Raw genomic sequence first — 55349 nt, 5'->3', positions numbered from 1 at the left:
GTGCCTTCACGGGTGCCGACATGTCAGTAGACGCCGCACATGCCGTCGATGGACACTTCTTCCACCAGCGACTCCTCGACCAGGTCGGATTCGACTACGGCTGCGTTCGTCACATCGGTCTTCGGGTTCTGAGACATCGGTGTACCTCCATCGGCGAGAATTATCGAACGGATCACAGTCATCGGTGACAGTGACTTGGTTCACCACCATAATGGCATCGAGTGCATAAAGACACCTATCGGAGAGAAAAAAGTGGTCAGTCGCAGGAAACCGTCCAGCCGGGTAGGTCGACGCCCGTCCACGACGCGGGGGCAAATCAGCGACATCGCGATCGAACTGTTCGCCAAGAACGGTTTCGACTCCACGAGCGTCGACGACATCGCCGACGCTGCGGGGATCGCACGTCGCACTTTCTTCCGATACTTCGCGTCCAAGAACGCGGTGCCATGGGGCGATTTCGACGAGCAGTTGACCGCGCTGCGCACCCTGCTCTGTTCGCTCCCCCACGATGTTTCCCTCGCCGACGGCATACGGTCGGCGCTCCTCCAGTTCAACACCTTCCCCGACGACGAGACGCCGGTTCATCGCCAACGCATGGAGCTCATCCTCCGCAATCCCGCGCTGCAGGGTTACTCGATGCTGATGTACGAGGGGTGGCGTGAGGTGATCGCCCAATACGTGGCAGCCCGAACCGATTCCGCGCCGACCGACCATTTTCCGCGAACAGTTGGCTGGATGGTCCTCGGTGTGGCAATCTCGGCGTACGAGCAGTGGTTGACGGACGACGAGCTCGATCTCGCTTCATTGCTGTCCGATGGCACTCGCACCCTGTACGCCGGTCTCGACACCGGTGCCGGCACACAGGGCCCGGGTGCACTCTAGGAAAGACTCGATATGACCGAACTCGACGCGCTCGCCCCGGCGCACCAGGGGCGATGGACTCACGACGGCGTGACCGTCGAATTCTCCGCATCCCTCGCAGCGGGCACGGTCGACGTGCGCTGCACCGCACCACTACTCGTCGAGCACGCTCTGTCGTCCGCTCACATCGGTGAAAGCGTGGTGCAGAGAGTCACGGATCTGAATCTGTCGCAGCGCGAGTTCGAACTCGTCATGGTCGGGCTCGTGTTGACCACCGTGTCCGATCCGGTGCAGGCGTGGACGACCTACTACCGAAATTCACTCGACGACCTCCTCTCGGGTGCCGCCGATTTCGCGCCGGTGCACGCACGTGCGGAGGCTCTCGTCACGGGGTCCGTCCTGGATCTCGGATCCTGCTTCGGGTTCTTCCCGCTCAGGCTCGCCCTCGACGGTGTCGACGTCACCGCCACGGACCTGTCCGCCGGGACCATGAATCTGCTGCGGACCGTCGCTCCGCATCTGGGCGCGACCCTCGACGTACTCACCTGCGACGCATCGGGGATTCCGGTGCCGCCGAACAGCGCGGACACGGTCACCGCTCTTCATCTGCTCGAACATGTCGACGAAGAACTCGGCGCCGGAATCATCGACGAGGCCATTCGGATCGCTCGTCGTCGAGTCGTGATCGCCGTGCCGTACGAAAGCGAAGCAACGGCATGCCACGGGCACGTCAGGACTTTCGACGACGCTGCCCTGGACAGGATAGGGCTGGGTTTTTCCCTGCCCTACCAGGTCGACGAATTCCACGGAGGCTGGTTGGTTCTCGACACCACGCCCGCCGACGCGCGGGCGGTGTCGATCAGATGAGGCCCTGCTTGCTGGCCGCGTAGACCGCTTCCGCTCGCCGACTCACCCCGAGCTTGCGCATGATGTTGCTGACGTGGAACTTGACCGTGGTCGCGGAGATGAACAATCGGGTTCCGATGCTGTTGTTGGACAACCCCGTTGCCAGAAGTCGCAGCACTTCCAGTTCACGGTCGGTAAGCCGCTCGACGGCGGACCCCTGTCCGTTGAGCGACCTGATGACCGCTGATGCGCTGCGAGAGTCGAAGGCGCTCTCACCACGAGACACGGCCCGAATCGCTCGGACGAGCTCGGTGGTGTCGACGTCCTTCACGACGTATCCCCGTGCGCCCGCGTGCACGGCCTCCACCACGAGCCGGTCGTCGAGAAATGTCGTCAGGACCAGCAGCCCGATGGTCGGATGCGCTCCGGACAACTGTGCGCACAGGGCGAGGCCCTCGTAGTCGGTACTGGCGGACAATTTGAGGTCCATCAGCACGATGTCCGGCTTCACCCGTTCGACGACGGCCAGGCCCTCGGCCCGCGAGGATGCTTCGCCCACGACGGACAGATCCGCTTCACGTTCGAGAACGGATCTGAGTCCGTCTCGCAGAATGGCGTGATCGTCCACGAGCACGATTCTGACCACAGTCGTCGATACGGTCATGATTGCTCACTCTCTCGAGAAGGGATGCGTACCGAAATGCGCACTCCTCCGATTCGGGCCCGCCGGATTTCGAGAACACCTCCGTGCTCACGTGCTCGTGCTGCCATGTTCGCGAGCCCACGATGCCGTCCGTCCACATCGTTGTTCTCCGCCAACCGCTGCATCAGGCGCAGATGCCCCGGGTCGCCGTTGCCGTCGTCGGCAATCGAGAGCGATACACCTGCGTCGCGATACGCGAGTCGGATGACCGCTCGGTGCGCGCTCGCGTGAACAGCGGTGTTGAACAACGCTTCACCGGCGATACGCAACAGATCGTGTTCGCAGTCGCTGCCCAATTCCACCGGAGTGCCCTCCACCCGAAGCGAGACCTGTAGCTCGTCGGGCATGTGCACCACGGACAGTTGTTCCAGCATCTCGGGGAGCGACGTGCGGTCCGCGTCCTGGGCGTGATTGAGCGCATAGATCGCCGAACGTAGCTGCTCGACGGCACGGCGGGTGAGATCCTTGGCCAGATCCAGTCTTTCGGCACGTTCGTCGGCCGGGATGTCGCCGAGGCAGACCTCGATCTGCATGCCGGCGGACAGCACTGCTTGAGTGACGCTGTCGTGCAGCTCTCGTGCGATTCGGTGGCGTTCCTCGTCCAGGACCTGATGACGATGTGCGGCGCCCAGCTGCCGTTGAGTGGCTTCGAGTTCGGCATTGCGGACAGCGAGATCGGCAGCGGTACGGTGCGCTTCGGAGTAGGCGTTCTCTGCGCGTTCGAGAAGAACTCGGCGGCTCTGATACAGGGCCGAATTCTGCAGTGCCACAGCGGTTTGACTGGCCAGAATGCTGAGGACTGCGGAATCGGTCGCGTCGAGCACACGATGGGTCGATGTCCACGCGGCGAAAGCGCCGACCACGCCGCCGTCCAGTGCGATCGGAACGAAGGCGTGGTGGGTTTCGATCTGCGGGTCCCGACCGTCGCCGATCCTCGCCAGTCTGATCGACTCCAGGCAGTCCACGACGTCGTCCGGCAACGGAGGGCCGACGACGTTGTCGACCAGGAACGGCGTGGCATCCGGCCCGAGTACGAGGCGCCGGGGCCCGGCGTCCGGCAGTGCACCGTCGGCGAGAGCGAAGACCACCCACTCCGCGCTCAGGTGAGCCCGTGCGGCTTCGGCGACAGCACAGATCAGCGTCTCCGGTCCGTCGACCGTACGTACCAGGGCACGAGAGATCAGTTCGAGTGCATGTACGACGCGTTCGAGTCTCTCGGCGGCGCCACGGTACTGCGGATAGAAGGTGCTCTTTCCCGACCGCAGCCCTGTCAGCAACGAGAGATCCGGCTGCTGGGCCGTCACAACGCGGTCCTGAACAATGCCGCCATCTCCTCGTGGGACGCGTGGCGCGGATTGGTGGACATGCACGCGTCGCGCAACGCGTTGGTGGCGAGTACGTCGATGTCGTCGTCGCTCACTCCGATCTCGGCGAGGCCCTTCGGGACTCCGACCTGGCGCGCGAGTTCTTCGACGCGGGCGGCGACAGCGAACGCCGCTTCCTCTGCCGGTCCTCGGCCCTCGGGCAGACCGAGACTGGTTGCGATTGCTACGTACGGCATCGGATCGGTTGCTGCGTTGAAGCGGATCACGTGCGGCAGCAGCACACCGTTGATGACCCCGTGGGGCAGGTCGAGCAGTCCCCCGACTTGATGGCTCATCGCGTGGGTGGCCCCGAGGATGGCGTTGGTGAACGCCAGTCCAGCCTCGAGGCTTGCCTGCGCCATGGACGTTCGTGCCGTCATGTCGGTCGGGACGTCCATGGTCTGTGCGAGGTGCGAGGTCACCATCGTCACGGCGCGAAGCGCGTGGTGGTCGGTGAGCTGGTTGTGGCCGAGCGAGACGAATGCTTCGATCCCATGAGTGAGGGCGTCGAGACCGGTTGCAGCATTGAGCCATTCCGGCATCGTGGTGAGCAACCGAGGGTCGATGACGGTGATGTCGGGAACGAGCGCGCGACCGAGAATGGTGATCTTGGTCGAACGGGTCGTGTCGGTGACGATGCAGAACTGCGACACGTCGGCTCCGGTCCCCGACGTCGTCGGCACCATCACGAGCGGCGGAATCGGCCGCGTCGCGCGATCGACCCCCTCGTAGTCGAGTATCGAACCACCGTTTCCCGCCAGTACCGCGATTCCCTTCGCGGCGTCCATCACCGATCCGCCACCGATCGCGACGAGGACGTCGCATCCCGACTCCTGATAGATCTCGTGACCCGCCTCTATCTCGATGTCTTTGGGGTTGGGCGTGAGTCCGCTCCACGACGTCGGCGACAGCCCCTGAGCTTCGAGGTGATGCACGAGCTGCGCGACCCACCCGGTGTCGAGGAGGCCTGCGTCGGTCACGACCAGCGGGCGTCGCGCCCCGAGGCGAAGGGCTGCGTGCGCTACTTCGCCGAGCGAATCCTGCCCGAACACGATTTCCGGCGCATGGAACTTCAGCACGCGCGGCGCCTCGACGGAACTGCGGTGCGAGTGCAGATCGTGCAGCGCCTGCCCGGTCTCGGCAGTCTCGATCATCGGCGCCCCTGAACGTTGCGGTAGCGGAGTGGCCCTCTACCCTGTGATCAAGGTTACAGCGCCACGCAAAGGCTCCCCACCAGCCGACGGCCAGGTAGGTACCTGCCCGATCGGGTAGGTACGGTGCCGCGAACGCGGCCGCCGTCGCCACCGTGGCACTTGCTGATCGTGCTCGGTGTCACCCGACCGAGCTCGCGCTGCCGCTGCGGGACGCGAGAACGAACCCGGTGGACGAGATGACCGCGAGAACGATCACGAAGGCGCCGTACAGCAGCGTGGTCGGTTCCAAGCCGAACGTGTGCACCGCGATCCCGCCGACGACGGCCGGGACACTGAAAGCCAAGTAGCTGATCACGAAGGTGGTCGCGAAGACACTCCCACGCTCGTCGGCGGGAACCAGGCCACCGAGTGTGCGCATGGCACCGAGGAACGTCGCGCCCCATCCTGCGCCGGCGACGACCGATCCGACGAAGTACAGCGGAATCGTTTCTGTCGCAACGGAGACCAGCGACACCGCCACACCGAGTGCCAGCACGAGCGTTCCCACGATCATCACAGCACGCGGCGGCAAACGCCGCACTACGGCAGCAGCGATCGCACCGGAGAAGAACAGCGCGAAAATCTCGACCCCACCGATGATGTGATTGTCGATTCCGAAGATCGTGCCGATGATCGACGGGCCGAGGGACAGGTGGAACCCACCGAGCGACCACGTCGCGATCAGAGCAGGCACGATCATGAGGAAAGGAATTCGTGCCCCGGTCGGGAACGCGACCTTCGGCAGGAGCAGGCGAGCAAGGTGACGCTTGGAGTCGATGGTGCGAAGCGACGACGTCTCCGGGACGAACACAACCGCTGTTGCGAGCAGAACCACCGCGGCGATCAAGAGCGCGTAGACCAGTACGGTCGGTGCGGGCGCCAACTGTACGAGCAGCCCGGAACCCAGCGCGCCCGTCGCCAGCCCCACCGACGGTGCGACGCTGTTGACCAGTGGCCCTGCCGTGCTGTTCGGCTGCAGATCGATCACAGCCGCACTCAGCGCACCGGTAGCCGTACCCGCGGCAAGACCTTGCACCACCCTGGCGGCAATCAGGCCACCGACTCCATCCGCGGAGATGAACAGGACGAGACTGATCGCCAGCATCACGAGGGCACCGATCAGGATCGGCTTGCGTCCGACATGATCGGACAGACCGCCGACCGTGAGCAGTGCCAGAAGCAATGCCAGGGCGTACACGGCGAACACGACGGTCAGCATCGTCGACGAGAACCCCCACGACACCTGGTACACGGGGTAGAGCGGTGACGGCGCCGCGGACGACGCCATGACCACGAGGTAGGTGACGCCGATGGTCCAGAAGGCAAGGGACGCGGGCATTCGCCTCGAGGATGCGACGGGAATCGTCGAGCCGAGATCGGTGTTGACCATTCGAAGCCTCCGGGCGGGTCGCTAAAGCCAAGATCATTGCTTTAACTCACGTTATACCGAGCCATCACTTAAAGCCAATCGGTTTGCAATAATGGCGGAATGTCCGAAGTCGAGCCGTCCACCGCCCGCCGCCCCGGCGGCAGAAGCGCCCGGATACGCACCCTCGTTCATCGGGCCGTGACCGATTTGATCGACGACAACGCCGAACAGCTGACCGTTCCGCTCGTCGCCGAGCGTGCAGGCGTCGCCGCGACCACCGTCTACCGACGGTGGGGAGACATCGACACGCTCAGAATCGAAGTGGCACTGGAAGTCCTCGCCGCGGATGCCGACGTGCCGGACACCGGCGACCTGCGTCGCGATCTACACGTGTGGTGCGAGTTTCTCGTCACGGACATCACGCGGCCGGAGAAAACCGCGCTGCTTCGCTCCTTGATCGGAGCCATGCGCGACACCGACAGGAGCCGTTGCCTCGACAAACGCGAAGACCAGATCGACACGATCCTGCGGCGTGCCACGGAGCGCGGAGACGACGCGCCGTCGCACCGTACCGTCATGGACCACGTCGTGGCCCCCCTCTACTTCAAAGTCGTCTTCGGACTCGGCGGAGCCGACGCAGCCTTCGCGCGGTCACTGGTGGACGATGTGCTCGCCCGCCAGCAATCGGCCCTCTCGATGGGCGAGAGCACTGGCCGGTAGAGACCCAGCTCGCCCACTCATCGACACCGTGACCGTCCCACTGCCGCCGGTCGACTCCCCCAGCTGATTGATCCTCCGAAGCGCCTGCCTCGCAACAGCTTCCGCACTGTCGAACAATCGAGTTCCCGGCGGCAGGGCAGCGGCTATCTCGGTTGCGACCAACGGATAATGTGTACACCCGAGCACGACGGCATCCACGTCGTCCGGAGTGCGGTCGGCGGCATCGCGAATCGCTGCGGACACAGCGGAGGAATCTCCGCGGTCGATCGACTCCGCGAGCGCGTGACACGCAACGGGGGTAACCGCACGACCGGCCGCGAACTCCTCGATCAGGCGCGCCTGATACGCACTGGCCGTAGTGGCCGCCGTCGCCCACACCGCGAACCGATCACTGTGTTGCGCTGCAGGTTTGATGGCCGGAACTGTACCGATCACCGGCACGGACCCCACGTGCGCACGCAGGTGCGCCAACGCCGTCACACTCGCCGTGTTGCACGGCAGCACGAGCGCCTCCGCTCCGGCCTCGATCCCACGATCGGCGGCGGCGAGAACACGCTCGATCACCACGTCGTCCTGTTTCGGACCCCACGGCGCATTGTCGGGATCCATCAACAGGATCAGATCGAGCTCGGGGCGCAGCTGCTTCAGCCACGCCGACGTCGGCAACAGGCCGAGCCCCGAGTCGATCAATCCGACGAGCATTCGATTCAGCCCAGTGCTTGCTCGACGTCACCGACGAGATCGGCTGCGTCCTCGATGCCGACAGACAAGCGAACCAGGTCGTCGGGTACCTCCAACAACGAACCGGCTGTCGACGCGTGCGTCATGGCGCCCGGGTGCTCGATCAGCGACTCCACACCTCCGAGCGATTCGGCCAGAGTGAAAATCTCGGTCCGCGCGCAGAAATCCAGAGCGGCCTGCTTCCCGCCGTTCAAGCGCACCGAGATCATGCCGCCGAACCGTCGCATCTGCTTCGCCGCGACCTGGTGCGACGGGTGCGACGCCAAGCCCGGGTAGATGACCTGAGAGATTGCGGAATGGCCGCTCAGCAGCTCCACGAGCTTCTCTGCGTTGTCGCTGTGCCGTTCCATGCGCAAGGCGAGGGTCTTGATGCCGCGGAGCGTCAGGAATGCGTCGAACGGGCCTGGCACGCCGCCTGCACCGTTCTGCAGGAACGCGAACGCCGCGTCGAGTTCCTCGTCGTCGGTGACGAGCGCACCACCCACGACGTCGGAATGGCCGCCGATGTACTTGGTCGTCGAGTGCAACACGACGTCGGCACCGAGCTGCAGCGGCTGCTGCAGGTACGGCGACGCGAACGTGTTGTCGACGACGAGCTTGGCGTTCTTCTCGTGGGCAACACCGGCGAGAGCCTCGATGTCACCGACGTTCAGAAGTGGGTTCGTCGGGGTCTCGACCCAGACGAGCTTGGTGTTGGGACGGATGGCGTCACGTACCGCATCGACGTCGGACACCGCGGCTACCGAGTACTCGATACCCCACTGCGTGAACACTTTGTCGATGAGCCTGAACGTGCCGCCGTAGGCGTCGTTGGGGATGACCAGGTGGTCGCCGGGACGCAACGTGGCGCGCAGCAGCGCATCCGTGGCTGCCATTCCCGACGAGAACGCACGGCCGTACGTACCCGACTCGATGGCGGCGAGATTCGCTTCGAGCGGCCGACGCGTCGGATTACCGGTGCGGGCGTATTCGAAGCCACTGCGCATCCCGCCGACGCCGTCCTGAGCGAACGTCGAGCTCGCGTAGATCGGGACATTGACCGCGCCGGTCAGCGAGTCCGGCTCGTAGCCGGCATGAACCGCCTTGGTCGAAAACCCCTGCCACGAAATGCTGTCTGCCTTGCTGCGCTGCTCACTCATGACTTTCAGCCTAATAGGGTCATTACTGCAGGCTCCACTCCCGCCTGGTTGGGTCATTACTGCAGGCTCCACTCCCGCCTGGTTGGGTCATTACTGCAGGCTCCACTCCCGCCTGACAGGCGAAAGTTCTGGGTAGCCTTCGGGAGACACCGCAAAAGCGAAATGAGGCGTTTGAACGTGGCCGATTCACAATCCGTCGACGAGCTGTTCTCCATCGATTCCCTTCTCGATACCGAGGAGAAAGAGATCCGCGACACCGTCCGAAAGCTGGGCAACGAACGTATCCGCCCCCACCTGGCCGAGTGGTTCGAGGACGGCACCGTCCCCGCTCGCGAGCTGGCCAAGGAGCTGGGTGCGCTCGGACTCCTGGGAATGCACCTCGAGGGGTACGGGTGCGCGGGCACCTCGGCAACCGCCTACGGCCTTGCGTGCCTCGAGCTCGAAGCAATGGATTCGGGCATTCGTTCGCTGGTCTCGGTGCAAGGCTCGCTCGCGATGTTCGCGATCTGGAAATACGGCTCCGAGGAGCAGAAGCAGCAGTGGCTGCCCGGTATGGCCGAAGGCAATCTCATCGGCTGCTTCGGACTCACCGAGGCCGACTTCGGATCCAACCCGGGCGGCATGCGGACGCGGGCGAAGAAGGACGGCAGCGACTGGGTCCTGAACGGCTCCAAGATGTGGATCACCAACGGCCCGGTCGCCGATGTCGCCGTCGTATGGGCTCAGACCGACGAGAAGATAAGAGGTTTCGTCGTTCCGACGGACACCCCGGGATTCACCGCGAACACCGTCAAGAAGAAACTCTCGCTACGCGCGTCGATCACCGGTGAACTGGTGCTGGAGGATGTCCGGCTGCCCGAGGATGCCGTGCTCCCCGAAGCCCATGGACTGCGTGGCCCGCTCAGCTGCCTCAACGAAGCACGCTTCGGCATCATCTTCGGCGCGATGGGCGCAGCACGTGACTGCATCGAGTCGGCCATCGAGTACTCGAAGACACGCGAGGTGTTCGACAAACCCCTCGGCGGTTACCAGCTGACGCAGGCCAAGCTCGCGAACATGGCACTCGAACTGGGCAAGGGTCAGCTGCTGGCGCTGCACCTCGGCCGGCTGAAGGACAAAGGCGAACTCCGCGGCGAGCAAGTGTCCGTGGGCAAACTCAACAACGTTCGCGAAGCAATCGCGATCGCCCGCGAGTGCCGGACAATTCTGGGTGCCAATGGCATCACCCTGGAGTACCCGGTGCTCCGCCACGCCAACAACCTGGAGTCCGTTCTCACCTACGAGGGAACGTCCGAGGTTCATCAGTTGGTGGTCGGGCAAGCACTCACCGGCACCAGCGCGGTTCGCTGACCCGTTGTGAGTGGTTATGTATGGCCCGCCATACATAACCACTCACGAGGGCTATGCGCCCTTGGACAAGAAGCCGAGCAGGTCGTGCCGGGTGATGACGCCGACGGGCTTGCCTTCCTCGACGACCATCAGAGCATCGGTCTCCCCGAGCGCCTTTGTGGCGTCGGAGACGTTCTCGCCTGCACCGATGAGAGGGAACGGCTCGCTCATGTGCTTGGCGACCGGATCTGCCAACGCCGCGCGGCCCTCGAAGACCGCACTGAGCAGTTCGCGCTCGGTGACACTGCCCGCGACCTCGCCCGCCATCACGGGAGGCTCTGCTCCGACGACAGGCATCTGGGAGACGCCGTACTCGCGCAGGATCTCGATGGCGTCACGCACCGTTTCCGACGGGTGCGTGTGCACCAGGTCGGGAAGTGCGCCGGACTTGCCGCGGAGCACGTCGCCCACCGACGGCTCGTCGGTCTTGCCGTCCAGGCGCGAACGGAGGAAGCCGTAGGAGGACATCCAGTCGTCGTTGAAGATCTTCGCGAGGTAGCCGCGACCACCGTCCGGGAGCAGGACCACGACGAGAGCGTCGGGACCTTCACGCTCGGCGATGCGGAGGGCACCGACGGCAGCCATACCGCACGATCCGCCCACCAGGAGTCCTTCCTCGCGGGCGAGACGCCGGGTCATGTCGAAGGAATCGGCGTCGGACACGGCGATGATCTCGTCAGGAATGGACGGGTCGTAGGCCGACGGCCAGAAGTCCTCACCGACGCCCTCGACGAGGTACGGACGGCCGGTGCCACCCGAGTAGACCGAGCCTTCCGGGTCGACACCGATGACCTTGACCTTGCCGCCGGAGATCTCCTTGAGGTACTTGCCCGTTCCGGAGATGGTTCCGCCGGTTCCGACGCCCGCGACGAAGTGAGTGATCTTCCCGTCGGTGTCGGCCCAGATCTCGGGTCCGGTGGTTTCGTAGTGGCTCTGCGGTCCTGCCGGGTTGGCGTACTGATTGGGCTTCCATGCACCGTCGATCTCACGCACCAGGCGGTCGGACACGCTGTAGTAGCTGTTGGGGTCCTCGGGAGCGACAGCCGTCGGGCAGACGACCACCTCGGCTCCGTAAGCGCGCAGCACGTTGCGTTTGTCCTCGCCCACCTTGTCCGGGCAGACGAAAACGCACTTGTAGCCACGCTGCTGTGCGACGAGCGCCAGACCGACGCCGGTGTTGCCCGAGGTCGGTTCGACGATGGTGCCGCCTGGCTTCAACTCGCCCGACGCCTCGGCAGCGTCGATCATCTTGATGGCGATGCGGTCCTTGGAGGACCCGCCCGGGTTGAGGTATTCGACCTTGGCCACAACCGACCCCGCGTTGTCGCCGACAACAGAGGAGAGCTTGACCAACGGGGTGTTGCCGATGAGTTCGGTGACGTGCTGAGCGATGCGCATGACTTCATCTTCCCAGATCGCGCTCGGAGTGGAGTCCCCGGAATGACCCGATCGCACCCGACGCGCTTCTCGGTACCGAACGAGACAGCCGGACGGATGCTTACGATGGACGGTGTGGTGCGGACCGTGGGAATGAGAACGTGTCGGTGAGTCGGTGGAAAGGTGCAGCCAAAGCGGGTGCCGCGACGGTGATCGCAGGCTCGTCAGCTGGGACCGCGTCGTGGGCGGCGTACAAGCACCTGATGGCGCAAGCGACCTCCGCACGAGGTGTCATCGGACGCTCGACTGCGAAACCGCCGGAGGCCGACGGCGTCTACGGGCCCGGTGATCGAACACCGGAACGCTGGCGCATCGGAAGTTCCGCCGATATTCATCTGATGATCTTCGGAGACTCGACGGCAGCCGGAGTCGGCTGCACTGTCGCCGACGAGGTACCCGGAGTTCTGGTGGCCCGCGGGTTAGCCGACGAAACCGAGAAACGAGTGCGGCTGAGCACCAAAGCTATCGGCGGCGCGACGTCGAAGGGCCTCGAGGGCCAGGTCGACGCGATGTTCGTCGCCGGACCGCCACCGGACGCGGCCGTCATCCTGATCGGCGCGAACGATGTCACCAAGAAGTTCTCCATCGCCGCGTCGGCAACGCGATTGGGAAATGCGGTGGAACGACTCACTGCGAAGGGCACCGTCGTCGTCGTCGGGACGTGCCCCGATCTCGGCGTCGTGACCGCCATACCTCAGCCTCTGCGGACCGTCGTCCGAAACTGGGGTCTACGGCTTGCACGTGCGCAGTCCGACGCGACCTTGAAGGCAGGCGGTCATCCCGTTGCGCTGGCGGACTTGCTGTCACCGGAGTTCCTTGCTGCCCCGGACACGATGTTCTCCGCGGACCGATTCCATCCGTCGGCCGCGGGCTACGAACTTGCTGCTCGCCAACTGCTGCCCGTCCTGGCAGCGGCGTTGGGTGAGTGGCACGGTGGCCCACTCCCCGAGCTCCCCGACGTGTCCGCCGCGGCCGAATCCCGCCGTTTCGTGCCGCGCGCGGCGGCGTCGGTGGAGAGTTTTCTGCGTCGCCGGCGAAGCGAGACGGAGGCGCACAACCAGCCTTACCCACGGGTAACTTAGTATCCGAAGTAGTCAACCCAAGGAGAGTTCATGCCAGAAGCAGTGATCGTCAGTACCGCTCGTTCACCCATCGGCCGCGCGATGAAAGGCTCGCTCAAGGACATCCGTCCCGACGACCTCACCGTCCAGATGGTCGCTGCGGCGCTCGCCAAGGTCCCCGAGCTCGACCCGACCGACATCGACGACCTCCTCCTCGGATGCGGCCTTCCAGGCGGCATGCAGGGAAACAACCTCGCCCGTATCGTCGCGGTTCTGCTGGGGTACGACTCGCTGCCCGGCACGACCATCACCCGCTACTGTTCGTCCTCGCTCCAGACCACGCGTATGGCGTTGCACGCCATCAAGGCGGGCGAGGGCGACGTCTTCATCTCCGCAGGCGTCGAGAGCGTGTCCAACTTCATCCACGGCAGCTCCGATTCGCTGCCGCAGAGCCACAACCCGCTGTTCGCCGACGCCGAGGCACGCACCAAGAAGGCTCAGGAGGAAGGCGCGGACAGCTGGACCGATCCCCGTGAGAGCGGCGAGCTGCCCGATGCGTACATCGCCATGGGTCAGACTGCCGAGAACGTCTCGTTGCTGACCGGCATCAGCCGCGAGGAGCAGGACCACTGGGCCGTCCGCAGCCAGAACCGGGCCGAGGAAGCGATCAACTCCGGTTTCTTCGAACGCGAGATCACCCCCGTCACCCTGCCGGACGGCACTGTCGTGTCCAAGGACGACGGCCCCCGTGCAGGAACGACCTACGAGAAGATCAGCGAGCTCAAGCCGGTTTTCCGGCCCAACGGAACGGTAACCGCAGGCAACGCGTGCCCCCTGAACGACGGTGCGGCCGCGCTCGTCATCATGAGCGACACCAAAGCCAAGGCACTCGGTCTGACCCCGCTGGCCCGTATCGTGTCCACCGGTGTCACCGGAACCTCCCCCGAGATCATGGGACTCGGACCGATCGAGGCCACCAAGCGGGCGCTGAAGATCGCGAATCTCTCCATCTCCGACATCGACCTGTTCGAGATCAACGAGGCGTTCGCGGTGCAGGTTCTCGGTTCGGCACGTGACCTCGGCATCGATCACGACAAGCTCAACGTCTCCGGTGGCGCGATCGCCGTCGGTCACCCGTTCGGCATGACCGGTGCGCGTATCACCACGACCTTGCTGAACAACCTGAAGACGCAGGACAAGACCTTCGGTGTCGAGACCATGTGCGTCGGCGGGGGCATGGGAATGGCCATGGTGCTCGAGCGCCTCAGCTGACGCGTCCTTCGAGCCACCGTCAACACGAGAAAGGCCCCGCACTCACGAGGAGTGCGGGGCCTTTCCGTGCAGCGACTAGTCGTTGTTGAAGTAGCTGAGCAGTCGCAGGATCTCGACGTACAGCCACACCAGCGTGATGGTCAGGCCGAGGGCCACACCCCACGCAGCCTTCTCCGGCGCCTGCGCGCGGATGAGCTGGTCTGCCTGATCGAAGTCCAGCAGGAAGCTGAATGCAGCGATGCCGATGCAGACGAGGCTGAAGATGATGGCAATGGGTCCGCCGTCACGGAGGCCCAGGCCGCCGTCCATGAAGAAGCTTGCGACGAGGTTGCCGAGCGCCAGCACGACGACACCGATGAGTGCACCGACGATCATGCGGGTCAGGCGCGGAGTGACGCGGATGGCACCGGTCTTGTAGACGACGAGCATTCCGAAGAACACACCGAACGTACCGAGCACGGCCTGTGAGATCAGGGTTCCAGCCGACGCACCCTGAATGGGGAACGTGAACAGGAACGACAGCGCACCCAGGAAGATGCCCTCGGCGACCGCGTAGGCAAGGACGACTGCCTTGCTGTCCATCTTGCGGCCGAACGTCGCGAACAGGACCAGGCCGAGACCGACCAGACCACCGCCGATGACGAAGGGAGCTGCAAGGCCGGGGTTACCGTCGACGAGGATGAACGAGACGATCGCGGTCAGCGCGAGCACGCCGAGTGTGATGCCCGTCTTGGTCACGACGTCGTCGATCGTCATCGCCCGCGACGTGGGGCCTGTCTGGTAGGGATCGCCGTAGGCCTGCGGCTGACCGAACTGCTGAGCAGCCTGCGAGGCACCTGCCGTCGCAGAGCCGAACGTGGCGTATCCGCCGCCCTCTTGCTTGGGCAGGTTGCGGAACACCGGGTTGCTGGAGGTGCGCACCGTGTCGCGTCCTTTCTGAAGGTCGATCCTTCTTCGAGTTCGAGCCCGTCGCGTCGCGTCGAGCCCGACAACCGGTAGTGAACCGGCAGCTGTATGTAAAACTCCCACATACGGACAAAAGTTCCCAGTCGGACCACACGACTTCCGACAATTCGGACTCTACCTGCCTTCGTGACGAACCGCGCAGACACCGGCAGTTTCCCGCGGCGCCTCGGCGGGCACTATTAACAACATGAGTATCGAAGACGGACCAGGCGACACTTTGGACCAGAGCGAAAGCCTCGACTCGGACGAGGTGCGCAACGACGACGGCGACGACATCGTCGATGCACCGGACCATTACAGCGAGGCCGACCGGTTCGGAACGACACCGAACGAAGCGCTCGAAGGCGAGAGCCTGGACGAGAAATTGAGCGAGGAAGAACCGGACACCGCCCTCGAGGAAGAGGAACGATCGGTGACGGAGACTCCGGACGACGAGCTGACCGAGGAGATCGTCGACCACGAGATCGTCGGTTCGGACGAGGACCCGGACATCGATTACGCGGACGGGCAGCGTCAGGCCGAGATCGTCGAGGGGACACTCGTCGAGGACCGGGGCCGCGATCGCGGCCAGATCGACGGCACCCCGGAAGACGGCGGCCCGGTCGAGTAGACGAGCTGGTCAGGCGATCGACCGGGTGACGGTGAACTTGGCATTCTTTCCCGCCACCGCGGTCGGTCCCACCGCGGCGGCCAGCGCACGCCGGTAGTTGAGGTGGGTGTTGTAGACGGTCCACATCTCGCCGTTCGGACGCAACACCCGCCCGGCCGCCTCGAACAACTTCTGGGCACTGCCGGTGTGCAAGGACGCCCCTTCGTGGAACGGTGGGTTGCACACGATCAGGTCGACGGAGGAGTCGGGGAACGTGGAGAGCGCGTCGTCCCGCACGACGTCGATGTCCAGACCGTTCGCCCGCGCGGTCGCTGTCGCCGACGCCACCGCCGCGGCGGATCTGTCGGTTGCGTGGACCCGAGCGTCGTCGCGCGCACGGGCCAGCAGGCAGGCGAGTATCCCGGTTCCGCACCCGAGGTCGACGATCTGGCGTGCACCGGGCAACATGCGGTCCGTGAATTCGGTCAGGAATCGTGTTCCGACGTCGAGCTTCGCCCCGGCGAACACCGCGCCGTGCGCGACGACGGTGAGATCCAGGTCGTCGAGCACCGCGGTCACGGGATAGCTTCGAGTCTCGGAAGGAACAGGTTTCGACGCCGTCAAGACGCGAGCCTTCTGTCTACCCCGGCCTGCGGTGACCGTCTCGAACGACGATCGGAGAACGGTGTTCATCGCCGGTGCCATGTGCTTGTCCCGTCCGCCCGCGAGCACGACAACCCCGGGATCGGCGTGAGCGGCGATTGCCTCGGCGATCTCGGTGAGCTCGGCGAGGCTGCGCGGCAACTGCAGCAGCACCAGGTCCGCGCCACTCAGCAGCGATCGGTCCAACGCGTGGTGAGTGTGCGCGTCGGACATGCCTGCCGAGCTCGCATTGCGATCGAGTGCGAGTTCACCCGTGTACGAATCCTGGTGGACGCGAATGCCGGTCGCGCCGTACTGCACTTGAAGTCCGAGCGTGAGCGCGCCGTAGCGATCACCGATCACGGTGACCCGGCGGGCGGCCACGTTCGGAACCGATTCGCCTGCCGTGTCGAGCAGAAGACGGTCTGCGGCGTCGACGGCGAAGAGGTTGACGGCCTCTGCGTCGGGGCGACGACGGAGTCCGGAGAGGACAGTTTCGAGATCGGGCACGACGCCCAGTCTCCCACCCCGCAACGTCGCTTTCCAAAAACGTTGTCGGTCAATATTTTTCTCGTGTGCTGCTCAGCGCGTCCAGGTGGCGTTTTCCCTCGAACGGGGGCATGCTTCATAAGATGGAACCGAATACCAAGATCGAGGCTCTTTTCAGCCACGCTGACAAGACTGCCGCCGAATCCACGTCCGAGAACAGCAAGCCCGCCGTGTACACGCCGCTGTTCAGCGGAGAAGCCGGGTCAGGCCAGATAGCGTAGGTAATCCAGCGCCTTGTCGGCGTGCACGTGCGCACGCTCACTCGTCACCACCAACCGCACCACCCTGTCGCGATCGATGACGAAGGTCGTTCGTTTCACCGACAGGAGCTGACGGAGAAACCCACGCTTCACCGCATGGGACGATCGATTGGAAATTTCTTGTCGACGTCTGCGGCGCGTCAGCCACCCGCCACGCCTGACGCCGAACTGGCCCGCTACCGAGGCGTCCGAGTCGGCAAGGAGCGGATAGTCGAAGGAGCGCTGCAACGCGAAGTGCGACTGTTTGTCGGTGGTGTCGGTGCTGATCCCGACCCGTTGCGCCCCCAGCGCCTCGAACGACCGGCCTAGATCCCGGAAGTGGCACGCTTCGGCCGTGCAGACCGGACTGGACGCCGCGGGATAGAAGAACAGCACTACAGGGCCCCTGGCCAGCAACTCACCGAGGGACCGCACATTCCCCTCGTGATCCGGTAGCCGAAAATCCGGCGCCGTTTGTCCGGTACGCATGCTGGACAGGGTACGTGCTCGGTTCAGTCCGTCGGGACGAGCAGCGCAGATTTCAAGCGTTCGACCTGGTCGACACCAATGCCGAGCTCGTTCAAGTATCCGTCGAACGACCCGTAGAGCTCGTCGACGACGCTCAGCCCGTGTCGGTAGTACTCCTCGGTGACACCGAGAACGGCGTCGGACAGATACACCGGTCTGTCAGCGCTCGTGCTCTCGCCCCCCTTCCCGTCACCATCCGACCAGATGTCGGACAGGTGCGCACGCAGCGGAGCGATTGCCGCGTTGCTGGCCATGTAATCGGCCAGGATGTCCTGCTCGAGCACCCCGGCTGCGCGCAGGACCGTCGCTATCGTCCATCCCGCGCGATCCTTGCCCGCAGCGCAATGCACGAGAACGCCCTCACCGGTGCCGTCCGAGACAGCGTCGACGACGCGACGAATGGCTACCTTTGCCCCGGCGAGCGAGGGAAACGAGGTGTATGCGCGCATCATGTACTGCAACTGTGCTTCGGCGTCGACGACTGTGCCGAGTTCGTGCGGCGCTCGTTCGCCCTTGTGGTTCTCGTACGGAGTGCTGTGCACCTGGACCGAGGACGGCACGCGATCACCACCGGCGCGATCGATCTCGGACTGCCCACGAAGATCGACCACGTGGCGCACTCCGGTACGGACGAGCGTTTCCGCACCCTCGGCATCGAGCCGACTCAGCTCCGAGGACCGAAACAACCGGCCTCGCATGACCTCACGACCGTCGGCTGTCCGAGCGCCCCCGACATCGCGAAAGTTCCACGCTCCCGACAGTCGGAACTGATCGGTCGACTCGATACTGGCCATGAACGCACACTAACCATGAGGCGAGAATCCGCGGCCTGCCGGGGCGCCGTCGCACGCACGGAACGGTCGTCGCCACTACCGTGAAACACATGACCGATTTCGACCGCACCGACGCCCGCCTTCTGCTCGCCCTGTGCGCGAAACCGCGTGCCACCGGCGTCGAACTCGCCGGAGATCTCGGTCTTTCCCGCAACACTGTTCAAGCTCGACTCACGCGGTGGGAGGACAAGGAGGCCTTGACGCCCATCGACCATCGAGTTCGTCCGCGCAGTCTCGGCTACGCCCTGCAGGCCTTCGTCACCACGAGGGTGGATCAGCATCGACTCGCAGAGGTCACCGACCATCTGGGAACCATTCCGGAGGTGCTCGAGGTGTTCGGGCTCTCCGGCGCCTCCGACATGCACATCCGAATCGCGGCAATCGACGCCGACGACCTGTACCGGGTGGCGGGCTTGATCCTGAAGATCCCGGGCGTGGAACGAACCAACATGTCGATCGCGATGAGCGAGCTCATCCCCTACCGGACCAAGCCGCTGCTCGAGCGGGCATCCGGGCTCGAACCCGCTGCAGGCGCTCGCAGCCGGGACGCCGAGGCCCCGGACAGTCGGAACCGGCGCCGCCCCCGACGCGACGCCGACCGACCTCGACCGTAGCTCATCGCGGGCACCGTCAGGTAACGACGAACCCCGCAACCTCAGTGGTCACCGAGCCGTAGAGGGGCAAGCTGCTCGAAGACGTCGCCCGGACCGGGGTTGGTGGCCCGGGAAGATCCGCCGAGATGGTGCACGACGCCCCACACTGCGTTGAGGGCCGTCTGGATCGCGCCTTCCGCCCAGCCCGCCGTCCACGAGATGTCGTCGCCGGCGAGGAACAGTCCGCGATGGCGATCGTCGAAGGAATCCTGCACGAAATGGCTGAACAGTCGCTCCTGGTATCGGTAGTGACCGGGGAGGTTCGCTTTGAACGCACCCAGGAAGTCGCGTTCGGTTTCCCACGACACGGTTACCGGTTCGCCGACGATGTGGGAGCGGAAGTCGACGCCCGGATAGATCCCTTCCAGCGATCGGAGCACGAGGTTCATCCGCTCGGTCGGGCCGAGCGCCAGTAGCTTGAGGGAATCGTCGGACCAGGTGTAGGACAGGCAGATCAGACCGGGTTTTCCCTCTCCTTGATCGAGCAGGTACGTACCTCGGCTCATCCGGTCGGTCAGCGTCATGCTGACGACGTCGCGCCCGGTGTTCGGGTCCTTGTCTTTCCAGAAGGGTCGGTCGACAAGCACGAACACCTTGGTCGACCCCATGTAATGGGTGCGTTCGATCGCGGTCCAGTGGTCGATCGGTAGCAGGTCGTCGTCGCATTCGATGGTGGAGAGCAACATCCAGCTCTGTGCGGTCACGATGGCCGCAGGGTAGGTGCGCTCGCCGCCGTCCGCGTCTCCGACGACTATTCCGGATTCCGCGCGACGTAACCGCACCACGCGAGGTGCGGTGCTGCCGTCGTTGAGCGACTCCACCGACGTTCCCTCCGGCCAGTGATCGGACGTCGTCGACGCGCGCCACAGACCCTCCGGGAGTTGTTGCGATCCACCGACGATGCCTCGGTGGTGATCGTCGGCCGCGGTGACCACGACTCTCAGTATCTCGAGAATCGAATTGGGGTAGTCGGTGTCCCACCCACCCGTCCCGAAGCCGACTTGCCCGAACACTTCTCGCAATTCGAAGGACTTGAAATGTTCGGACGAGGCGAGGAATCCATAGAACGTCCGGTCGTCGAAACGCTGCACCAATTCGTTCCACAACGTCTTTATCTCACCGGTGTCGCGAGCTCGGATCGCCCGTTGCAACGGAACGAGATCCGCGTGGTCCTCGAGCGTGCGTTGCCATGCCCGGGCCACCTCGCCGAAGACATCGGGTAGATCGTCGAGGCTCTGCGCGTAGTGACTGGTGCCCTTGAGGTCGATGACCGTACTCGGCGTCGCCTCGGCGAGCGGGTTGGGAAACGGCTCGGTCTGCAGTCCGAGTACGTCGAGGTAGTGGAACAGCGTCGTCGACGACGGCGGGAATCTCATGGCGCCCATCTCGGCCACCACCCCGGGATGGCCGTCGAACGGGATGGACCGCATCCGTCCGCCGATTCGATCCGATTCGTAGACAACCGGTTTCAAACCCAGCTTCGTGAGCTCGTACGCCGCCACCATTCCGGCCAGTCCCCCGCCGATGACGGCGACCTCGCTGCCGAGCGCCGACGCGGGCACCTCTCCCAGCCCGTCCGCATGCGCGACGTAGTCGTCGTAGGCGAAGGGAAAGTCGGGTCCGAACATCGTCAGCGGACGCTCGTCCGAGTCGGCGGACGTACTGTCCGGCGTCACCGGCGTAGTCATGAAATTCCCTTTCTGGCATGGAGATACAGGTCCGGTCGACGGTCCGCGAGATGAGTGTTGATCGACCGGGACCGGGCGAGGATCACCGTGTCGATGTCGACGGCGAGGGATTCCTCGCCGCGGCCCGCGCGGGCGAGTTCGGTGCCATCGGGAGCGATGGCACACGTCAGACCGCAGTACTGCAGCTCGCTTTCGCGGCCGCACCGGTTCACGTAGGCCAGGAACATCTGACTCTCGTACGCCCGCGCGGGGACGACGTGGGTGGCGACGACGTCGAACGGCGTCATGAGCCCAGTCGGCACGATCAGGAATTCGGTGCCGGAATCGGCATGTGCTCGAACGGCTTCCGGGAACTCGACGTCGTAGCAGATCAGTAGGCCGCACCTCACCCCGCCCAGGTCGAACTGCGCGACGAGTCGATCGCCGGGGACGAAGTGGCCGCGGTCCAGGTCCCCGAAGAGATGGGTCTTGCGGTAGCGCGCCACGGGAAAACCGTCGGCGCCGACCACTTGAACGGAGTTGTACACGACAGATCCGTCTCGTTCGGGATATCCGTAGACGACGGCCACGCCTGTCTCGGACGCGATGCGGGCGACGACGTCGAAGATCGGGCCGTCGGCAGGTTCGGCGCGGGCCGCGACGAGCTCGCCGATGTCGTAACCGCTGACCGACATCTCGGGCGTGACGAGGATGTCGGCCCCCGCACGCGACGCGTCGGCCGCTGCCCGGCCGAGGGCAGCGAGGTTCGCTTCGACGTCACCCGAGAACTCGGGGCCCTGGTAGAGCGAGGCGCGCAGGGCGGGCTTGCTCATGAATTCTCCTCCCCGAGCTGCTGTCTTCTTGTCCGAGAGCGTACGGAAGTCCAGCGCCCCCCGGGAAACATCCGGTGGGACGATCCGAAGTCTGGCATCGTCAGCATCATGAGCCCCGAACGACCACCTGTCGGTCCCATCGGTCCGGTCGATGCAACCGCGGTACCCCGGTATGCCGAGCCGACGACGTTCGCCCGGTTACCGCGGCTCGACGAGGTGTCGCGCGCCGACGTCACGATTCTCGGTGTGCCGTTCGATTCCGGGGTCAGTTATCGGCCGGGCGCTCGGTTCGGTCCCGGTCACATTCGAGCGTCGTCGAAGTTGCTTCGTCCCTACAACCCTGCCTTGAATGTCTCCCCGTTCGCAGATCGTCAGGTCGCCGATTTCGGTGACATCGGGGTCAATCCGTTCGACATCGCCGAGGCGCTGGCCACCGTCGAGTCCGCAGTGACCGGGCTGCGACAAGACGGTTCGTCGGTGCTGACGATCGGCGGGGACCACACGATCGCGCTACCGATCCTGCGTTCGCTCGCGCGCGATCACGGCCCGGTCGCCGTGCTGCATTTCGACGCACATCTCGACACGTGGGACACGTACTTCGGAGCGCCGTTCACGCACGGGACCCCGTTCCGTAGAGCGAGCGAGGAGGGCCTGATCGATCTCGAACGCTCACAACACATCGGGATCCGTGGGCCGCTCTACAGCGAACAGGATCTGGAGAACGACCGAGTCCTCGGATTTCAGGTCATCCGATCCGACGACTACGAAACCGACGGCGTCGCGAGCATCGTCGAACGGATGCGCGCTCGGCTGGACACCGGCCCGGTCTACGTGTCCGTGGACATCGACGTGCTCGATCCCGCCCACGCGCCGGGGACCGGTACGCCGGAGGCGGGCGGGCTCACGTCGCGCGAGTTGCTGAACACCCTGCGTGGACTGGTCGGGATAGACGTGGTCGGTGCGGACATCGTCGAGGTGGCACCCGCATACGACCACGCCGAGATCACCGGAATCGCCGCAGCCCACGTCGCGTACGAGCTGTTGTCGGTCCTCGCGTCGAACGCGTGATCGGATCACCCGGACAGTCGGTGCGGGCTGCGGTGCCACCTCGACCAATACGATGACAGGGTGGCACACGATCGCGCGATCCCGACGAGCGAAGACCGACGACGCAGCGTCGCCGACCTCGCGGCCGAGGACGCCGGCGGGCTGTCCACGGAGTTGCTCGGAGATTTTCTGGAGGTCCTGACCTCTGCCGTGTCCGAGGGCCGCACGTTGTCCCGTCGACAACTGCGGACACTGCGAACACACGGGGACACGGCGGCGCGGCAGGGCGTCGCCCTTCGGGCCCTACTCGATTTGTACCTGTCCTCCGCCTGGCGATTGTGGCGGGAACTCCCTGCGATCGTCGACGCCGACCGAGACCCGCAGGCCGTCGTGACGGCTGGTGAGGTGATGCTGCACGCCGTCGACGACGCGGTGGCCGAGCTCGCCGAAGGGTTCCAACTCGCCAGGCGAGTGCTGATGCGTGCGGAGGAGTCGGCGCGGCGTGAATTCGTCGACGATCTGCTGTCCGGTAGCGCGGACATCGCGGGAGTGATGGGCCGGGCGGAGACCTTCGGGTTGGATCTGACCGGGCCTCATGCGGTCGTGGTCGTCGCGGCCAGTACACCGTTCACCGACGGAGGCCGGGTCATCACCGAAGTGGAACGCGCGGTGGAAGGTAGCAAAGCAGACTCGGAGGTTCTCGTCGCGAGCAAGGAAGGGCGCCTCGTCGTGGTGTTCGCAGCCCCGGATCACGCGGCGGTGGAATACGTCGTCGACCGTGTTCGCGAGGCCACCGAGAGGGTCGATGTGTCGGGGACGTGGACCCGGCGGATCGGGGTGGGGCGGACGGGACCCAGCGTGGCCGGTGTCGTGTCGTCGTACCGTGAGGCCGTCGATTCGCTCGACCTCGGCGCGAAGCTGGGCTTGGGCACTGTGGTGGTGGATGCGCGGGACCTGCTGGTGTACCGGGTTCTGCTCGACGACAAAGCCGCGATCACCGATCTGGTGCACACGGTTCTGACTCCGTTGCTGAGTGCACGCGGTGGTGCAGGCCCCTTGCTCGATACGTTGTTCGCGTTCTTCGGAACAGGTGGAAATTCTGCCTCGACGGCCCGAGCGATGCATTTGTCCGTTCGCGCCGTCACCTATCGTCTGGCCCGAGTGGCCGAACTGACCGGCCACGACGTGGGCGATCCGGCCGAACGATTCACCCTGCAGACGGCCGTCTACGGCGCCAGATTGCTCGGGTGGCCGACCGGCAGCTGAGCTCAGGGTCACGTTTCTTCTGAGTCACCCCTTCTTGTTGCCGGGATACGGCAATAGAAATCGGTCAAACATGTCCGTCTTCCGACGATGACTGCCGCAATCGATACAGGCACACTTGAAGAGTCGCGGTCGCTGGCGGCCGCCGAGAACCTTCTATCGAAAAGGAGCACCGTTTCATGGCATCACTGATTCAGAAACTGCAGGTGTTCGCCCGTAGCCCTCAGGGTAAGAAGCTGATTGCGCAAGGGCGCGCTTTCGCCACCAAACCCGAGAACCAGGCCAAGCTGAAGCGCCTCGGATCTCGATTCACCAGTAAGGACACTCGCCGATGAACGTCCCCGTATGGGCGTGGGCGGCTTTCGCAGCCGTTGTCGTCATTCTTTTGGCCATCGACCTACTTGCCCATCGCGGCGCACACATCATCGGCTTCCGTGAAGCAGCCTGGTGGAGTGCGCTCTGGGTCGGTGTTGCTCTCGTTTTCGGTGGCGTCGTGTTCGCCACTCTCGGTACAACGGCAGGCGTCGAGTACACAACGGCCTGGTTGTTGGAGAAGAGTTTGTCGGTGGACAACCTCTTCGTCTTCGCGCTGATCTTCGGATACTTCAAGGTCCCCCGTGAGTACCAGCACCGCGTTCTCTTCTTCGGCGTCATCGGCGCCCTGGTGTTCCGCGGTATCTTCCTTGCCGCAGGTGTCGCGATCGTCAGCAAGTTCACCGTCGTTCTGTTCGTCTTCGCCGCCATCCTGCTCTACAGCGCATGGAAGCTGATGAAGGACGAGGAGGACTCGTACGATCCGAGCCAGTCCATCGCAGTGAGGTTGCTGCGTAAGGTCATCCCGGTTCGCGACGAGTACGACGGTACGAAGTTCTTCGTCAAGGAAGCCGGCAAGCGCGTTGCCACTCCGTTGCTGGCCGTCGTCGTCGCCATCGAGGCGGCCGACCTCGTGTTCGCCGTCGACAGTGTGCCCGCTGTTCTCGCGGTCAGTGACGACCCGTTCATCGTGTACTCGTCCAACGCGTTCGCGATCCTCGGCCTGCGCGCCCTGTACTTCCTGCTCTCGGGTCTGCTGGAGAAGTTCCACTACCTGTCCAAGGGTCTCGCGATCATCCTCGGATTCATCGGCATCAAGCTGGTTCTGCAGGCAAGCCACAAGGTGATCAGCACGTCGATCCCGGAGATCCCGTCCATGGTGAGCCTGGTGGTCATCATCGTGGTCCTCGCAGGTTCGATCATCCTGAGCCTGAAGAACCCGCCGAAGGAGTCGGCAGATTCAGCCGATTCCATCGGGTCGGACGACCCGGCCGGCACCGCGGACAGCACGTCGGCGAGCCTGACCAAGGATCGGTCGGCGGACCTGAAGTCCGATTCCGACCTCGGTGGAGGGTCGGAACCGAAGTAGTCTTCCGCACATACGTACCCGGGGTGTTTCGACGCGAAGCACCCCGGGTACGTGCGTTTCATGAGCAATTCGAATTCCTACACAGTTCCCGGATTGAGCACCGACCAGGGCGCGCGCGTCGCTGCACTGCTGCAGGACCGCCTCAACGCCTACAACGACCTCCATCTCACTCTCAAGCACATTCACTGGAATGTCGTGGGACCGAACTTCATCTCCGTGCACGAGATGCTCGACCCTCAGGTCGAAGCCGTACGCGGATTCGCCGACGACGTGGCGGAGCGTATTGCGACGCTGGGTTCGGCTGCACTCGGAACGCCCGGCACCATCGTCAAGGAGCGTTCGTGGGACGACTACTCGATCGGCCGCGCAACGGCCATCGAGCACCTCGGCGCCCTCGATCTGGTCTACGTCGGCGTCATCGGTGACACTCGGAAAGCCATCGCGGAGATCGGTGACATCGATCCGGTCACCGAGGATCTGCTGATCGGGCAGAGCGGTCAACTCGAACTCTTCCACTGGTTCGTTCGTGCACACCTGGAGAACTCCGGTGGTCAGCTGTCGACTGCAGGCGCTTCCAGCGAGACCGAAGCGGCCTCGAACGCAGGCTGACGACAACGCACTGCACACGGCACACGCCTCGACTTCGGTCGGGGCGTTTGCCGTCTCCAGGCCCCGAACCGGCACCGATCACATATACGGACCGCGCGTTCGGATCGATGCAGCACGTGAAACGCGGAGTCTGGAGACGGTCGCCTGTGACATGTTCGAAACATCCGCACGCCTGCATATTCGGTAAGAATTCGGGTACTCCGTGTCTGTTCGACGATCAACGAACGAAGGTCGGCGGTTGTCGCACGAGCGGCACCGAACTTGAAAGAAGGTAAGACAGTGATCGTCCTGGGAATCATCCTCGCGCTGATCGGCATTTTCGCCAAGATCAGCATTCTGACCACGATCGGCATCATCCTTGTCGTCGTCGGTGCAGTCCTGACCATTCTCGGTGCCACCGGCCGCGCAGTCGGTGGGCGCAAGACCTTCTATTGATTCTCACCCCCACTCGAACGAGCGAGGCCCGAACCGGATCGGTTCGGGCCTCGTTCGTCTGTCATCACAACCCTTCGAGGGTGCGTGTCATGGCATCGACGGTTTTGTCCCCGATACGTTCGAAAATCAATTTGAACACCGGGTCCGACAGTTTCGCCACTCCGTTGAACGTGATCGTGGCGGCGTAGGTGATTCGAGTGGAGCCATCGCCTGCATCCTCGAACGCGATGTGGTCCACTGTCGTCGCCGTCTTGTTCTTACCTTCGAACTCGACAACGTCGTGACTGTCCTCGACCAGCCGGTACGTCAATTCGGTACTGATGCCGGCGAGCTTGGACTCGTTGTGCCATTCGGTACCGACGCCGATCGGTCCAGGTGTCGATCGGACGCACCGTTGGGTGCCCGGGTCCCATGCTTCGGCTTGTGCAAAATCGCGGAGATACTCGACGACGACCTCGCGTGGGCGCCGGACGGTGAATGTGCGTTCCACGTGAACCATGGTGTTTCCTCCAATGCCGAGAGCGTGAGATTCGGCTACCCATGCTCACGACATCCCACACGCTGTCTCGTCAGGTTCACTCGTGTGACGGTCGCCATCCCAGTTCGGGACCGAGGACGGTCGCCATGTCGGTCAGAATCTGGACGTAATCCGCGTGATCGAAGCTGAACGGCAGTGCGAACGCGACTTCGTCCACCTCGCGGAAGGCTTCGTTGTCGTACAACCGATCGGCGATCTCGCGTGAGGTTCCGACCAGGTCGGCTGCGAACATCATCCTGGCAGGCCCCTGCGGAGTTGCCGTACGTGCCCGTCTGGACTCCGCGTACGCACGGTATTTCTCCGCTTGGTCGGCGGACGCGGAATCGGTCGGGATGACCACGAGTCCTTGAGACACACGCGCCGCGTGCTTCTGCGGATGGTGCTCGCGGAACGCCTTGATGTGGGAGAGCTGGATCTCGTCGAAGTTCTCCGACTCCTCGGCCTTCACCACACTGCTGACGAGCAGATTCATTCCTGTCTCGCCTGCCCACCGAGCGGACCGAAGACTGGCGCCGCCGTACCACATTCGGTCTCGCAGGCCAGGTGAATGGGGTTGAACACGGTCGGAGTACTGCTCGATCCCGACCGTGCCACTCCAATTCGACGCAGGCTCACCGGACACCAGCGACAGAAGTCGGTTCACTCTCGCGTAGCTGAAATCCTCGACGTCGGCGGTGTCCGGATACAACGCGTCCTTGACCCGGTCGAACTGCATGGGTGGTCCGACACTGACGCCCGGGTTGATACGACCGCCGGAGAGCACGTCGACCGTCGCGAGGTCCTCGGCCAGTCGAAGCGGGTTTTCCCACCCGAGAGGAGTCACCGCCGTCCCCAGCTCGATTCTGCTGGTGCGCTGCGACGCCGCAGCCATGATCGCGATCGGGGACGAGATCCCGTACTGCAGGTGGCGGTGACGCAGCCAGGCACTGTCGAATCCCAGTTGCTCACCGAGTTCGATGATCTGCAGTGTCGATTCGTGGCCGAGCGCGGGATTGTGCTCGTCGAACAATCCGATCGTCAGAAATCCGAGTTTTCGCAGTTCGACCGAGCGTGCAGGCATGAGAAAAAGCCTACAACCGGACGACCTCACCTGTTTCCGCGGCGCGGCGTGCTGCGTCGAGCACCTCGAGGGTGTGGATGACCTCGGACGCAGGGACCGGTTGCGGGCCGTCGCCGCGTACAGCAGCGGCGAAGTCGCGGTAGTAGTTCTTGTAGCTCCCCTGCGCGGACGGAACCTTCTCTGCACCCGCGTCCGTATGCAGTGTGCCCCAGCGATTTTCCAGCTCATACCCGAATGTATCCGGCTCATCCATCGGGCGACGACCCGCGAAGACGGCCTGCGCCTGAACGTCGGTGCCGTCGGAGTAGTAACTGCCGTCCGTGCCGTACACCCGCAGCTGACGTGCCTGGAAGTGGTTCACCTTGGTGGCCGACAAGGTCGAATGCACACCGCCCTCGTGATCGAGATCGACGACGAACGCGCTGTCGGTTCGGTCGTCGCCCTCGCCTGCCCAATCCATGCGTGCATACACGCTGGTGGCGGGACCGAACAGCCACAGCGCCTGATCCACCAGATGCGATCCCAGGTCGCGGAGCAATCCACCGGTCGGTCCGAGTTCGAGCGTGGCGGGTTCGTCGAGATCGAACCTCGACTCCACTCGCCAGATCCGGCCGAGCTTGCCGCTGTCGATCACCCCGCGCAGGGTGAGGATGTCTGCGTCCCACCGCCTGTTCTGGAAGACACTGAGCAGTACCCCGGCGTCGGCCGCGGCATCCACGAGGACCTGACCGCCCTGGGGGTCGGGCGCGAAAGGCTTGTCGGCGACGACGTGCACACCACGCGCGACGGCCTCGAGAACCAGCTCCCGACGCGTCTCGGGTGGGGTCGTGATGGTCACGGCGTCGACGCCCGCGTCGATCAACTCGGTCAGGCTTCCGTACACCGGGGTGCCCGGCGCATCGAGTTCGACCTGAGCCGCACGTTCGGGAGAACGCGTGACGATGCCGACGAGTTCGACCCCCTCCGCTGCCTGCACGAACGGCACATGAAAGTACCGTCCTCCGACGCCGTATCCGACGACTCCCAAACGCATGAGATCTCCTTTTGTTAGGACAACCGCACACATTACTCGCTAGCGAACTGCGTAACCGCAGAGTCTGCTTCCGACCGCCCGAGCGGTGAACCCGTCACACGAGTCGCGGCGGTGATGAACAAGCCGTGCGCGGCCTGGGCATCGCGACGGTTGTTGCGGGCAATATCCACTCTGCGGTCGCAAAGTATGTGTTTCAATCGACTCGCGGTTTCGATTGGAGGGGTTGAACACGATGACCAGTGCGCTGAGGTCGTCCGAGGTGCACTACGAGTGGGCCGTCGACGCGATGGAATCACTCGCCGTCAAAGGCATCGTCAAGGTCGTGATCGCGTTCGCGACACTTGCCATGGCAATCGTCGTCACGCTGGAAATGGTGTTCGGCTACGGCGCCACGACACCCATTCCCTCTGCAGTCCAGTGGATATCGATGATGACGGCGTATGCGATGGGACTGTTCTGGCTGTTCGGCCCGTGGCCAACCCTGAACCAGGCATTCGCGTTCGTCACGATCGCCAACATCGCCATCTTCTCCGCGACGATCGTTGCCGACTTTCCGCCGGAGATCACCCTCGGAAAGACAGCATTCTTCATCGAGATCGGGATGTTCGTCGGATTCTTCTTCGAGAAGTGGATGCTCGCCGCGCACATTCTGTTGTGCGTTGCCGCCACCACCTTCATCGCCGTGTACGTCGTCGCCTACAAGGATGTGGCGGTCTTGATGTCCTTTGTCGTCTGGTCTCCCGTGGTGGTCTCCATCGGCGGCTTCGTACTTCTACTGCACTTCGCAGCACGATCGATGCGGCTCGAATTCGAGTGAGCCCAGCAGCTCAGTAGAGCGCCGCGACCAACGCAGGCAGGCCGAGTGCCGCCGTCGTGCGTAGGCGGTGGTCGGCCATGTCGGAAATCTCGGTTTCCACCGGATTGATCTCGACGACGACGGCACCCGTGCTGCGAGCCATCGCAGGCAGGCCGGCGAACGGAAACACGACACCGGACGTACCGACGACGAGCACGAGGTCCGCGTGCTCGACCGCGGAGACCGCTGCCGTCCACTGATCCTGAGGGAGCGATTCTCCGAACCAGACCGCCCCCGGCCTCATCGGCGCACCGCAGAACGGGCACTCGGGAGGCACGACGCGTTCGATCTCCTCGTCGACCACGTCCGCCTCCGGCTGCGAGTGCACTCCGCACTCCGAGCACCGGGGATCGAACAGACTTCCGTGTACGTGAGCGATCACGTGCGAGCCGGCTCGCTCGTGCAGGTCGTCCACGTTCTGCGTGGCAATGTCGAGATGTGTGCGTCGTTGCCACTCCGTCAGGGCCAGGTGCCCCGCATTGGGCGCCGACCGCCGGACCAGTTCGGCCCGCCAGCGGTACCACCCCCACACGAGGTCGCTGTCGCGCGCCCAGCCCTCGGGGCTGGCGAGATCGGCGGGATCGAACTGCGACCACAGTCCGGTGTGGGCGTCACGGAACGTCGCGATTCCCGACTCCGCCGACATTCCTGCGCCCGTCAGAACAGCGACACGGGTTGCCGTGCGCGCGAGGTCGATCACTGCACCGGGAAGCTCCGCGTTCACGCGAGCCAGTCTCGCACGAGATCAGGATTGGAACCGACGTGCGTGCTCCTCGACGCGTGCGCGGTGATCGGCCCAGAACGCAGCTTCGTCCGACGGCATGTTCTCGTTGCCGAGCGTGAGGCCGACCGATCCGTCGATCAACTCTCGAAGGATGTCGGCATGCCCTGCATGTCGGTCCATGTCCGCGATGACGTGTACGACGATGCGGTGCAAGGTGACGGTGGCCCGTTCACGAGGCCAATGCGGGACCACACCGGTGGCGTCGAGCGGAAGCTCGGCGATGGTGCGGTCCGAGTGTTCCCAGATCTGTCGGTACAGCCCGACGATGTACTCCGTGGATTCGTCGGCCGTGGCCCACAGGTCCGCGTGCGGGTCCTCGCCCTCCTCTGCCCACGGCACCGCTTCACGGAAGGGCCGGTCGAACGTCCAGCCGAAGTATCCGAGTTCGACGGCGGTGAGATGCTTGACCAGACCGAGCAGGTTGGTGCCGGTGGGTGTCATCGGACGACGCATGTCGTACTCGGACAAGCCGTCCAGTTTCCAGAGCAGTGCGTCGCGTCCTGTCTGCAGGTACCTCTGCAGATCTTCCTTGGCCGAATCCGTCATGTGCCCCAGCCTTGCAGACTCGTCCGACACGTACAGATCGTCGCGTTTCATTACCGTTTCGAGACCCGGTGACCCGAAACGGACACTACGGACTCGATCGAATCCTCTTGCACCACAATGGATCACAACGATTTTCGAGAACGGACGTTACATTATCGTGATGTTTGTTATAAATTCGTTATTGTTCGTGCATCCCTACGGATACCTTGGTCCGTCACGATGATTGCGGAGAACAAGTATCGACTCGGGAGGAACAGATGACGCACGTTCTGCTCGACCAGGAGACCGAGGTACAGAGCTCGGCGTCGGCATCGACGCTGGTCGTGTCCGGTGACATCGATCTGATCACTGCACCGTCCTTCGCTCGTCGTCTGAACGAGGCCCTCGAGCAGAACCCACACGTCATGCTGGACATGTCCGGTGTCACGTTCTTCAGCAGCGCAGGCGTCGACGTGCTCGCGTCGGTCGACACCGCTGGGGGCCGGACGCTGACGATCACCTCCTGCCCCCTCGCGGTCGGGCGAACGCTGGACGTGCTCGGATGGCCGTCTCATCTTCGTCTCCTCGCGAGCGCATCACACACGTGATCCTTTCGCCCCACACGAGAACAACAGGTACCCGGTGAGTTCCCCTCGGTTCGCTCCTGGTGACGTGATTCCGGTCGAGCTCGACCCGGGGCACACCACCTCTCGCTCGACGGGGGTTCTCGCCGACGCAGTCGTGATCGACCACGTCGCGTTCTCACGCAATCCGGCATCGGTACTGAGCACGGTCGAATCGGCGCGTGCGCAAGCGCGGCCGGTCGCGCTCGACGGTGTCGGCACGGGACCGGAGTCACTTGCCCTGCTTCCGCTGATCGAGCCGGATGTCATCATCCTCGCGCCCGAGATGACCGGTAGCGCGACCGACGTCGCCGCGGCCAGAGCACTGCACGTCCTTGCTGCGCAGGCCGAGCGCACCGGAGCTGTCGTCGTGGCACGGGGCGTGGATTCCGATCGAGACCGGGACAGAGCACTGGCGCTCGGAGCCACGTTCGGCCTGGGCGATCTCTTCCGTACCGACGGTGGCGACGCGCGCCCGGACGCGGTGACACCACCGACGTGGAACACCCCGTCCAGCGATCACACGTCCGCGTTCGTCATCGCGTCGACCGACCAGACGACGACGGTCAGCACGAAGAAACTGCTCGTGCAGATGAGCATGCACATCGAGGCACAGGCCTCCGACGCAGGTCCGGACACCCTGGTGCTGGGGACATTTCAGCATTCGCGGCACTTCACTGCGCGCACGAGGCGCAGATGGCGCACCCTCGCGGGCCGGACCGCGTACACCGGCGTCTACGGCATCGGGCTCGGAGAGCTGGCAGTGCCCGGCATCGTCGGGTCGTCTCTCGACGCCTCGGACGACCTGGTCGACGAATGGAACGTCGTGGTGCTCGGGCAGTTCTTCTGCTGCGTACTGTCGGCCCGGGACCTGCACCGAGGCGAGGACGATCCCGACCGCGAGTTCGAGTACGCCATCACGCACGATCGGGCGACGGTCGTGCGGTGCGCTCGGACCGTGTTGTCACGGTCCGAGCCCCGCTGATTCTCGTGGTTCGGCCGGCCGGTCAGGATCCGATCGGCTGACCGAAGAGGCCGGCAACCAGATCGCCGACGACGTCCTGCCACACCGGCCAGGTCCGCGAGTCCAGAGCCATCGAGCCGACGTCGGTGGTGCGGCAGCCCGGCTCGGCCGGCACTCCGGCGAACCGGTCGCGAAGCCACAGCAGCGCACTCGGCGCAGCAACCACTTCGAGGGTGAGGTGTTCGCTGAAATGGTCACGCGTGTAGGTGACGCTCGCGTTCGGGTCGGCGCAGTACGTGTCGACGAGCGTGTTCACCGGCCCGACGGGCACCAGCCAGTCCGGGTTGGATTGGTACATGTACATGGGGAATCGGGGTACGGATTTGCCCATCCGCAACTTGTCGAGTGCGCTCTGCGCTACCGGCTCGCGAAGCGGATCGCCGGGGGTGTCGAAGAGCCCCTTGAGGTTGACGAACGGTGCGATGGCCGAGTTCCATCCGATGCACAGGTTCTGCTTCGCACCGAACATCGCCTTGCCCAGCGGGTTGAGCTTCTGGTCGATGAACTGCGCGAGCTCGGGATCTTCACGGGAGACTCCGATGATGCCGGATGCCACGATTCCTGCACCGAGCGCATTGTTGGAGTTGTCGACTAACGCACCCACGTCGGCTGCGATTCCGCCTTCGGCGGCCCCGACGATGTTCAGGTCGGGGGCGTAGCTTTCGTGCAGCTCGGCGGCGTGACCTGTCGCGATGGATCCGCCGGAGTACCCCATCATTCCGACCTTCGTCTCACGACCGTCCAACTCGAGCGGGTCGAAGTTCTCGGCGGCACGGATTCCATCGAGCGTGATCCGCCCGGCGAGAGGGCCTGCCGCGAAGGCCGAGTTCGGCCCTTGGTGGTCGGGCACCACGACAGCCCAGCCCTGAGCCAGGGCGGCCTGGATTTCCAGGAACTGCGCTCCCCCGGTGATCGCTCCGGTCAGCGGCCAGGGAATGGAGCCCTGCTGCAGCACGTACGACGATGCACAGTAGGCGCCCAGTGAGTCCTCGGCGATCTGAAAGGACAGCAGTGGCCTGCCCGGAACGTATCCGCGAGGCTTGAGCACGGTGGCCACCGCCGGGATCGCGTCGTCGCGACTGTCGTTGGACCGGTACGACAGCTGCCAGGCGTCGACGTTGACCGGGAGGACACCGAGGTTCGCCACGTTCACCGGCCGAGACGCGATGATCTGGCCGGGCTCGGCAGCGGAGACGATCGACTGTTCCGGCGAGTAGAACCCCGTGTCGAACTCCGGAATCGCCGGGAACGCCGGCTGCGCTATCACTGGCGGCGCGGTGGCGGTCACCGCGACGGCGACGCTCGCAGCCGCAACCACACCGAGAACCACTCTTCGAACGGACATTCAGCCTCCCCGAAAACAAGTTAGATGTATTTGTCTAACTTCGACTCCGTGGAGAGTAGATCAGAAGTGACGTGGATTACAACCACCTGATCCCGTGGCCGCTCCGCATGCCCCGCTCGTGCCGTCAGTGCAGAAGCAGCGAGTCGAGGAACCCGACCATGATGTTCGTGAGGTCCTCGACATCGGGTCGCGGATCCGCCGTGCTCCATTGCTGCACGAGCGCGATGAGGGCCCCGATGAACGCCGTCGACGCCATCTCGTAACCGCCCGGCGGCACGTAATCCTTACCCACCGCCGACCGGACGGTCAGCGCGAAGAACTCGCGCCACACCGCGCGCTCGGCCAACCGATGCTCGTCCATGCGTCGACTGACACCGACACTGTCCACGAACGAGATACGTGCCCTCCGTGGATCTTTGCCGATCGACTCGACGTACGCCCCCATCGCCGCCGTCGCCAGCTCGTGCGTATCGGAGGCCGCACACCGCGCGACCGCTTCGGTCGTTGCTGCCTTGGCGTCTGCCTGGATCGAGTCGTACAGCGCGATGAGAGCGTCTTCGCGGCTCGCGAACTCGTCGTAGAACTGCCTGCGCGCCAACCCGGCCGAACGACACAGGTCTGCAACGGAACTGGATGTGTATCCCTTCTCGGAGAACACGTCGAGCGCGGCGGCGAGAAACTGCGACCGCCTCCGGGAACGACGATCCTCGACGGCGATGCCGCCATAGGTTCGATTGTCGCCGTCCGCGATGCTCACCGGACGAGTTTAGCCGTGACGGCGGCGTTCCAACCGGACGACGACGGCCTTGGACACCGGAGTGTTGGATTTCCGCGCGACGTGGTCGAGCGGAATCAACGGGTTTGTCTCCGGGTAGTAGGCTGCCGCGTTTCCACGAGGCGTGGAATAAGCGACGATTCTGAACTGGTCGGCACGGCGTTCGGCGTTGGTACCGTCGGGAAGTGGCCACTCGGAGACGAGGTCCACCACGTCCCCGTCGGCAAATCCCATCGACACGATGTCGTCGGGATGGACGAACACCACCCTTCTGCCACCTTTCACGCCGCGATAGCGATCGTCGAGGCCGTAGATGGTGGTGTTGTACTGGTCATGGCTGCGCATCGTCTGCAGTATCAGCCGCCCCTCGGGGACCGGCAACCACGTCAACTCGTTGACCGCGAAGTTGGCCTTGCCGGTGGAGGTGTGGAAGGTACGACTGTCGCGGGGAGGATGCGGAAGCCCGAACCCTTCCTTCTGCCGGACCTTGCGGTTGAAGTCCTCGAAGCCAGGGACGACGCGGGAGATGGAGTCCCGAATCGTGTCGTAGTCGTCACGGAAGCTCGCCCACGGCACCGAATGGTCCCTGCCGAACAGCTTTTCGGCGATCCCGCACACGATGGCCACCTCGGATCGCATGAACGCGCTCGACGGCCGAAGGCCACCGCGCGAGGCATGCACCATCGACATCGAGTCCTCGACGGTCACGAACTGCTTGCCCGACGCCTGCACGTCGCGATCGGTTCGTCCGAGCGACGGCAGGATCAGAGCGCTGCGGCCGTGGACCAGGTGGCTGCGATTCAGCTTGGTCGAGACCTGAACGGTCATGGTGCAGTTGCGGAGCGCCGCCTCGGTGACGGCGGTGTCCGGTGTCGCCGAGACGAAGTTGCCGCCCATGCCCATGAAGAACGCGCCGCGGCCGTCGCGCATGGCTCGTATCGAGTCGACGGCGTCGAGTCCGTGGTCGCGGGGAGAGTGGATGCCGAACTCGACATCGAGTGCCGCGAGAAACGACTCGGGCATCTTCTCCCAGATTCCCATCGTGCGATCACCCTGGACGTTCGAATGTCCCCGCACGGGGCAGACACCGGCGCCCGGCTTTCCGATCATCCCGCGCAGCAGCAGCAGGTTCACTGCTTCCTCGATGGTCGCGACGCCGTGGGTCTGCTGTGTCAGCCCCATCGCCCAGCAGACGATCGTCTTCTCCGACCGGATGAGTGCCTCGGCGGTGTCGCGAATCTCGCGCATCGACAGGCCTGTCGCCTCCAGCACGACGTCCATGTCCACACCGCGGATGTGGTCGATCCACTCGTCGAAGCCCGCGGTGTAGGCCTCGACGAAGGCCCGGTCGATCACGGTACCCGGCGCCTTGTCGTCCGCGTCGACGAGCATCTTTCCCAGTCCCTGGAACAGCGCCATGTCCCCGCCCAGCCGGATCTGCAGGTATTCGTCGGCGATGGCGACGCCGTCCCCGACGACTCCGCCGACCTTCTGCGGATCCTTGAACCGTCGCAGCCCGGCCTCGACCAACGGATTGATCGCGATGACCCTGGCTCCGTTGCCTTTTGCTTTCTCCAGGGTGGACAGCATGCGGGGATGGTTCGTTCCAGGATTCTGGCCTGCGATGAGGATGAGGTCTGCATTCTCGATGTCCGGAACCGATACCGAGCCTTTGCCGATTCCGATCGACGCGCTGAGCGCACTCCCCGAGGATTCGTGGCACATGTTGGAGCAGTCCGGCATGTTGTTGGTGCCGTAGGACCTGATCAGTAGCTGGTACAGGAATGCAGCCTCGTTCGACGTGCGTCCGGAGGTGTAGAAGATCGCCTGCTCCGGGCCGGAGAGTTGCCTGAGCTCGTCGGCGATCATGCGCTCGGCGCTGTCCCAGTCGATCTCCTCGTAGTGGGTCGCACCCGGCCGCAGCACCATCGGGTGCGTGATGCGGCCTTGCTGGCCGAGCCAGTACTCGGTCCGCCCGAGCAGGTCGTCGATCGAGTGCGTCGCGAAAAAGTCCGGTCCGACCGTTCTCCTGGTCGCTTCTTCGGCGACCGCTTTCGCACCGTTCTCGCAGAACTCAGCGTGCTTGCGGTGCCCGGGCGTCTCCGGCCATGCGCACCCCGGGCAATCGAAACCCTTGCGCTGGTTGAGTTTTGCCAGCGAGTACGCGGTGCGGCCGGGCCCCATCTGCTCGACGCCTCGCTGCAGGGACACGAGCACGGCCGGGACGCCTGCTGCGTAGGACTTGGCTTCGGTGACGACGATGGACTTCTCGTCGTACTCGTACTCGTCGGCTGACACGCTACGACGGTGCACCATCGTGACCGCACACGTCCAAGACGTGGCTCCTACCGACCGATAGGCGACGCCGATGAAGTCCGGTCGAGCCCGCGAGCAGTGTTCTCCAACGCCCGGATCAGACTGGATCCCTGACTGTCCCTGGCCGTCACCAGTCCGATGATCGGAGCGTCCAGTTCACTCGTCAACGGGGTGCACCGAAGCCCCGGCGGTTCTCCGAACACCTGCCGCCACACGCGCGGAACGACGGACGCCCACTGCCCGGTCTTCACGTGCGCGTACAACGAGGCGATGGAGTCGGTCTCGATCTGCGGCGTACTGGCGGCACCGTCGTAGGCGAAGAACTCGTCGAGGATTCTGCGTCCACGCATCATCGACGGCAGCGTGCACATCGGAAATTCTGCGGCGTCGCGCCAGGTGACACTGTCCTCCCGAAACGGACCGAAGTCGGTCGCGGTCAACAGGTCGTAGTACTCGCGGTAGAGCGGAAACGTCCGGTATCGCTCGTCGACTCCGTCGTCCAAGTAGGTGATTCCCCCGTCGAGCTCGAAACGGTCGATGCGGCCGGTGATCTCGTCGGACGGCAGGTCCTCCGACAGTGAGACCGTCACCAAGGGGTGGTGCAGACACAGTGGTCCGGTCAGGTCGGCCACTGTCGCCGACGCCGTGGGCACCACGCCCAGACGTACCGCGCCGGTGACACCGGACCGCAGAGTTGCCGCTTCCTCCTGCAGCGACTTCTGATCGGCGACGATACGGCGCGCCCACCGGACGATCTGTTCGCCTTCGGGGGTGAGTCCTTCGAACTTGTGGCCCCGGACGATCAGGGGAAGGTCGAGCTCGACTTCGAGCTTCCGGATCGCTTCGGACAGCGCCGGTTGCGAAACGTGGCATGCCTGAGCCGCGCGTGTGAAGTGACGTTCACGCGACAGCGCCACGAGGTATTCCAGTTGCCGGAAGAGCACACCGTCACCTCCGATCGGTGGGACCGGTCGTCCCTCGGACCACCAGGCGCGGCCGGAGAACGCTCGACGACACCTCGGTGCGTTCGTCGTCGAGACGTGAGGTTGCTGCAGTGATCGCGCGGCGCGCCTGCTCCTTGGGTTCCTGACTGACGGTGGTCAGGTCGATGTGGGCCATTCTCGCCAACGTGCTGTCGTCGTACCCGGTCACCGAGATGTCGCCGGGAACGGAGACTCCTCGCCTCTGCAGCGCGTCGAGCAGGCCGACTGCACTGCGGTCGTTGGCTGCGACGATCGCGGTGGGGGGCTCGATGTCTCCGTCGAGGAACGCATCGACGGCCGCGGGCGCGAAGTTCTCGGTGAAGTCGCCCTCGACGACGGCCATGTGCTCGTCCAGCCCGTGGCGATGCATCGCGCGGCGGTAGCCGGCTTGGCGGTCCTTGCCGATCGACCCGTACCCCGTGAAATGCGCGATTCTGCGATGCCCCAGTGACACCAGGTGATCGACGACGTCGCTCATCCCCCGCGAGTCGCCCGCCCGCACGGCGTCGACTCCGCCGATTCGTCGACCCACCGCAACGATCGGCACCCGCCCTGCCCACGCTCTGAGGTCGACATCCGACGCGGCGGGCCCGAGCAGAACCACTGCCTCACAGCGGAAGTCGAGCAGTGTCTCCATGACGGCGGCTTCGGCGTGTGTCGGGGTGACGGCACCGAGTACCACCTCGTAACCGACCTTGTCCGCCTCGGCCACCATGTGCTCGACCATCTCCGCGTGGAACGCATTCCTGATGTCGGTCATGACGCCGATGAGGTGAGTGCGCCGGAGGGACAGCAGAGCTGCAGTTCGGTTCGGTCGGTAGTCCATCTCCTCCGCGACGGCGAGGACCCTGGCCTTCGTCTCCGCACTGGGCCCAGGAACTCCACGAAAGATCATGGACACCAAGGCCTTCGACACCCCTACCTTGTCGGCGATGTCCTGCATGGTCACCGATCTTCCGGCGTTCATGTCTTCTCGTCTCCGTTCCTGCCCGTGAGAGCGTGTCGAACTGCGGCAACGCCGTCCTTGACATCCGCGCGATCGGTGACCCATAGTATCTCTACTAGACCGGTCAAATAGACCGAACTAATCCCGCGACACTCCGAAAGAAAGCAGCACGTTCATGACAGAGAACTCGCTCGGTGTAGCCGTCATCGGTGGCGGTATGGCCGGCCGCGCCCATGCCGCCGGGTACCGGATGGCGTCGACGCTGTTCGGCACCGACCGCCCGGACGTGCGTTTGGTGGCCATCGCGGACACCAACAAGGGTGTCGCGGACGACACCGCCAAGCGGTACGGCTACGAGCGCGCCGAGTACAGCTGGCAGGCCATCGCCGAGGCACAGGACATCGATGTCGTGTCCGTAGTCGTCGCCAATCACCTGCACCGTGAGATCGTCGAAGGCCTGCTCGCCGCGGGTAAGAACGTGCTGTGCGAGAAGCCGCTGGCAGGGTCGCTGGCCGATGCGGAGTCGATGGTCGCTGCCGCCGCGGCATCGAGTGGTATCGCCTCGGTCGGCTACACCTACCGCCGCTCCCCGGCAGTGCAGGCCATCGCCGACGAGCTCGCCGCCGGTCGCCTCGGTGAGATCGTGCACTTCGACGGCCGCTACCGCGCCGATTACTCTCTCGACCCGACCGGGCCGATCACCTGGCGGTACCGCGGCGGGCAGGGAACAGGTGCACTCGCCGATGTCGGCAGTCATCTGATCGATCTCGCCGAGTACGTCGCCGGGCCGATCGTCGAGGTCCGCGGGGCGCAGTTCTCCACCGTCATCACCGAACGCCCCGTTCCGGTCGGAGTTACCTATGGTCACACCAAAGCCGCGACCACCGGGGAGACAGCGCCGGTGGAGAACGAGGACATCGCGACCTTCACCGCGCAGTTCGCCGGCGGGTTCGTCGGAACCTTCTCCGCCTCGCGGGTCTCGCACGCCAATCCCGACGGACTGTCCTTCGATGTGTTCGGCACGCGCGGGTCGGCGTCGTGGGCGCTCGAGCGAGCCGCGGAGTTCCACATCTCCACCACCGACATCGACGAGACGGTCAACGGCCGCCGTCAGGTCATCATCGGACCCCAGCACCCCTACATCCAGGGCGGGCTGCCAATGGACGCCGGCGGCGTCGGGCACGGCAAAGCCGAATTCTTCGCCTACCAGGCACGGGCATTCCTCGACCAGGTCGCCGGACTGACCGGCCTGCCCCCGCTCCCGGACTTCGCGCACGGACTGCGCGGCATGCAGATCGTCGCCGCCATCGCCGAATCCGCTGCCGCGAACGGCACCGCAGTCAAGATCTGACCCACCCCCTACTTGCAAGGAAGCTCACGATGAAACTCGGCGTCTACAACGCGATCCTGCACGACAAGTCTCTGCCCGACGCCATCGCGACGGTGGCCTCACTCGGTCTCGAAGGCATCGAGATCAACTCCGGTGGATTCCTGCCACCGGTGCACATTCCGGTCGACGACCTGCTCGCCGGTACCATCAGCCCGGCCGACTACCTCGCGGTGTTCGAGGGCACGGGCGTCTCGATCGCCGGCCTGAACTGCAACGGCAACCCACTGCACCCCGACCCGGAGGTCGGCCCCGAGGACGCCGAGGACCTGCGTAAGTCCATCCGTGTCGCGGGTCTGCTCGGCATCGACCGGGTGGTGACGATGTCCGGTCTGCCCGCAGCCCACGAGGGTGGGACGTGGCCGGCATGGCATGTCAACACCTGGGATTCGGGATACCTCGACTCCTCCGATTACCAGTGGGATCAGGTCGCGGTTCCGTTCTGGAAAGAAATCGACGCTCTCGCCCGTGAGCACGGAGTCAAGGTCGCCATCGAGATGCACCCGCAGAACCTGGTGTTCAACCCACCGACCCTGAAGCGCCTCGTCGACAAAGGCGGCCTGAGCAACGTCGGCGCCGAAATGGACCCCTCGCACCTGTTCTGGCAGGGCATCGACCCGGTCAAAGCCATCGAATGGCTCGGCCCCCTGGTCTTCCACGCCGCAGCCAAGGACACCCGAATCAACCCCAACTGCGAGATCTACGGAGTCCTCGACGACCGATTCACCCGCGCACCGCAGGACGGACCCCGCACCAGCCTCGGCGGCAAGCACTTCGTCAACGTCTGGCCGCAGGACTCGGCCTGGGACTTCGTCGCCGTCGGCAACGGACACGACGTCGACTTCTGGACGCGGTTCCTGCGCGCCCTCAACGCCGTCGACCCCGACATCGCCGTCAACATCGAACACGAGGACACCGCTTACGGTCCTCTCGAAGGCCTACAGATCGCCGTCGACACCCTCAACAAGGCCAAAGCGAACCTGTAGCTTCATCACCGCATTTCCCGCCGGCGCTGGACATCACCTCGGTGGTGTCCAGCGCTCGTGGTCACCAGGCCAGCCACGGTTCGCCGTCGATCAGTGAGATGCCGACCTCCTCGGCGCTCCGACGCTCGATCGTGAACAACGCGTTCAGCAACTTCGATTCGGACTCGCCGGTCAGCGCGGCCCAACGCTGTGCACGGTTCAGTGCCCTGGACGCCGTCGCCGAGACCGAGGCACCGTCGCAATCGACGGTCACCCTGCCTGCCAGTCCAGGACCGATGCTTCCAGTCAGTGCACCCCACGTCGCCGACGAGAACTGCACCGGGCCCGAAACGTGCACGACGAACCTGCAGCGAAGCCGAACCGATCGGTCAGGGGTTCCGACGCGCACGCGAGAATCATCCAGTGCCAGTGTGTCGTACACCTCGGCACCTCGCTCTCCCTCCAGCCACACCGCGCAATCGACACCACGCACGATGCTGGCGACAGTGACCATCACCGATGCCGGTGATGCCTCCGCCACGTCGAGGATCACCGCAGCGTCGGGGATGCGGTAGTGCAGTCCGTGGCTTCGCGCACTGGGATCGGTGATCAACGGTGCGAGAGCCACGGCCTCGGTGTTCTTCTCGTCGCTCCTGTCCGTGACGTCTCGCCCCGCCCAGTCCGGCCCGTCGTGCCACGCGACCGCCGTCGGCTCGTGGGCGAACACCGCTCCCGCCATGAACGCGCGATTGGCGAACTCCCAGTCCTCGCCGCCGTACCGGACGAAGGTCTCGTCGAAGCCGCCGACCTCCTCGAACAGTTCTCGGCTGCAGGTCAACACTGCACTGATGACGAATTTGTATCCGTCCCAACCCGGTCGGAGTAGGTTACCGGTGCGGCGGTAGGCGCCGGACAACCAATCGGGTTCGCCGAGTTCCCGTGGAGTACGAAGCCATTCCGACAGTTCCGATACGTTCACATCACTCAGATCGGCGTGTCCTCGCCGCCCGACGACAACCGTGTCCGGAGCCACTGCAGGCAGAGCAACGGCGGCCTCGACGTACCCGGGAATCGGGACTGTGTCGGCGTCGAGAAAACACAGAACCTCACCCGTCCCCGCACGTGCACCGAGGTTGCGGGCCGCGGCGGCCCGAAACCCCTTGTCCTCCTGGCTCACCACCGTCACCGCCAGCCTGTCGAGCCAGTCGTCGACGACAGGCGGCGTAGGTGAACCGTCGTCCGCGATGACCACCTGCATCTTGTCGGACGGGTAGTCCTGCTGTGCCAGGGCTTCGAGTACGAGCGACAATTGATGTGGCTGATCGTAATAGGGGATCACGACGGTGACGCCCGGCAACTCCACCGTGTCCGGCGCCAGATCCCATCGGTTGTCCGGCACGACGTACCGGCCCTGGACCTCGAGAGCCCTGGTCATCCCTGCCATCCCCTCAGAATCGAGTCGTACTCCCGGGCGACGTCGCTCGGTGTCGGCCGCGGCACCACATCCGCGTCGATCCAGGTCGACGACGGATCTCGCACCGCCTCGGCGATCGCGTCCCGCAATGAGTCCACGTCGTCTTCGTGCACACGAACCACACCGGGCGATCGCAGGTCCAGTTCTTCGGTGTACGCGTTGCGAGGGACGAGGGGACGACGTCTCGCCGCAATCCAGGTATTGATCGATCCCGACGCCGACAGGTGCCGATGAAAGGCAACAGGAACCGTCGCATCCGCCAAGCGCTGATACATATCGCATTCCGGGAGGAATCCGGTGACCTCGCAGGGCCGTCCGGCTTCGGCTGCCGTGCACCGCAACTGATCGATCAGATCCTCGTGCCCTGGCGACGCAGTCCCCAACGCGACGAAACCCACGGACCGCGGTAAGTCTGCCATCGCCCGGAGCGTCTCGATGTGCCCTTTCCCCGGATACAGGAAACCCAGCACGGCAACGCGCGCACTCGGCACTTCCATCACCCCGGCAGGCTCCGCTCTCGGCTTTTGGGTCACTCCTGCAGGCTCCGCTCTCGGCCTCGGCATCATCAACGGAACCACCTGAGGATCGACGTCCGCGTCGGTGAATTCTCGGAGCAGCGAGGCCTCGTGTTCGCTCGACACGATCACGCCTGCGGCGTGATGGATCACGTTCCGGTAGAACCGAATTCGTGCCTCGAATCCCGACCCGTCGGACGGTTGTGGCACGTCGTGCACGGTTACCGAGTGCCGCACGGGCAGCCTGGCACACAGTGACGCGTAGTTGGGCTCTGCGGACACACGGTCACCGAAGAGTCGGTCGGTCACGTGCAGATGTACGAGTGAGCACTCCCCGATCCAGGCCGGGAGTTCGGACTCCGGTCCGTCCAGGCGCACTACCCGATGCGTCGGCTCCCCCAACTCGCGTGCCACGGACGCGCCGTACTCGACGACACCGTGCGCCGGTGGTCCTACCAGAACATGGCCGATCGTCGCCGTCATGCAGCCAGGTCCAGAATGTCGAGGAGGTCGGCGTAGCGATCGAGGGCAGCGTCGACGAACTGCGGGTTGTCTCGATACCACTGCAACTGAACCCGTCGGATCTCGTCCTGGGACACGGGCGAACCGTTCACGAGCCACGACGGCCGGGCCGGTACCTGCAGGTCCAGCGCCCGTACGACGCGCTCGTCGAGCGGAGAGACGATGTTGCCCAACAATTCTCGATCGGGCTCGGCGGGCGGGCCACAACCCAGCGCGTGGAGAATGCGGGATCCGAGCGCCGTCAACACTGTGTTTCCCGGGTGGTTGACGGTATTCGCGGCCCCGGCGCCCGCTGGAAGCAGAAGATCGGACACACCGACGTCGCACTGGGCACGTTCACGCCGGGCGAGTTCCGCGATGCTCCACGCTGCGACGTCTGCCACCTGACGAGCACTCAGCGGGACGTCCCACCCGGCCGAGTCACCGTCGCGGGCGGCGATCACCGTCCTCAGATCGTGGTAGGGGACGCCTGCGGGCGTCGCGGACGGGGCACTGGGGTGCCGCACGATGACCTGGAACGGATACAACCCGCTGTATCGCAGGACCGGCCACACGATCTTCTCCGCTCGATCGGATCGGAGTGCGTCCACATCGTCCGTACCGATCGGCAACGCGCGGTAGCCGGAACGCACGGGCTGGGACAGCAGCACCGCACAGCGTGTCATCAGGTCACGAACGTGCGGTAGGTCGCTCTCGGTGAGCTCGTGGACCGGAGGAACTCGCACCGTACGGTAAGGAAGATCCGCCGCGCTCGAGACCACGATCCGCAGGGCCTCCGCCTGGCAGTTCCCCCACACGACCAGTAGCGGCCGTCCGTCGCCCGTCGTGTCGGAGACTCCGTAGAAATCTCCGTAGTGAACGCGACGCCCCTCGTCGGGATCGTTCGACGTCACGGGCTCCCTGTAGTATTCGGTTGTCGCAGGAGACACTCCCTCTCGAGCAGTCGGGTCCGGGCTCATCACACGTCCCGTATAACCGTTCTGTCGCGAAGGAACCCTCATTTGATCAACCCCACCCCGATCGATCCAGCGTCGATCACCGTGGCTTCCGTTCCCACCGGCCACACCTATGTCGCGCACCTGGGTTCCGACGGAGTTCGTCGACTTCCCGACCCGGTCCCGCCGGGCGCGGAGGGAACCGGTCGTTGGTGGCCGCCGCGTTGGCTCGAACCGGAGTGGACGAAGCGTAATCTGTCGTCGTTCGACGTGCTGCACGTGCATTTCGGTTTCGATTCGTTGCCTCCCGAGCAGCTCGGCGAGGTGATACGCACGGTGCAATCGGCGGGCAAGCCTCTGGTCTACACGGTGCACGACCTCCACAACCCACATTTCGTGGACAACTCTCTCCACGAGGCGCACCTCGACATGCTGATCGAAGCGGCCGCCGAGGTGATCACCCTCACGCCGGGCGCTGCGCGGGAAATCGAATCTCGTTGGGAACGACGCGCAACCGTCGTGCCACATCCGCACGTCGCTCCGATGGAGCTGATCGGACAACGTCGGCCGAACACCGAGTCGTTCGTGATCGGAGTGCACGCGAAGAGTCTGCGCACCAACCTCGATCCGTTGGCCGTGTTGGGCACGATCGTCGACACAGCTGCCCAATTGCCGGGTGCAACAGTCCGAATCGACATCGACGAGCAGGCGTTCGACTCGCACCCCGAGGACGCTGCCGCGATCGCCGCCTTCGGGACACACGAGGGCGTCGACGTTCGAGTTCACCCTCGGTTCGACGACGACGAACTGTGGACGTACCTGACGGAGATCGACGTGTCGGTTCTGCCGTACCGATTCGGCACGCACTCGGGGTGGTTGGAGGCGTGTGTGGACTTGGGGACTGCAGTCGTGGTTCCCGATTGCGGCTACTTCGCGGAGCAAACCCCCTGCCGCGTTTTCGGATTCGGCCTCGGACGGTTCGACGACTCCAGCCTTGCCGATGCACTGCGCTCCACGTACGACGACGTCCTGACGCAGCGAAGCACACAGTCCGGCGCCGGCGAATTCCTGCGCACGAGCCGAGAAGTCGACAAGGAAGAGGCAGCACGCACGCATGCACGTGTCTATCGGCGCGCAGTGGCCGGCCGCAGGCTCACCACTGGGACACCGCGATGACCGGTAGCCTGCGCGTAGCGCTCCTCGGGTCGTCGAACTTCCCGATCGCCGAGCCGTACGCGGGTGGAATGGAAGCGCACATCGGTCAACTGTCCCGTGCGCTGACCGAGCGCGGGCATTCGGTGACCCTGTTTGCGGCAGAGGGCTCGTCCCTCGATGTCGCGGACGACCTTCTCAGCGTGGCACGGTTGGAGCTGTCCGACATCTCCAAGGCCGACATCACCACTCCCGCACTTGCCGTCAGCGAGCACCACGCGTACCTGTCGGTGATGATGCAACTGGCCGGTGAACTGTCGGACACGTTCGACGTGATCCACAATCACAGCCTGCATTACCTTCCCATCGCGATGTCGCGCACGGTCCGCACTCCCATGCTCACCACCCTGCACACTCCCCCGTTCGCGTGGCTCGAATCAGCGGTGGCATTGTCCGGGAGCACCGGCGTCGAATTTGCAGCAGTCAGCGAACACGCTGCACGCCAATGGTTTCCTGTCACGGGCCCCGTCAACGTCGTGGCGAACGGGATCTCGCTGGAGCGATGGCCGGAAGGTCAGGGAGGCGACGGCGCAGTATGGTCGGGCCGACTGGTGCCCGAGAAGGGGCCTCATCTGGCCATCGACGCCGCACGCGCAGCCGGTTTCTCGCTCACCCTCGCGGGTCCGGCGTCGAACACCGCGTACTTCGAGGCGGAAGTGGCGCCCAGACTCGGCGGAGACGTCACGTACGCCGGCCACCTGCGTCAACGTGAACTCGCGACGCTCGTCGGCACCTCCGATGTCGCGTTGGCGACGCCGGTCTGGGAGGAGCCCTACGGTCTGGTCGTGGCCGAAGCGCTTGCGTGCGGAACTCCCGTCGCTGCGTTCGACCGCGGAGGCATACCGGAGATCCTGGACCCGACGTCCGGACGCCTGGCTCGTCCGGACTCGGTCGAGGATCTTGCACGGGCGATGATCGAAGCCCGCACCCTGTCGCGACACGACGCTCGGGCACGGGCCGAGTCGGCATGCTCCGAGCGCCGCATGGTCGACCAATACCTGAGCCTGTACGAGTCCATGATGTCCGGCGCCGCGCTGTGATCGGCTACTACGCGCACCATCACGGCACCGGCCACATGACGCGTGCGACCTCCATCGCTGCGGCGACCGACGAGCCCGTCACAGTGCTGTCTTCGCGACAACCGTTCCCGCACAGCGACGTCGAATGGTTGCAGCTCCCCCTCGACACCCCACAAGCCAGCGACACCGGTGACCCCGAGTACGCGGCGAACGAGACTGCCGGAGGAATCCTCCACTGGGCCCCGACGGGCGTGCGCGGCCTGACCGATCGCATGGCGCTGATCGCCGAGTGGGTGGCCCGCGTGCGCCCACGGCTCATCGTCGTCGACGTGTCGGTGGAAGTGACGCTGCTGGTCCGCTTGCTCGGGGTGGACGTCGTCGTCATGGCCATGCCAGGCGAGCGGACGGACACTCCCCACACCCTCGCGTACCGAGCAGCGTCGGCGATCGTCGCGCCGTGGTCGCGATCGGTCTACGACCCACAGTGGCTTCGGCCGTATGCGGACAAGACTACGTACGTCGGTGCGATCAGCAGGTTCGACGGCCGCGACCGAGAGACGGTCGGTAGCGACGCCTCCATCGTCGTTCTCGGCGGTGCGGGTGGTACGACACTCGCCGCGTCCGATATCGAGCTCGCCGGTGCAGCCAACCCCGAATTTCGCTGGATCGCAGCAGGAATCGATGCCTCGTCGTGGAGAGCGGACGTCTGGCCGCTGCTGTGTTCGGCCACGGTCGTGGTGACCCACGCCGGGCAGAACGCGTTGGCCGACGTTGCAGCCGCGGGGTCGCCGGCAATCGTCATTCCACAGGATCGCCCGTTCGACGAGCAGGCCGCCAGCGCGCGGGCCCTCGGTTCGGCATCCGTGGCGGTCGTCACCCCCGTGTGGCCCGACCCTCGAGGCTGGAGAACCCTGCTGGACAGAGCGATCGATCTCGGAGGATCCGGATGGGATCGTGTGGAGCAGCGCGGTGCAGCCCGCCGTGCCGCCGGAGTGCTCACGGCCGGGACGCCCCTCCGATGAGTCTGGCCGTGGTGACGGTCGTCTCGGGCCGTCACGAACACCTTCGCGAGCAGATCCGCGGGTTGGCACGGTCAACGCGGCCTCCGGACCATCACGTCGTGATCGCGATGGGCGATCCCCGGATCAGCGACATCGTGGCCGACACCGACACCGGCACCGGCACCGGCACCGGCACCGCGACAGTGCAGTACATGGACGCAGTCGACGGGCGCCTACCTCTGGCTCACGCACGTAATCTCGGAGCACAGACAGCATTGGATCAGGGCGCGACCATCCTTGTGTTCCTGGACGTCGACTGCATACCGGGACCGCACATGTTGTCGATCTACGAACTCGCCTGCGAGGATTCGTCGAACTCGACGGCCTTGCTGTGCGGTCCGGTCACCTATCTGCCCCCACACCCGGGGCGGTGGTCGGAGGAAGAGCTGATCGCGCACACGAATCCACATGGTGCGCGGCCGAGTCCGGCCGTCGGAGCCGTCGAATCGGGCACGAACTACGACTTGTTCTGGTCACTGTCGTTTGCGGTCACCGCGCGGACGTGGGCACAGCTGGGCGGATTCTTCGAGGGCTACACGGGTTACGGCGGTGAGGACACCGACCTCGGAGCGACGGCTCGCGCGTCGGGAATCGGGCTGCGGTGGGTGGGCGGCGCCCACGCCTATCACCAGCATCATGCAGTGTCCTCGCCCCCGGTCGAGCACGTCGACGACATCGTGCGCAACGCTCGGTTGTTTCACACACGGTGGAGCAGGTGGCCGATGGAAGGATGGCTGGCGGAGTTCGAGCGGCGCGGGCTCGTTGCCCGCACCGCGTCCGGACGCATTCGGCGCCTCGGTGAACCCCTCTGAGCGTCGTCAGTTACCCGGCGAAGTGCCCTCGGAATCGTCCACGAAGGCCCAGTCGCCGTCCTGGTCGACCTCGAGGCGCCACCCGAGTTCGCTGTTGTCCGCCTTCTCTTCGATGAACCAGTTGTACGCGTCATCGGCGCTCTCGATGTTCTTGGTTGCGACGACGTCGCCTGTCGGATCGATCACTCTGTAATCAGCCATGTGTGTGTCGTACCCCTCGGGCCACCGATTCAAAACTCGGTTTGCTCGATCCTTGCCGGGGTACTGGGCTGCAATGACCGTAGTCAGCTCCCCTCATCCCCTCGGCGTGACCCTGCTACCCGACGGCACGGCCGATGTCGCGGTCTACTCGGAGACCGCGGATTCCATCGCAGTCGTCGTGGTCGACGAATCCGGCGCCGAATTGTCTTCCACGACCCTCGGTACTCGGACCGGGCACGTGTTCCACGGTGTGGTCGACGGCCTGGCGGTCGGGTCACGGTACGGACTACGGGTGGACGGGCCGTGGAGTCCCGCGGACGGCCTCCGGCACAACGCGCACAAGCTGCTGGTGGACCCGTACGCCCGAGCAATTGCGGGCACCGTGGATTGGAACGAGTCCGTCTTCTCGCACCTGCACGACGAGCCCGAGACGCGCAACGACGAGGACTCCGCGCCGTCGATGATCCATTCGGTCGTCGTCGACGACGACTTCGACTGGGGTGACGATGCACCTCCGCGGATTCCTCTGTCCGACAGCATCGTCTACGAAGTGCACGTCAAAGGTTTCACCGCGCGCCATCCGGACGTCGACGAGAACATCCGCGGTACCTACGCAGGTCTCGGTCACCCCGCAGCCGTTCAGGCGCTCGTCGATCTCGGAGTCACCGCCGTCGAACTGCTCCCGATTCACCAATTCGTCCAGGATTCGCATCTCCTGGAAGAAGGACGTCGGAACTACTGGGGATACAACTCGATCGGCTTCCTCGCTCCGCACAACGAGTACAGCCATGCGGGTGACACCGGCGGCCAGGTGAACGAGTTCAAGTCCATGGTGAAGGCATTGCACGCAGCGGGAATCGAAGTGATCCTCGACGTCGTGTACAACCACACGGCCGAAGGCAATCACCTCGGTCCGACGTTGTCGCTCAAGGGAATCGACAATCGTTCCTACTACCGTCTGGTCGAGGAAGATCGTGGCTCGTACTTCGACACCACCGGCACGGGCAACAGTCTGAACGTCGGCCACCCTGCCGCGTTGGCCTTGATCATGGACTCGTTGCGCTACTGGGTGACCGAGATGCACGTCGACGGATTCCGATTCGACCTCGCGAGTACGTTGACTCGCCAGGATTCCGATCTGGACAAGCACAGCGCCTTCCTCGATCTGGTTCATCAGGACCCGACGCTGGCGTCGGTCAAGTTGATCGCCGAGCCCTGGGACACGCAGGGGTACCAGGTCGGCGGCTTTCCGGCGCGATGGTCGGAATGGAACGGTAAGTTCCGCGACGACGTGCGTGACTTCTGGCGTTCGGAACCGGGGACTCTGGGCGCTTTCGCGCAGCGGATCACCGGCAGCCCTGACGTCTACGAGAGCACGCGGCGCCCGACGCTCGCCAGCGTCAACTTCGTCACTGCGCACGACGGTTTCACCCTCGCCGACCTGAATGCGTACGACGGCAAGCACAACGACGCCAACGGCGAGGACAACCAGGACGGTGAATCGGACAACCGGTCGTGGGGTTGCGGCGCCGAAGGCCCGACCGACGACGAAGGTGTGTTGGCTCTCCGTGCCCGGCAGCAACGCAATCATATTGCGACGCTTCTACTGTCCGCCGGTGTGCCGATGATTCTCGGCGGCGACGAGATCGGGCGAACCCAGCACGGCAACAACAATGCGTACTGCCAGGACAACGAACTCTCGTGGTTCGACTGGGACTCCGCGGACACCGATCTGCTCGCCTTCACCCGCGAGTTGATCGAGCTGAGAAAATCGCACGCGGCGCTGCGTCCCACGTGGTTTCGCCACGACAGCGAATCCGATGCGGACACCTACGTCGATTTCTACCGCGCCGACGGCGAGAAGCTCACGGACGAGGACTGGTCCGACGGGTCGGCGCTGTCGATGCTGGTGGTTCTCGCGTCGGCCGGCGACGACGAAGTGTTCGGGTGGGCGGTGAATGCGTCGAGCGAGACGGTGGAGTTCGGCCTACCGTCCGGCAGCTGGCGCCAGGTGTTGTCGAGCGACCCGCAGCAGGCGTACGAGGAATCCGGACCGTCCATCCTGATCGCGGATCATTCGTTCACGCTGCTCGCCCGCTGACGTGCGCTGACGTGCGCGGAAATGTAGGCTCTGGCCTACATTTTCGCGTACAGCGGGATGTCAGAACCAGGCCGGGTCCGTCTCGAGGGTGGTGAGGTCCAGGCTGGACAACAGTGCGAACTGGGGTCCGGTCCTGGGCAGTTCGTGGCGGAAGAAGTATCGGGCGGCCTGACGCTTCCCGTCGTAGAAGTCGCCTGTCTTTCCGTCGGCCGCGTTGTGCTGTTCCAGCCACATCCACGCTATGACGACGTGGCCGACGGCCTCGAGATACACCGACGAATTAGCGAGTGCCACCTCGGGATCGCCGGTGCCCCACAGAGTTGCCGTGACCTCGAGGACGCTCCCCCATGCAGACTCGAGCGCCGACGCGTACTCGTCGGTGCCGAGTTCGCGAGCACGCCTGATGGTCTCGGAGACTCTGGTTCCGAGCAACGGCAGAGCTGCCCCACCCTGCATCGTCACCTTGCGTCCGAGCAGGTCCAGCCCTTGAATGCCGTGTGTGCCTTCGTGAATGGGGTTGAGCCTGTTGTCTCGGTAGTACTGTTCCACGTCGTAGTCGCGGGTGTAGCCGTATCCGCCGTGCACCTGGATTGCCAGACTGTTCGCTTCGAGGCACCACTGCGACGGCCAGCTCTTGGCTATCGGTGTCAGCAGGTCCAGGAGCAGCGTCGTCTCGCTGCGCACCGACTCGTCCTCGGTGGTGTCCTGCTCGTCCACGAGCTTGGAGCAGTAGAGACCGAGAGCCAAAGCGCCTTCCACGTAGGACTTCTGCGCCAACAGCATCCGTCGAACATCTGCGTGCTCGATCAGGGCAACAGGCGGCGAGGACGGATCCTTCACGCCGAGCGCACGACCCTGTGTGCGGACCTTCGCGTACTCGACGGACTTGAGGTAGCCGACGTACCCCAGCGAGATCGCCAGGAAGCCGACACCGATCCTGGCCTCGTTCATCATGTGGAACATGTAGCTCAAACCACGATGCTCCTCGCCGACGAGGTAGCCGACAGCACCGGATCCGCCGTGCACGGCGTGCGTTCCATCGCCGAAGTTCAGCAGCGTGTTCGTCGTGCCGCGGTTGCCCATCTTGTGATTGAGACCGACGAGTGTGACGTCGTTCCGTGTGCCGTCCGGAAGCACCTTGGGCACGACGAACAGTGAGATGCCTTTGACTCCTGCGCCACCGCCTGCTGCTTTCGCAAGAACCAGGTGGACGATGTTCTCGGTAAGCTCGTGGTCTCCGGCGGAAATCCACATCTTCGTTCCGGTGAGACGGTAGCTGCCGTCGTCCTGCTTCACCGCACGCGTGGTGATGTCGGCGAGCGACGAACCTGCCTGCGGTTCGGACAAGCACATCGTGCCGAAAGATGTGCCTTCGAGCATCGGCCGGACGTACTGATCGATCTGTTCCGACGTACCGTACGTGGCGATGAGGTTGGCGTTCGCCATGGTGAGGAACGGGTACGACGAAGTGGATGCGTTCGCGGCCTGAAACCAGGCCATCGCGGCGCGCGCGACGGTGGTGGGAAGCTGCATCCCGCCCAGCGACTCGTCGAACTGCCCGGCGATGAGACCGGACGCCGCATAGATGTCCAACGCTGCCTTGACGTCCGGGATCATCTCGACGGTGCCGTCGGCGCGCATCCGCGGCTCGGTGGCGTCGGACAGCTTGTTGTGCGGCTCGAAGTGCTTGCGCGCGATGTCCGCGCACAGGTCGAGGACGGCGTCGAACGTATCCTTGGAGTGTTCGGCGAATCGCTTTCTCGTCGTCAGCGACTCGACGTCGAGCCACTCGTAGAGAAGAAAGTCGAGGTCACGGCGGGACAGTACATCGGTCATCGATAATTCCGTTCGCGCAGGGAAATACCTACAGGCTAGCTCGCCGATCGAACCCCATCAGGCGCTTACGCCGACTTCGGGCTCGGACACGGACCAATCGCGTGGCTCGCAGAGCGCGAGTGCACGCGTGCGCTCCAGCGCCGCGGGTGCGGCGATCGACGGGAGCATCAGCTGCCACATGTCCGACAACCGGGCGTAGAGGTCCGCACGCCCGTGAAGCACCTCCGACAGAGTCTGAACGCCGGTGAACGCGCCGACGACGAACGCTGCCAGCGCCTCGGTGTCGACGCCTGTCGCCAGGTCGCCTTCTTCTGCGGCCCGGGCCGCGAGCAGTTGGATCGATTCGATCCAGTCACGGTACGGGCGCTGAACCGGTCCTTGCATGCTGCCGATCTCGAGCGTCAACCGCATTCCGCCGCGAGCCATCGGCTCTTCGAGGAGTTGGCGTGCCATCTCCTGACTGATGCAGATCACGGCGTCGAGTGCGCGCGGTACCTGCGCGGTGATGGTGCGGACACCGTCCATTGCAAGCTGATGCTGCGCGTCGATGACCGCGTGGGCGAGCTCTTCCTTGGAGGAGAAATGGAAGTACATCGCGCCTTTGGTGACTCCGGCATGAGCCAGGATCGTAGACAGGCTGGCGGTTCCGTACCCGTGTTTCTCGAAGCTCACTGCTGCGCCGAGCAGCACTGCTTGACGTGTGTTCTCAGCTCTCTGCTGCACGAGCACCTACCGATCCTGAAACTCGCTCGCGCGGACGCGAGGCAGTCGACATGTAGTGCACTGGTCAACTATATCGGGTCGGAGTCGGTTGTTCGAATGACCCGACCCTTCACTGGGCTGCACCGACGTCGTAGACAGCCGCCTCGGGAAGCTCCGAGGCCTTCCCCACCGGCCAGGACAAGGGCTTGTCCCCCAGGGCTGCGAGCTCGTCGATCTGTTCCTTGCACCAGGGAGACACCGAACGCCCTCGGCCTACCTCGTCGACGAATTGCACCCATGGCACCCACCTGGCGTCGGCAACCTCGTCGGGATCGGCCACCGGATCCGGCCCGTCGTAGACGACGCCGAACACCGGGCAGATTTCGTACTCGACGATTCCGTCGTCCATGACCGCCCGATAGCGAAAGCGAGGGAGCAACAGGAACGGGTTGTCGACCTCGATCCCCAACTCCTGCCCCAAGCGCCGAACGACGGCGCCACCGATATCCTCGCCCGGCGCAGGATGGCCGCAGCAACTGTTGGTCGTCACGCCCGGCCACGTCTTCTTGTGCAGCGCACGCTGCGTGATCAGCACTTCTCCCCGTGAATTGAAGACGTAGCTGGAGAACGCGAGGTGCAACGGCGTAGTCGTCGTGTGGACCGTTGCCTTGGGGTGCGTGCCGGTGGCCCGTCCGTCGTCGTCGACCAGGACCACGTACTCGGTGATCACCTCAGGCGAAGTCGAGGACTCGGAGCGCGAAGTCGAGGTCATGTGCCCATGTTCCCAGACAGGAGGCGTGTTCAAACGTCAGCGCTCACACCCGAGTCGTCGCCGGCCGATGCAGAGCGATCATGCACCCCGCGACGGGTGCGGGCCCGACGGTGCGACGAATGCGCGTTGCTCGTCCGTCAGGCGCTCGGCCCGACCGTCGACGACGTGGACCAACACGAACGTCGCCACCGCCGCGCGCTCACCGCCCTGTTCGATGGCGACTCGCACGGTGATGGAAGTGCGGCCGACATCGGTCGCGGTGACGTCGACATCGACGCCGCCGGTGAACAGTTCCCGCGAGAAATCCGCGGTCACGTTCACGACCATCACGTCCAGTGCTGTCAACCGACCGTCGCTGGCGTGACTCAACGCGTCGGCCCACGCCTGGCTCGCCAGCTCCAGAGCGAGGTATGCGGGCACATGCGCGGCATCGACGGTCGACCCGTCTCGCGCCGGTCTGTGGGTCAACTGCATCGACGCTCGGTACATGGCCGGGACGGTACCGCTCGTCGGCGCCGAGGCACCCGGGAGCCCTTCATCTCCGTCCCGGTGCGCGGTTCGAGCACTCATAACAAACTTCTCGACTTTTTCTGGGCTACAATTGTTCTTCCAGTCGGTTTCATCCTCACAGATCGCTGCACTCAATGAAGTCCCTGCCCACACTCTCCCGCGTGAAT

The 55349-nt window shown here is 64.6% G+C and carries 59 protein-coding genes (2 of these 59 only partly in view); 26 read left to right on the top strand and 33 right to left on the bottom strand.

The annotated features are described in order from the left end of the window. On the bottom strand, positions 1-22 hold the 5' portion of the coding sequence (gene mftB / locus ACFULT_RS09215; protein WP_037113524.1) for a mycofactocin biosynthesis chaperone MftB. Its footprint begins 269 nt before the window's first position; 22 of the gene's 291 nt are visible here — the first part of the coding sequence; the start codon lies at positions 20-22; the stop codon falls past the left edge of the window. A 1-nt stretch (position 23) separates the two neighbouring features. Continuing rightward, positions 24-137, bottom strand: a complete 114-nt coding sequence (mftA, locus tag ACFULT_RS09210) for a mycofactocin precursor MftA (RefSeq protein WP_080733121.1) — start codon at positions 135-137, stop codon at positions 24-26. Positions 138-252: 115 nt separating this feature from the next. Here mftA and mftR point away from each other — a divergent pair, with 115 nt between their 5' ends. Continuing rightward, positions 253-882, top strand: coding sequence for a mycofactocin system transcriptional regulator (gene mftR, locus ACFULT_RS09205; protein WP_037113526.1), 630 nt, complete (start codon positions 253-255; stop codon positions 880-882). A 12-nt stretch (positions 883-894) separates the two neighbouring features. Continuing rightward, on the top strand, positions 895-1728 hold the full coding sequence (gene mftM, locus ACFULT_RS09200) for a mycofactocin oligosaccharide methyltransferase MftM (RefSeq protein ID WP_378481283.1): 834 nt from the start codon (positions 895-897) through the stop codon (positions 1726-1728). On the opposite strand, the gene ACFULT_RS09195 is transcribed toward mftM, so the two are convergent. From ACFULT_RS09195 to ACFULT_RS09180, 4 genes are all read right to left on the bottom strand, one after another. Continuing rightward, the gene (locus ACFULT_RS09195) at positions 1721-2371 is read right to left on the bottom strand and encodes a response regulator transcription factor (RefSeq protein ID WP_026347503.1); all 651 of its coding nucleotides are present in this window, start codon (positions 2369-2371) and stop codon (positions 1721-1723) included. The genes mftM and ACFULT_RS09195 overlap by 8 nt on opposite strands. Then, a complete protein-coding gene (locus tag ACFULT_RS09190; protein ID WP_037113530.1) occupies positions 2368-3714 on the bottom strand; it encodes a histidine kinase in 1347 nt (448 codons plus the stop codon). Before ACFULT_RS09190 ends, ACFULT_RS09195 begins: the two co-directional genes overlap by 4 nt. Further along, entirely contained in the window at positions 3711-4928 is a 1218-nt protein-coding gene (locus tag ACFULT_RS09185) for an iron-containing alcohol dehydrogenase (protein ID WP_037113532.1), read from the bottom strand. The genes ACFULT_RS09190 and ACFULT_RS09185 overlap by 4 nt, the downstream gene beginning before the upstream one ends. Positions 4929-5106: 178 nt before the next feature. Continuing rightward, positions 5107-6357, bottom strand: coding sequence for an MFS transporter (locus ACFULT_RS09180; RefSeq protein WP_037113533.1), 1251 nt, complete (start codon positions 6355-6357; stop codon positions 5107-5109). Positions 6358-6456: 99 nt separating this feature from the next. Here ACFULT_RS09180 and ACFULT_RS09175 point away from each other — a divergent pair, with 99 nt between their 5' ends. Next, entirely contained in the window at positions 6457-7056 is a 600-nt protein-coding gene (locus tag ACFULT_RS09175) for a TetR/AcrR family transcriptional regulator C-terminal ligand-binding domain-containing protein (protein WP_378481282.1), read from the top strand. On the opposite strand, the gene ACFULT_RS09170 is transcribed toward ACFULT_RS09175, so the two are convergent. Together ACFULT_RS09170 and ACFULT_RS09165 are read right to left on the bottom strand one after the other, a co-directional pair. Further along, positions 6988-7758 carry a glutamate racemase gene (locus ACFULT_RS09170; RefSeq protein WP_378481281.1) on the bottom strand — a complete coding sequence of 257 codons (771 nt, stop codon included), beginning with the start codon at positions 7756-7758 and terminating at the stop codon, positions 6988-6990. The two genes, ACFULT_RS09175 and ACFULT_RS09170, sit on opposite strands and share 69 nt — an antisense overlap. 5 nt (positions 7759-7763) lie before the next feature. Continuing rightward, a complete protein-coding gene (locus ACFULT_RS09165; RefSeq protein WP_378481280.1) occupies positions 7764-8936 on the bottom strand; it encodes a cystathionine gamma-synthase in 1173 nt (390 codons plus the stop codon). A 177-nt stretch (positions 8937-9113) separates the two neighbouring features. On the opposite strand from ACFULT_RS09165, the gene ACFULT_RS09160 reads away from it, so the two are divergent. Next, the gene (locus ACFULT_RS09160; RefSeq protein WP_037113841.1) at positions 9114-10286 is read left to right on the top strand and encodes an acyl-CoA dehydrogenase family protein; all 1173 of its coding nucleotides are present in this window, start codon (positions 9114-9116) and stop codon (positions 10284-10286) included. Between the two features lie 51 nt (positions 10287-10337). On the opposite strand, the gene ACFULT_RS09155 is transcribed toward ACFULT_RS09160, so the two are convergent. Further along, positions 10338-11723, bottom strand: a complete 1386-nt coding sequence (locus ACFULT_RS09155; protein WP_037113842.1) for a cystathionine beta-synthase — start codon at positions 11721-11723, stop codon at positions 10338-10340. Between the two features lie 140 nt (positions 11724-11863). Between ACFULT_RS09155 and ACFULT_RS09150 the strand changes: the two genes are divergently transcribed. Together ACFULT_RS09150 and ACFULT_RS09145 are read left to right on the top strand one after the other, a co-directional pair. Then, positions 11864-12844, top strand: coding sequence for an SGNH/GDSL hydrolase family protein (locus tag ACFULT_RS09150; protein ID WP_037113540.1), 981 nt, complete (start codon positions 11864-11866; stop codon positions 12842-12844). Between the two features lie 30 nt (positions 12845-12874). Further along, positions 12875-14095 carry an acetyl-CoA C-acetyltransferase gene (locus ACFULT_RS09145; protein WP_037113543.1) on the top strand — a complete coding sequence of 407 codons (1221 nt, stop codon included), beginning with the start codon at positions 12875-12877 and terminating at the stop codon, positions 14093-14095. Between the two features lie 75 nt (positions 14096-14170). Here the strand turns inward: ACFULT_RS09145 and ACFULT_RS09140 are convergent, their stop codons facing one another. Further along, positions 14171-15016 carry a Bax inhibitor-1/YccA family protein gene (locus ACFULT_RS09140; protein ID WP_026347500.1) on the bottom strand — a complete coding sequence of 282 codons (846 nt, stop codon included), beginning with the start codon at positions 15014-15016 and terminating at the stop codon, positions 14171-14173. A 232-nt stretch (positions 15017-15248) separates the two neighbouring features. Here ACFULT_RS09140 and ACFULT_RS09135 point away from each other — a divergent pair, with 232 nt between their 5' ends. After that, positions 15249-15671 carry a hypothetical protein gene (locus tag ACFULT_RS09135; protein ID WP_037113845.1) on the top strand — a complete coding sequence of 141 codons (423 nt, stop codon included), beginning with the start codon at positions 15249-15251 and terminating at the stop codon, positions 15669-15671. 9 nt (positions 15672-15680) lie between these two features. On the opposite strand, the gene ACFULT_RS09130 is transcribed toward ACFULT_RS09135, so the two are convergent. Then, on the bottom strand, positions 15681-16802 hold the full coding sequence (locus ACFULT_RS09130) for a class I SAM-dependent methyltransferase (protein WP_378481279.1): 1122 nt from the start codon (positions 16800-16802) through the stop codon (positions 15681-15683). A gap of 122 nt (positions 16803-16924) precedes the next feature. Here ACFULT_RS09130 and ACFULT_RS09125 point away from each other — a divergent pair, with 122 nt between their 5' ends. Continuing rightward, positions 16925-17062, top strand: a complete 138-nt coding sequence (locus ACFULT_RS09125) for a hypothetical protein (RefSeq protein WP_176459872.1) — start codon at positions 16925-16927, stop codon at positions 17060-17062. Here the strand turns inward: ACFULT_RS09125 and ACFULT_RS09120 are convergent. Both ACFULT_RS09120 and ACFULT_RS09115 read right to left on the bottom strand, forming a co-directional pair. Further along, positions 17045-17569: a peroxiredoxin gene (locus tag ACFULT_RS09120; RefSeq protein WP_037113547.1), complete on the bottom strand. Its 525-nt coding sequence runs from the start codon at positions 17567-17569 to the stop codon at positions 17045-17047. The genes ACFULT_RS09125 and ACFULT_RS09120 overlap by 18 nt on opposite strands. A gap of 23 nt (positions 17570-17592) precedes the next feature. Further along, the gene (locus ACFULT_RS09115) at positions 17593-18402 is read right to left on the bottom strand and encodes a tyrosine-protein phosphatase (RefSeq protein WP_378481278.1); all 810 of its coding nucleotides are present in this window, start codon (positions 18400-18402) and stop codon (positions 17593-17595) included. Positions 18403-18491: 89 nt separating this feature from the next. Between ACFULT_RS09115 and ACFULT_RS09110 the strand changes: the two genes are divergently transcribed. Then, positions 18492-19055: an Lrp/AsnC family transcriptional regulator gene (locus tag ACFULT_RS09110; protein ID WP_037113550.1), complete on the top strand. Its 564-nt coding sequence runs from the start codon at positions 18492-18494 to the stop codon at positions 19053-19055. A gap of 41 nt (positions 19056-19096) precedes the next feature. Here ACFULT_RS09110 and ACFULT_RS09105 read toward each other — a convergent pair whose 3' ends face one another. Both ACFULT_RS09105 and ACFULT_RS09100 read right to left on the bottom strand, forming a co-directional pair. Further along, positions 19097-20782: an NAD(P)/FAD-dependent oxidoreductase gene (locus ACFULT_RS09105; RefSeq protein WP_037113552.1), complete on the bottom strand. Its 1686-nt coding sequence runs from the start codon at positions 20780-20782 to the stop codon at positions 19097-19099. Continuing rightward, on the bottom strand, positions 20779-21594 hold the full coding sequence (locus tag ACFULT_RS09100) for a carbon-nitrogen hydrolase family protein (protein ID WP_378481277.1): 816 nt from the start codon (positions 21592-21594) through the stop codon (positions 20779-20781). Before ACFULT_RS09100 ends, ACFULT_RS09105 begins: the two co-directional genes overlap by 4 nt. 108 nt (positions 21595-21702) lie before the next feature. Between ACFULT_RS09100 and speB the strand changes: the two genes are divergently transcribed. From speB to ACFULT_RS09070, 6 genes are all read left to right on the top strand, one after another. Further along, positions 21703-22662 carry an agmatinase gene (speB, locus tag ACFULT_RS09095; protein ID WP_037113554.1) on the top strand — a complete coding sequence of 320 codons (960 nt, stop codon included), beginning with the start codon at positions 21703-21705 and terminating at the stop codon, positions 22660-22662. 60 nt (positions 22663-22722) lie between these two features. Further along, positions 22723-23907 (top strand): CdaR family transcriptional regulator, encoded by a 1185-nt coding sequence (locus ACFULT_RS09090; RefSeq protein ID WP_037113556.1) that lies wholly within the window; start codon positions 22723-22725, stop codon positions 23905-23907. A 176-nt stretch (positions 23908-24083) separates the two neighbouring features. Then, entirely contained in the window at positions 24084-24239 is a 156-nt protein-coding gene (locus ACFULT_RS09085; RefSeq protein ID WP_170945134.1) for a hypothetical protein, read from the top strand. Further along, on the top strand, positions 24236-25306 hold the full coding sequence (locus tag ACFULT_RS09080; RefSeq protein WP_378481276.1) for a TerC family protein: 1071 nt from the start codon (positions 24236-24238) through the stop codon (positions 25304-25306). The genes ACFULT_RS09085 and ACFULT_RS09080 overlap by 4 nt, the downstream gene beginning before the upstream one ends. 60 nt (positions 25307-25366) lie before the next feature. Then, positions 25367-25915: a Dps family protein gene (locus tag ACFULT_RS09075; RefSeq protein WP_037113559.1), complete on the top strand. Its 549-nt coding sequence runs from the start codon at positions 25367-25369 to the stop codon at positions 25913-25915. 279 nt (positions 25916-26194) lie between these two features. Beyond that, positions 26195-26350: a DUF6131 family protein gene (locus ACFULT_RS09070; RefSeq protein ID WP_094653298.1), complete on the top strand. Its 156-nt coding sequence runs from the start codon at positions 26195-26197 to the stop codon at positions 26348-26350. A 64-nt stretch (positions 26351-26414) separates the two neighbouring features. Here the strand turns inward: ACFULT_RS09070 and ACFULT_RS09065 are convergent, their stop codons facing one another. From ACFULT_RS09065 to ACFULT_RS09055, 3 genes are all read right to left on the bottom strand, one after another. Next, entirely contained in the window at positions 26415-26849 is a 435-nt protein-coding gene (locus ACFULT_RS09065) for an SRPBCC family protein (RefSeq protein ID WP_378481275.1), read from the bottom strand. A 76-nt stretch (positions 26850-26925) separates the two neighbouring features. After that, positions 26926-27948, bottom strand: a complete 1023-nt coding sequence (locus tag ACFULT_RS09060) for an LLM class flavin-dependent oxidoreductase (RefSeq protein ID WP_094719193.1) — start codon at positions 27946-27948, stop codon at positions 26926-26928. 10 nt (positions 27949-27958) lie between these two features. Beyond that, a complete protein-coding gene (locus ACFULT_RS09055; protein ID WP_037113563.1) occupies positions 27959-28981 on the bottom strand; it encodes a Gfo/Idh/MocA family protein in 1023 nt (340 codons plus the stop codon). Between the two features lie 232 nt (positions 28982-29213). Between ACFULT_RS09055 and ACFULT_RS09050 the strand changes: the two genes are divergently transcribed. Then, on the top strand, positions 29214-29798 hold the full coding sequence (locus ACFULT_RS09050) for a giguanylate cyclase (protein ID WP_094719195.1): 585 nt from the start codon (positions 29214-29216) through the stop codon (positions 29796-29798). A 10-nt stretch (positions 29799-29808) separates the two neighbouring features. Here ACFULT_RS09050 and ACFULT_RS09045 read toward each other — a convergent pair whose 3' ends face one another. Then, the gene (locus ACFULT_RS09045; RefSeq protein WP_378481274.1) at positions 29809-30561 is read right to left on the bottom strand and encodes an NAD-dependent deacetylase; all 753 of its coding nucleotides are present in this window, start codon (positions 30559-30561) and stop codon (positions 29809-29811) included. A gap of 21 nt (positions 30562-30582) precedes the next feature. After that, entirely contained in the window at positions 30583-31167 is a 585-nt protein-coding gene (locus tag ACFULT_RS09040) for a DinB family protein (protein WP_037113846.1), read from the bottom strand. Between the two features lie 257 nt (positions 31168-31424). On the opposite strand from ACFULT_RS09040, the gene ACFULT_RS09035 reads away from it, so the two are divergent. After that, positions 31425-31754 (top strand): STAS domain-containing protein, encoded by a 330-nt coding sequence (locus tag ACFULT_RS09035; protein WP_094719197.1) that lies wholly within the window; start codon positions 31425-31427, stop codon positions 31752-31754. Between the two features lie 34 nt (positions 31755-31788). Further along, the gene (locus ACFULT_RS09030; RefSeq protein WP_255122664.1) at positions 31789-32754 is read left to right on the top strand and encodes a DICT sensory domain-containing protein; all 966 of its coding nucleotides are present in this window, start codon (positions 31789-31791) and stop codon (positions 32752-32754) included. 22 nt (positions 32755-32776) lie between these two features. Here ACFULT_RS09030 and ACFULT_RS09025 read toward each other — a convergent pair whose 3' ends face one another. From ACFULT_RS09025 to ACFULT_RS09005, 5 genes are all read right to left on the bottom strand, one after another. Beyond that, the gene (locus tag ACFULT_RS09025) at positions 32777-34138 is read right to left on the bottom strand and encodes a lipase family protein (RefSeq protein ID WP_170945135.1); all 1362 of its coding nucleotides are present in this window, start codon (positions 34136-34138) and stop codon (positions 32777-32779) included. A gap of 124 nt (positions 34139-34262) precedes the next feature. Continuing rightward, positions 34263-34895 carry a TetR/AcrR family transcriptional regulator gene (locus ACFULT_RS09020; protein ID WP_378481273.1) on the bottom strand — a complete coding sequence of 211 codons (633 nt, stop codon included), beginning with the start codon at positions 34893-34895 and terminating at the stop codon, positions 34263-34265. 9 nt (positions 34896-34904) lie between these two features. Then, positions 34905-37229, bottom strand: coding sequence for an FdhF/YdeP family oxidoreductase (locus ACFULT_RS09015; protein ID WP_378481272.1), 2325 nt, complete (start codon positions 37227-37229; stop codon positions 34905-34907). Between the two features lie 29 nt (positions 37230-37258). Beyond that, on the bottom strand, positions 37259-38173 hold the full coding sequence (locus tag ACFULT_RS09010; protein WP_378481271.1) for a LysR family transcriptional regulator: 915 nt from the start codon (positions 38171-38173) through the stop codon (positions 37259-37261). Between the two features lie 4 nt (positions 38174-38177). After that, on the bottom strand, positions 38178-39179 hold the full coding sequence (locus tag ACFULT_RS09005; RefSeq protein WP_037113573.1) for a LacI family DNA-binding transcriptional regulator: 1002 nt from the start codon (positions 39177-39179) through the stop codon (positions 38178-38180). Between the two features lie 154 nt (positions 39180-39333). On the opposite strand from ACFULT_RS09005, the gene ACFULT_RS09000 reads away from it, so the two are divergent. Next, positions 39334-40509 carry a Gfo/Idh/MocA family protein gene (locus ACFULT_RS09000; protein ID WP_378481270.1) on the top strand — a complete coding sequence of 392 codons (1176 nt, stop codon included), beginning with the start codon at positions 39334-39336 and terminating at the stop codon, positions 40507-40509. Positions 40510-40538: 29 nt separating this feature from the next. Beyond that, positions 40539-41531, top strand: coding sequence for a sugar phosphate isomerase/epimerase family protein (locus ACFULT_RS08995; protein WP_378481269.1), 993 nt, complete (start codon positions 40539-40541; stop codon positions 41529-41531). 61 nt (positions 41532-41592) lie between these two features. On the opposite strand, the gene ACFULT_RS08990 is transcribed toward ACFULT_RS08995, so the two are convergent. Genes ACFULT_RS08990 through ACFULT_RS08980 form a run of 3 tightly spaced genes read right to left on the bottom strand, consistent with a single transcriptional unit; the run spans position 41593 to position 44914 of the window. After that, entirely contained in the window at positions 41593-42945 is a 1353-nt protein-coding gene (locus ACFULT_RS08990; protein ID WP_378481268.1) for a glycosyltransferase family 2 protein, read from the bottom strand. Then, the gene (locus tag ACFULT_RS08985; RefSeq protein ID WP_378481267.1) at positions 42942-43982 is read right to left on the bottom strand and encodes a hypothetical protein; all 1041 of its coding nucleotides are present in this window, start codon (positions 43980-43982) and stop codon (positions 42942-42944) included. Before ACFULT_RS08985 ends, ACFULT_RS08990 begins: the two co-directional genes overlap by 4 nt. Then, positions 43979-44914: a WcbI family polysaccharide biosynthesis putative acetyltransferase gene (locus tag ACFULT_RS08980; RefSeq protein ID WP_378481266.1), complete on the bottom strand. Its 936-nt coding sequence runs from the start codon at positions 44912-44914 to the stop codon at positions 43979-43981. The genes ACFULT_RS08985 and ACFULT_RS08980 overlap by 4 nt, the downstream gene beginning before the upstream one ends. Before the next feature lie 108 nt (positions 44915-45022). On the opposite strand from ACFULT_RS08980, the gene ACFULT_RS08975 reads away from it, so the two are divergent. Genes ACFULT_RS08975 through ACFULT_RS08960 form a run of 4 tightly spaced genes read left to right on the top strand, consistent with a single transcriptional unit; the run spans position 45023 to position 49060 of the window. Then, positions 45023-46132, top strand: a complete 1110-nt coding sequence (locus ACFULT_RS08975; protein ID WP_094719208.1) for a glycosyltransferase — start codon at positions 45023-45025, stop codon at positions 46130-46132. Continuing rightward, entirely contained in the window at positions 46129-47208 is a 1080-nt protein-coding gene (locus ACFULT_RS08970) for a glycosyltransferase (RefSeq protein WP_378481265.1), read from the top strand. Before ACFULT_RS08975 ends, ACFULT_RS08970 begins: the two co-directional genes overlap by 4 nt. Continuing rightward, positions 47205-48209, top strand: a complete 1005-nt coding sequence (locus tag ACFULT_RS08965) for a glycosyltransferase (protein ID WP_094719210.1) — start codon at positions 47205-47207, stop codon at positions 48207-48209. The genes ACFULT_RS08970 and ACFULT_RS08965 overlap by 4 nt, the downstream gene beginning before the upstream one ends. Next, positions 48206-49060 (top strand): glycosyltransferase family 2 protein, encoded by an 855-nt coding sequence (locus ACFULT_RS08960; protein ID WP_378481264.1) that lies wholly within the window; start codon positions 48206-48208, stop codon positions 49058-49060. Before ACFULT_RS08965 ends, ACFULT_RS08960 begins: the two co-directional genes overlap by 4 nt. 6 nt (positions 49061-49066) lie before the next feature. Here the strand turns inward: ACFULT_RS08960 and ACFULT_RS08955 are convergent, their stop codons facing one another. Continuing rightward, a complete protein-coding gene (locus ACFULT_RS08955; RefSeq protein WP_037113584.1) occupies positions 49067-49261 on the bottom strand; it encodes a hypothetical protein in 195 nt (64 codons plus the stop codon). 73 nt (positions 49262-49334) lie between these two features. Here ACFULT_RS08955 and glgX point away from each other — a divergent pair, with 73 nt between their 5' ends. Then, a complete protein-coding gene (gene glgX / locus ACFULT_RS08950) occupies positions 49335-51362 on the top strand; it encodes a glycogen debranching protein GlgX (protein WP_094719212.1) in 2028 nt (675 codons plus the stop codon). 60 nt (positions 51363-51422) lie between these two features. Here glgX and ACFULT_RS08945 read toward each other — a convergent pair whose 3' ends face one another. The 4 genes from ACFULT_RS08945 to ACFULT_RS08930 all read right to left on the bottom strand — a co-directional run bounded on the left by ACFULT_RS08945 (position 51423) and on the right by ACFULT_RS08930 (position 55242). Further along, complete coding sequence (locus tag ACFULT_RS08945) at positions 51423-53198, bottom strand: acyl-CoA dehydrogenase (RefSeq protein WP_037113586.1); 1776 nt, start codon at positions 53196-53198, stop codon at positions 51423-51425. 57 nt (positions 53199-53255) lie between these two features. Further along, positions 53256-53921, bottom strand: coding sequence for a ScbR family autoregulator-binding transcription factor (locus ACFULT_RS08940; RefSeq protein WP_378481263.1), 666 nt, complete (start codon positions 53919-53921; stop codon positions 53256-53258). Positions 53922-54030: 109 nt separating this feature from the next. Further along, entirely contained in the window at positions 54031-54672 is a 642-nt protein-coding gene (gene idi / locus ACFULT_RS08935) for an isopentenyl-diphosphate Delta-isomerase (RefSeq protein ID WP_378481262.1), read from the bottom strand. 78 nt (positions 54673-54750) lie between these two features. Then, positions 54751-55242 carry a thioesterase family protein gene (locus tag ACFULT_RS08930; RefSeq protein WP_241483937.1) on the bottom strand — a complete coding sequence of 164 codons (492 nt, stop codon included), beginning with the start codon at positions 55240-55242 and terminating at the stop codon, positions 54751-54753. Between the two features lie 101 nt (positions 55243-55343). Between ACFULT_RS08930 and ACFULT_RS08925 the strand changes: the two genes are divergently transcribed. Beyond that, positions 55344-55349: the 5' end (the start) of a glycosyltransferase gene (locus ACFULT_RS08925; protein WP_378481261.1), read on the top strand. Its footprint extends 1290 nt past the window's final position; only the first 6 of its 1296 coding nucleotides appear in the window; its start codon is at positions 55344-55346; its stop codon lies off the right edge, out of view.

The organism is Rhodococcus sp. NPDC057297, assembly GCF_042667435.1.
Lineage (GTDB): Bacteria > Actinomycetota > Actinomycetes > Mycobacteriales > Mycobacteriaceae > Rhodococcoides.
This window is presented reverse-complemented; position numbering and strand designations above follow the sequence as displayed.

Excerpts from the sequence above, each read along its gene's own strand:
- ACFULT_RS09115 (WP_378481278.1), bottom strand. The coding sequence starts at position 18,402 with ATGGCCAGTATCGAGTCGACCGATCAGTTCCGACTGTCGGGAGCGTGG.
- ACFULT_RS08960 (WP_378481264.1), top strand. The coding sequence starts at position 48,206 with ATGAGTCTGGCCGTGGTGACGGTCGTCTCGGGCCGTCACGAACACCTT.
- ACFULT_RS09000 (WP_378481270.1), top strand. The coding sequence starts at position 39,334 with ATGACAGAGAACTCGCTCGGTGTAGCCGTCATCGGTGGCGGTATGGCC.
- ACFULT_RS09055 (WP_037113563.1), bottom strand. The coding sequence starts at position 28,981 with ATGCGTTTGGGAGTCGTCGGATACGGCGTCGGAGGACGGTACTTTCAT.
- ACFULT_RS09015 (WP_378481272.1), bottom strand. The coding sequence starts at position 37,229 with ATGGTGCACCGTCGTAGCGTGTCAGCCGACGAGTACGAGTACGACGAG.
- glgX (WP_094719212.1), top strand. The coding sequence starts at position 49,335 with ATGACCGTAGTCAGCTCCCCTCATCCCCTCGGCGTGACCCTGCTACCC.
- ACFULT_RS09075 (WP_037113559.1), top strand. The coding sequence starts at position 25,367 with ATGAGCAATTCGAATTCCTACACAGTTCCCGGATTGAGCACCGACCAG.
- ACFULT_RS09175 (WP_378481282.1), top strand. The coding sequence starts at position 6,457 with ATGTCCGAAGTCGAGCCGTCCACCGCCCGCCGCCCCGGCGGCAGAAGC.
- ACFULT_RS09035 (WP_094719197.1), top strand. The coding sequence starts at position 31,425 with ATGACGCACGTTCTGCTCGACCAGGAGACCGAGGTACAGAGCTCGGCG.
- speB (WP_037113554.1), top strand. The coding sequence starts at position 21,703 with ATGAGCCCCGAACGACCACCTGTCGGTCCCATCGGTCCGGTCGATGCA.
- ACFULT_RS09100 (WP_378481277.1), bottom strand. The coding sequence starts at position 21,594 with ATGAGCAAGCCCGCCCTGCGCGCCTCGCTCTACCAGGGCCCCGAGTTC.
- ACFULT_RS09180 (WP_037113533.1), bottom strand. The coding sequence starts at position 6,357 with ATGGTCAACACCGATCTCGGCTCGACGATTCCCGTCGCATCCTCGAGG.
- ACFULT_RS09040 (WP_037113846.1), bottom strand. The coding sequence starts at position 31,167 with ATGACGGATTCGGCCAAGGAAGATCTGCAGAGGTACCTGCAGACAGGA.
- idi (WP_378481262.1), bottom strand. The coding sequence starts at position 54,672 with ATGACCTCGACTTCGCGCTCCGAGTCCTCGACTTCGCCTGAGGTGATC.
- ACFULT_RS08930 (WP_241483937.1), bottom strand. The coding sequence starts at position 55,242 with ATGAGTGCTCGAACCGCGCACCGGGACGGAGATGAAGGGCTCCCGGGT.
- ACFULT_RS08985 (WP_378481267.1), bottom strand. The coding sequence starts at position 43,982 with ATGACGGCGACGATCGGCCATGTTCTGGTAGGACCACCGGCGCACGGT.
- ACFULT_RS09135 (WP_037113845.1), top strand. The coding sequence starts at position 15,249 with ATGAGTATCGAAGACGGACCAGGCGACACTTTGGACCAGAGCGAAAGC.
- ACFULT_RS09050 (WP_094719195.1), top strand. The coding sequence starts at position 29,214 with ATGACCAGTGCGCTGAGGTCGTCCGAGGTGCACTACGAGTGGGCCGTC.
- ACFULT_RS09005 (WP_037113573.1), bottom strand. The coding sequence starts at position 39,179 with ATGAACGCCGGAAGATCGGTGACCATGCAGGACATCGCCGACAAGGTA.
- ACFULT_RS08990 (WP_378481268.1), bottom strand. The coding sequence starts at position 42,945 with ATGACCAGGGCTCTCGAGGTCCAGGGCCGGTACGTCGTGCCGGACAAC.
- ACFULT_RS09060 (WP_094719193.1), bottom strand. The coding sequence starts at position 27,948 with ATGCCTGCACGCTCGGTCGAACTGCGAAAACTCGGATTTCTGACGATC.
- ACFULT_RS09165 (WP_378481280.1), bottom strand. The coding sequence starts at position 8,936 with ATGAGTGAGCAGCGCAGCAAGGCAGACAGCATTTCGTGGCAGGGGTTT.
- ACFULT_RS08945 (WP_037113586.1), bottom strand. The coding sequence starts at position 53,198 with ATGACCGATGTACTGTCCCGCCGTGACCTCGACTTTCTTCTCTACGAG.
- ACFULT_RS08955 (WP_037113584.1), bottom strand. The coding sequence starts at position 49,261 with ATGGCTGATTACAGAGTGATCGATCCGACAGGCGACGTCGTCGCAACC.
- ACFULT_RS09120 (WP_037113547.1), bottom strand. The coding sequence starts at position 17,569 with ATGCGTACCGGACAAACGGCGCCGGATTTTCGGCTACCGGATCACGAG.
- ACFULT_RS09065 (WP_378481275.1), bottom strand. The coding sequence starts at position 26,849 with ATGGTTCACGTGGAACGCACATTCACCGTCCGGCGCCCACGCGAGGTC.
- ACFULT_RS09145 (WP_037113543.1), top strand. The coding sequence starts at position 12,875 with ATGCCAGAAGCAGTGATCGTCAGTACCGCTCGTTCACCCATCGGCCGC.
- ACFULT_RS09025 (WP_170945135.1), bottom strand. The coding sequence starts at position 34,138 with ATGTCCGTTCGAAGAGTGGTTCTCGGTGTGGTTGCGGCTGCGAGCGTC.
- mftA (WP_080733121.1), bottom strand. The coding sequence starts at position 137 with ATGTCTCAGAACCCGAAGACCGATGTGACGAACGCAGCCGTAGTCGAA.
- ACFULT_RS08970 (WP_378481265.1), top strand. The coding sequence starts at position 46,129 with ATGACCGGTAGCCTGCGCGTAGCGCTCCTCGGGTCGTCGAACTTCCCG.
- ACFULT_RS09195 (WP_026347503.1), bottom strand. The coding sequence starts at position 2,371 with ATGACCGTATCGACGACTGTGGTCAGAATCGTGCTCGTGGACGATCAC.
- ACFULT_RS09085 (WP_170945134.1), top strand. The coding sequence starts at position 24,084 with ATGGCATCACTGATTCAGAAACTGCAGGTGTTCGCCCGTAGCCCTCAG.
- ACFULT_RS09170 (WP_378481281.1), bottom strand. The coding sequence starts at position 7,758 with ATGCTCGTCGGATTGATCGACTCGGGGCTCGGCCTGTTGCCGACGTCG.
- mftM (WP_378481283.1), top strand. The coding sequence starts at position 895 with ATGACCGAACTCGACGCGCTCGCCCCGGCGCACCAGGGGCGATGGACT.
- ACFULT_RS09125 (WP_176459872.1), top strand. The coding sequence starts at position 16,925 with ATGGAACCGAATACCAAGATCGAGGCTCTTTTCAGCCACGCTGACAAG.
- ACFULT_RS09105 (WP_037113552.1), bottom strand. The coding sequence starts at position 20,782 with ATGACTACGCCGGTGACGCCGGACAGTACGTCCGCCGACTCGGACGAG.
- ACFULT_RS09080 (WP_378481276.1), top strand. The coding sequence starts at position 24,236 with ATGAACGTCCCCGTATGGGCGTGGGCGGCTTTCGCAGCCGTTGTCGTC.
- ACFULT_RS09185 (WP_037113532.1), bottom strand. The coding sequence starts at position 4,928 with ATGATCGAGACTGCCGAGACCGGGCAGGCGCTGCACGATCTGCACTCG.
- ACFULT_RS09110 (WP_037113550.1), top strand. The coding sequence starts at position 18,492 with ATGACCGATTTCGACCGCACCGACGCCCGCCTTCTGCTCGCCCTGTGC.
- ACFULT_RS09155 (WP_037113842.1), bottom strand. The coding sequence starts at position 11,723 with ATGCGCATCGCTCAGCACGTCACCGAACTCATCGGCAACACCCCGTTG.
- ACFULT_RS08995 (WP_378481269.1), top strand. The coding sequence starts at position 40,539 with ATGAAACTCGGCGTCTACAACGCGATCCTGCACGACAAGTCTCTGCCC.